The sequence below is a fragment of the Nonomuraea sp. NPDC050404 genome (genome assembly GCF_040655495.1).
Lineage (GTDB): Bacteria > Actinomycetota > Actinomycetes > Streptosporangiales > Streptosporangiaceae > Nonomuraea.
Genome location: NZ_JBFAKB010000004.1, coordinates 396984 through 454654, shown reverse-complemented (window position 1 = coordinate 454654; position 57671 = coordinate 396984). Strand labels below are relative to the sequence as shown.

Genomic DNA, 57671 nt, shown 5'->3' with positions numbered 1-57671 from the left:
ACCGGCGGCGGAACACCTACATCCCCGGCCCGGGACGGAACACCGGCAACGACGCCAGACGGATCGGACCCGACCGGCGGTGGCACGTTGACGACCACCGTGACCAACCGCGGCGTCGGCGCGATCCGTGAGGTGTCGGTTTCTGCGGGGGTCCCCGACGGCTGGACGGCCACCGCGACGACCGAGCGCCGGCGCGCCCGCCTGGCCACGGACGCCACCCTGGAGACGACCTGGCGGATAGGGGTGCCCGCGGACACACCGGCCGGCCGCTACCCGATCGACGTCACCGCCGCCTACGAATGGGGACCGAGACACCGCCCGGCGACCACGTCCAGCCAGGTCGTCGCCGTGGTCGTGACCGCCCCGCAGGACGGGCGGCGGCACCTGAGCACGATCGAACCCGTCACCTCCGTCAACGCCACCGGCCCCGTGGAGGCCGACCAGAGCAACGGCGGGGCGCTGGAGAACGACGGCAACCTCATCACGATCGGCGGCAAGGTGTACCCGCGCGGCCTGGGCACCACGACCGGCAGCGAACTGCGCTACTACCTCGGCGGGCGCTGCTCCGGGCTGGTCACCGACGTGGGGATCGACGACGAGGCGGCGGGCGGTCCCGTCACCTTCACCGTGTACGCCGACGACACCGCCGCCGCGACCAGCGGACCCGTCGCCGCCGGGGAGGCGCCGAAGACCCTGACCGCGGACCTGACCGGCGCCGCGTGGCTGCGCCTCGTGGTGGAGTCGGCAACGGCCGGCGTCCACGCCGACTGGGCCGCACCCGTGCTGGCCTGCGGCGGCGTACCAGATGACAGCCCGATCCTGCCGGAGTCGCGAACGATCTTCTCCTTCGAGTCCGGCACCGAGGACTTCACCATCGCCAACCCGAACGACGGGGGCACCGTGGCACAGTCCCCGCTTTTCCACACCGAGGGCGCGAACGGCCTCAAAGTGTCCACTCCCGTCGCCGGCAACTGGTTCGGCAGGCGACTGGCCGCGCCACTCGACCTGACGGGAAAGACGATGCTGAAGTTCGACCTGAAGGCCGGCGAGGTCGGCACCGTCGGCGAAATCGCCGTCCAGGTCGGCGAATCCTCGTCCTGGTGCCAGGGCGGCCTGTGGACGTGGACCAACCCCGGTTCGAGCAAAACCATCACCGAACGCTTCGAGCAGATCAGCTGTCCGGTCGGCGTCACTCTCGACCCCAGTGACATTCGCGCGGTCTGGGTGTTCCTCAATACCGGAGGAGAAGTACTCATCGACAACATCCGGGCCGAGTAGAAGGGCTTCTCACGGAAAATACGGCAGGGCGCGACTCTCGCGCCCTGCTTTTGCATAGCCGCACGCAAACACCCCGTCAACCACCCTTGACCACTCTGTCCATTTCGCGGAAATTTGCCACCCACACCGCTCTGACCTGGGCCTTCTATTGTCCAGCCGGGCTTTGGACAATGCTCGGACAGTAATCGCTTGGCCCGAGCCGCGACGCCGGGTGAAGGTGTTGATGGAAAGCACGGCAAGTCCCACAGAAATGGAGGAAGTCAGATGAGGATTAGCACGAAGGCAACGTTCGTGGTGGCCTCCGCGGCCGCCTCGATGTTCGTTTACTCCACGGCCGCCGGCGCGGCGCCCGTGACGGCTGTTTCCACCACCGCGACCACCGCCGGCGTCACTTCCACGGCCAACGCCGCCTCCGCGCAAACGCAGCAGAGCGCGCTCGACGTCATTCGCGGAAAGACCCGCTGTTTCAGCTACTCCTACGGCGACGACGGCACTTCGAGCGTCACCGTTTACTACCACAACCGCTGCAAGCATTCGCGGGGACTCAAGATCAGGGTGGCGCAGGCCAGTGACGCCTGCATCTGGGTACGGGGCGGCGACTACGGCAACAAGAAGTTCAAGGGCCCGCACCCGACCGTCCAGTCCATCAAGGAAGTCTCCCACTGCGGCTGACGGATCCGGACGATCCACCCGGCCTTTGATCGGCTGAGCGCGTTCTCCCGTCGGCGAATCGTTGCCCGGAGTCGGCTTTGGTAACCTCCTTTGTTCTTGGTGTGGTACGGCACTGGCCGTACGGGGCGGTCGACCGAAGCAGAGGTGGGATGGCGGAGACGCCCGGAGACGAAGGGGCGGGGGCACGACGGGGGCGCAGGCCGATCCGGCCGGACCCCGGCTCCGGTCCCGTCGCGCTGCTCGCACACCGGCTCTGGGAGCTCAAGGAGCAGGCGGGCGATCCTTCCTTCGCCGACATGGCCTCGCGTCTCGGGGCCGCCGCGTCCAAGTCCTCACTGGCCGCGGCGGCCCGGGGCAGCGTGCTGCCGAGCTGGGAGACCACCTGGGAGTTCGTCCGGGTGCTGGCCGTCGATCGGCTGGGCCGGGATACGGAGTCGGTCAGGAGCGAGTGGCGGGCGTACTGGGAGGAGGCCGGCCAAGCCGCGCACGCGAAGGACGATTCCCCCATGCCCACCAACACCCCCAACCCCCACTCCCCCGAACCCCACCCGCCCAGCCCCCACTCCCCCACCCCCGAAACCGATCCGCCCGGCTCTGACACCAGCACCTCCGAGCCCCACCCGCCGGGCTCTCACACCTCCACCCCCGAGACCCACTCGCCCGGCTCTCATACCCCCACCCGCCCATCCACCCCCGCCGCACCTGCCTCGCGCTCCCCCGACCCTGAAACCCGCACGTCCGGCACGGAGGCCCGCGCGTCCGGCACCGGGGCTCACACGCCCGGAGCAGGGACCACGCCCGAGGCAGCGGCCGACACTCCTGGGGCAGCGGCCCACATGCCCGAGGCAGGGACCCGCACGCCCGAGGCAGCGGCCCACGTGCCCGAGGCAGGGACCCGCACGCCAGGGGCAGCGGCCCACAGCACGCCCAGCACCGCAGCCGACGCACCTGTCACCGAGACCCGCGCCACTGACCCCGGCACCTCCGCCGCCGACTTTGGAGCCCGCGCGGCTGACCCAGGGAACCGCACCGTCGCCACCGGCTCCACCGGCTCCACCACCCCTGGCACCAGCTCCAACGGACGGTCGCGGCCGGTCATCCTCGCGGCGGTGCTGGCGGTCGTGGGCGCGGGGGCCGTTCTCATCGGCTGGGGCCTGCCGCTCCTCTCGGAGGACGCGGAGAGCGAGCCCACCCCGGCGGCCAGCCCCACCGCCCCACCCACCGCTCCGACCGCCTCACCGCGCGACGACTCGGTCTTCGAGCGGGACGTGACCTACCCGGACGGAAGCGTCGTACAGGCGAAGTCCTCCTTCGACAAGACCTGGCGCATCCGCAACGCGGGCAACGTCCCCTGGCAGGACCGCTACTTGACCCGCATGAACGACACCCCGTGCAAGGCACCCAAGCGGGTAGGAATCGGCCCTGTCCTGCCAGGCGAGTCGGTCGACATCACGGTACGCGTACGCGCGCCCGAGTCCCCCGGCCGCTGCAAGATCTTCTGGAAGATGACCGACGAGGACGGCACCCCGCTCCTGGCCGCCAAGAAGCCCATCTTCCTCGACATCACCGTGGCCTGACCCACCAGCCACCCGCCTGCCAAACGCTCACGGCCCGCTCGCCCTTCCGAGCCTGCCCTCGCGACGACGACACGCATGGCCGCTCACCTCCCAGGCCCTGACGACGGTCGGCCCACGCCTCAGACTCCGACGACGGTCCGCGCACGCCCCGGCACGCCACGACCCGCTCATCCCTCGGACGCGCACGGCTCCCGCCCATCCCCCATCCCTCCGACGCGCACGGCCCCTGCCCATCCCCCCTGACGCGCACGCCCGGATGCGTCTCCTGACGTGACGGTGAACGGCTTCCCAACGTTGACGATCCCGCCAGCGTCTCCCTGACGACCTTTGTCAGGACTCGATCAACGGCCCCCGAAACGCTCGGCAAACCTGGCCATATATGGACCAACCGGACGCTGTCACCGTCGAGGTGCCCGCCTTCCTCGCCACTGACCGGCACTCAACGCCGGTCCGAGGATTGCGGCAGAAGGGTCACCCCTCATGCCTCGCGACCGCCGCGCGTTACCCGCCGCTCTCACCCTCGCCTGCGCCACCGCCCTGACCCTGACGATCACCGCCCAGCCCGCCACCGCCATCCCCCCGAACATCCCTTCCGCCTCCACCGCGGCCTCCCGCCTGGCCGCTCTCTCCGTGGCCGCCGAGTCCAACAGCGGCAGCTACGACAGGGACCTGTTCCCGCACTGGACCACCGTCAGCGGCTCCTGCAACACCCGCGAAGAGGTGCTCAAGCGGGACGGCACCAACGTGGTGACGAACTCCTCCTGCGCGGCCACCTCCGGCTCCTGGTACAGCCCGTACGACGGCGCCACCTGGACCGCGGCCAGTGACGTGGACATCGACCACATGGTCCCGCTGGCCGAGGCGTGGACCTCGGGCGCCTGGTCGTGGACCACCTCCCGCCGCCAGCAGTTCGCCAACGACCTCGGCGGCCCGCAACTCTGGGCCGTCACGGACAACGTCAACCAGTCGAAGTCGGACCGCGACCCGGCCGAGTGGCAGCCACCCCGCTCGGCCGAGCGCTGCCGGTACGCGCGCTCCTGGATCCAGGTCAAGTGGTACTGGGGCCTGAGCGTGGACAGCGCGGAGAAGTCGTCGCTGTCCAGCATGCTGTCCGCCTGCTGACCTCCCGCCGACATCACGAAGCGGCCGTCCACCTGCCGCCCCCTGCCCCTCGGCAGGCCAGGCAACCGCCACCGCCCTCTCGGCAGGGCCGGGCGGCCGTCCAGCCGCCACCGCTCCCTCGGCAGCACAAGGACGGCTGGTGGTACGGGGTCGTTGCGCCGGCCCCGTACCACCGGCTGCCGGGCGGAAGGACTACCGGTATGCGGTTGCCTGGAGGGTGTAGAGGTCGGCGTAGAGGCCGCCCCGGGACATCAGGGTGGCGTGGTCGCCCTGTTCGGTGATCTTGCCGTGGTCGAGGACGTAGATGCGGTCGGCGTAGCGGACGCTGGCCAGGCGGTGGGTGATGAGCAGGACGGTGCGGCCGTCGGCGTGGCCGCGGATGCGTTCGAAGAGGGCGTGTTCGGCGCGGGCGTCGAGTGCGGCGGTGGGTTCGTCGCAGATGAGCAGGTCGGCGTCGCGATGGAAGCCACGGGCGACGGCGATGCGCTGCCACTGGCCGCCGGACAACTCGCAACCGTCCTTGAAGCGTCGGTCCAGCAGGGTGCGGTAACCGTTGGGAAGTTCGGCGATGACCTCGTCGGCGCCGGCCACGGCGGCGGCGGCGTGCAGGGCTGGCTCGCCCTTGCCGGTGCCCATGGTGATGTTGTAGCGGGCGGTGAGTGGCCAGCGGGTGTGGTCCTGGGCGATGACGGCGGTACGCAGGCGCAGGGCGTCGGGGCTGACCTGGCGCAGGTCGGTGTCGTCCCAGTGGACGGTGCCTGTGTCGGGTTCGTACAGGCCGGAGAGGATCTTGGCGAGGGTGGTCTTGCCGGAGCCGTTCTCACCGACGAAGGCGATCACCTCACCGCGTTTGATCTCGACGGAGACCTCGCGCAGGGCCGGTGCGTCGCTGCCGGGATAGGTGAAGGTCAGGTTGTCGGCGGTGATGCACTCGAAGTGGTCGGGGGCGGCGGCGGGGCGCGGGCCCTGGACGCGCCGCTCGGCCTCGGCGCAGAAGTCGAGGAAGTCGGTGAAGTAGAGGCCCTCTTCGTAGAGGTGGTTGATGGCGTACATGAGGTTGCCGAGCGAGGTCTGGCCCGAGCGGATGGCCAGGACCGCGGTGCCCGCCACCGCGAGGGGGATCGCGGCGATCGCGAGCAGGGCGCCGAGGGCGACGTAGACCAGGGCGGTGCCGATGCCGCCGAGGGCCTCGCCCACCAGCCTGGTCGACATCTGCCGCCCGGCCAGGCGGAGCATGACGTCCTGCTGGGACCGCGCCACCGCGTCGTACATGCGCAGCAGGAAGCCGCGCATCGTGAACGAGCGCACCTCGGCGGCCGGATCGCGGTCCGCCAGCAGCTGGGAGATGATCCACTTGCGGCGGTTGGCGGGGACGAGGGCGTACAGGGTGGCGTAGCGCATGCGGGCGCTGCGCACGGCGGCCCAGGCGTCGGGCACCACGGTCAGCAGGAGCAGCGGGAGCAGGACGGGATGCAGCACGCCCAGCACGCCCGCGGCGGCCACGATGCCGACGGCGGCGGTGACCACGTCAACGGCGTAGGTCACCACCGAGCCGGCCACGGACACGCCGCGGCTGCTGGCACGTTCCATCGAGTCGTGGAAGTCGGGGTCGTCGTAGGCGACGAGCTCGACCTGGCTGGTCAGGCCGTACAGGCGCTCCTCCGTGAGCCGGTCGATCTGGGGCGAGAGGCGGGACTGCGCCCAGCCCGCGCCGGCCTGCGTCACCGTGCGCAGCACGGCCGCGCCGCCGACCAGGGCGAGGCTGGGCAGGGCCGCCATGACGCGGTCGGGCGTGGGGCCTTCGCTGAACAGCGCCGTCAGCACGCCGGTGGTGGCCAGCAGGCCGAAAGCGGTGAACACCCCGCCGAGCAGGCTGAGCGCGACCGTGGCCAGCGTGTCGCGCGGGCTCGCCTGCCAGGCCATGCGCAGCGCCTGGCCGACGAGCGAGGGAAGCCGTCTGGCGATCGCCAGGAAGCCGACCTCCGCCATCTTGTCGGTGTGGATGTACCAGTTGTTGAAGGAGATCTCGCCGAGTTCGAGCGGCTCGTTCTGCATGCATTGAGTGTGCACTCGGACACTGACAGTTTTCGTGGCCTCGCGACGAATCCCGGTCCCTGATGATTCCGCCGCTGGTCGGATGCCGCCGGAGCATCCATATCACCGTGATAGGGGCAATCTGGTACCTCTCCCGGGAGGAGGGCGTGCGCATACCGTCACAACACCCCCAACTCCCGGAGGAGGCTCCGTGTCAAGACCTCTCCGCATCATCCTCTCCGCCGCACTCAGCCTGGTCTTCCTGCTGGTCACCGCCCCCGCGCAGGCAACGGCCCTGGTCACCGTGCTGCGGTACGACAACCGGGCGGCCGAGTTCGTCGCCACGGTGGACCAGGCGGCCCAGATCTGGAACTCGACCGTCGTCAACGTCCGCCTCGTACGCGGCACCCCGGCCCACTTCGTCGTCGTCGCCGACAACGGCTGGCCCCGGGCCCTGCCCACCAGTCTGGGCCGGGGCACGATCTGGATGGGCCGGCAGGCCGTCAACCAGGGCTATTATCCGCTGCGGATCGCCACCCACGAGATCGGCCACATATTGGGCCTGCCCGACCGGCGCACCGGGCTCTGCAGTGACCTGATGTCGGGCTCCAGCGCCCCGGTGAGCTGCAGGAACGCCAACCCCAGCGCCGCAGAGCGGGCCAGGGTGGACAGCAACTTCGCCGGTGGCACACCACAGGTCGAGTTCGGCAAGCTGTACGAAGAACGCTGATCGACGCCAGAAGGCCCCGGCCGGGCGCACGCCAGTAGGCGCCGGCCGGGCGCACATGCCGGAAGGCCCCGGCCGGGCGCGGACCGGGGCCTTCCTCTCAAAGCGCAGACCGGAGCCTTCCGTCACGTGCACGTGTAGCCGGACGGCAGGGAAGTGTCGCCGTTCGGGCGGGTGCCCTGGAAACCGAACGTCGCGCTCGCGCCCGGCCCCAGCGAGCCGTTGTGCCCCACATTGGTGGCGGTGGCGTTCTGGCCGGACAAACTAAACGTGGCGTTCCAGCCACCGGCGACCGTGTGGCCGGCAGGCACGGTGAAGCGGACCGTCCAGCCGGACCTGGCCGTCGTACCCGTGTTGGTGACGGTGACCTGGATGACGTACCCGTTGCCCCACTGGCTCTGAGTAGACGGGGTGGCCGTGCAACCACCACCCGTGCCGCCCCCGGTCGTCGTCAACGTCACCGTGCCCGAGCGGGGCGAACGGTTGCCGGCCGCGTCGCGCGCGTACACGGCGAAGGTGTAGGACGTGTTCGGCGTCAGACCGGTCAGGGAGGCCGAGGCGGTGGCGGCGGTGGTCGCCACCGACTCGGCCGAGCCCTGTAAGCGGACCACGTCGTAGCCGGTCACGCCCACGTTGTCCGTCGAGGCGGTCCAGGTCAGGGTGGCCGAGGAGGAGGTGACGGCAGAGGCGGCGGGCGTGCCGGGCGCGGTGGGCGGGCTGGTGTCGTCCTGGCCCCCGGGCCCGTACGTCAGCCCGAACCCCTGCGCGAACAGCGGCGTCTTGCCGTCACCCGCGTTGATCGGCTGCTGGGAGGCGCTGCTCATCCAGGTCATGGGCAACTTCCCGGTCGGCTGCGCGGCGCCGAACAACACGTCGGCCACGCCCTGCCCCTCGGTGCCGGGCAACCAGGCGGCGACCGCCGCGTTCCAGCCGGGCAGCTGGGAGGCGATGTCCATCGGGCGGCCGGAGACGAGGACCACGACGACCGGCACGCCGGAGGCGCGCAGGGTGGCGAGGGTGTTCAGGTCGGTGGTGTCCAGGCCGAGGCCGCCTGGACGGTCGCCCTGGGTCTCGGCGTACGGCGTCTCGCCGACCACGGCGACGGCCACCCGGTAGGAGTTGTCGATGCCGCTGCCGTCACGGCCGTAGGTGACGGTGGCGCCGGAGCCGACGGTGTTCCTGATGCCCTGCAGAATGGTGGTGCCCTGGGTGATGTTGCCCGACGAGCCCTGCCAGGAGATCGTCCAGCCGCCGCTCTGGTTGCCGATGTCGTCCGCGCTCTTGCCGGCCACGAAGATCTTGCCGCCGGTCCTGGCGAGGGGCAGCAGGTTCCCGGCGTTCTTCAGCACGACCTGCGACTTGGCCACCGCCTCCCGGGCCAGCGCCCGGTGCGCCGCGCTGCCCACGCCGGAGGTGTACGACCGGTCCGTGAGCGGCTTCTCGAACAGCCCGAGCTCGAACTTCTTGGTCAGCACCCGGCGTACGGCGTCGTCCACCCGCGCCGTGGTGACCCGCCCGGCCTGCACCTCGGCCCGCAGCAGGTCGATGAACCGCCGCCACTCGGTGGGCGCCATGACCATGTCGATGCCGGCGTTCACGGCGGTGCGCACGTCGAGCGCGGAGGTGCCCTGAGCGCCGTCGATCTGGTCCACGCCGTTCCAGTCGGAGACCACGAACCCGTCGAAGCCCAGCTCGCCCTTGAGCACCGTGGTGATCAGGTGCTGGTGCCCGTGCAGCTTGGTGCCGTTCCAGCTGCTGAACGAGATCATCACCGAGCCGACCCCGCGCTCCACGGCGGCCTCGAACGGCGGCAGGTGGATCGCGCGCAGCTCGGATTCGGACAGCTGCGTGTTGCCCTGGTCGGTGCCGCCCGTGGTGCCGCCGTCGCCGAGGTAGTGCTTGGCGGTGGCCAGCACGGAGCCGGGCCCGTTGAGCGCCGAGCCCTGCAGGCCGGTCACGATCGAGGCCATCGAGGCGGGCAGATCGGGCGTCTCGCCGAACGACTCGTACGTGCGCCCCCACCGGTCGTTGCGCGCCACGCAGAGGCAGGGGGCGAAGTTCCAGTCGATCCCGGTGCCGGACACCTCCTCGGCCACGGCCCGCCCGATCCGCTCGACGAGGGCCGGGTCCCGGGTGGCGCCGAGGCCGATGTTGTGCGGGAAGATCGTGGCGCCGGCGACGTTGTTGTGCCCGTGCACGGCGTCCACGCCGTAGATCATGGGGATGCCGAGGGGCGTGGCCAGGGCGGCGTTCTGGTACCTGTCGTACATGTCCGCCCAGCTCGTCGCCGTGTTCGGCGACGGCGCGGAGCCACCGCCCGACAACACCGAGCCGAGCCGGTACGTGGTGACGTCGGCCTCGCTGACCGAGGCGCGCTCACCCTGGGTCATCTGGCCGAGCTTCTCATCCAGCGACATCCGGGACATCAGGTCGGCGACCCGCGTGGGGACGGGCAGGGTGGGGTCCTGATAGGGAAAGGCAGCCGCGGCGGCCGGGGGCGCCGCGGTCAGGCTCGCGGCGACGAGCATGAGCGCGGCGGCCCTGCTCGTCCACGTCCATCTTCTGCTCGGGTTGCTCATGGCACGCTGCTCCGCGCTCGGCTCGGAAGGGAAACGTTTGGGAGCGCTCCCAAACGCACTCTAGGTCACAAGTGCCGAGTTTCCCGGGCTCGCGGGCAACGCCGCGCCCGCATCCGTCGGACACCTGGGAAAACGGGCCGCGATCCGGTGAAAGTTTCATCGCGGCTTTACCGGCGGTGAGGAGGTGCCGATAATACGCTGAGGAAAGCGCTTTCCGACCGACATTTTCCCGGAGATGCGGAGAGCTCCATGCCCATGACCTCGTTACGCCCGTTGACGGTGGCCCTCGCCACCGCCGCCGCCCTGATCCTGCAACCATCCGGTCCGGCCGACACGGTGGCGGCCGACGCGCCGACCGGGTTCGCCGCCGTCAACGCGCTCGGCCAGAACGGCACCACCGGCGGCGCGGGCGGCAGGACCGTGACCGCGACCAACGCCGAGCAGTTCCTGGAGTACATCGACAGCCTCGAACCGCTCATCATCCAGGTCTCGGGCAGGATCGAGATCACCAGCAAGCAGGGGGTACGGCCGAACAAGACCATCGTGGGCGTCGGCACCACGGGCCACATCACCGGCGGCGGCCTGGACTTCTACCGGTCCTACAACGTGATCGTGCGCAACCTCCGCTTCACCGACGCCGAGGACGACGCGGTCAACATCGGCCAGAACTCCCACCACATCTGGATCGACCACAACACCTTCTCCGGCGCGGTGGACGGGTCGGTGGACGTCGTACGGGGCGCCGACTACGTCACGGTCTCGTGGAACCACTTCGACCATTCCGACAAGTCCATGCTGATCAGCCACTCCGACGGCGCGGGCGGCACCGACATCGGCCACCTCAAGGTGACGATCCACCACAACTTCTTCGACAACAGCAGGCAGCGGCACCCGCGCATCCGCTTCGGCGAGCCGGTGCACATCTACAACAACTACTTCCTAGGCAACGAGTTGTACGGGGTGGCCTCGACGGAGAACGCCGGAGCCGTGGTCGAGGGCAACTACTTCGAGAACGTGCCGCATCCGCTCTTCTCGGCCGGCGGGTACGCCGACAGCGGGCCGGGGCGGGCCGTGCAGCGCAACAACATCTTCGTGAACTCCGGCACCCCCGAGGTGGCGGGGACGGTCGTCGAGCCGCGCACCTACTACGGGTACACGGTGGACGCCCCGCAGACCGTCCCGGCGACGGTACGGGCGGGCGCGGGCGTCGGCAAGATCATCCCCACGGCGACCACGGCGACCACGGCCACGGGGGCGCGGCTCGTGGTCGCCCCCGGCGGTGACGACGCCGCCCCGGGCACGATCGACCGCCCCCTGGCCACGATCCAGCGCGCCATCGACCTGGCCCAGCCCGGCACGGTGATCCTCATCCGCCGGGGCACCTACGCCCTGACCACGAACCTGCAGATACTCAAGAGCGGCACGGCCGCCGCCCCGATCACGCTCAGCGCGTACCCGGGCGAGAAGGTGCTCATCGACGGCGAGCCGCTCCCCCACACCCCGGCCCCGGTCGGCGGCAGCATCCCCAACTCCGAGCGCGGGGCCATCCACATGGAGGCGGCCCACTGGCGGATCTCGGGGCTGGAGATCGCCAACGGCCCGTACGGGATCTTCTGCCGGGCCTGCGACGACAACGTCTTCGACCGCCTGGTCACCCGCGACAACTACGAGAGCGGCCTGCACATCCAGGGCGCCTCGGCCGGCAACCTTGTGCTCAACCTGGACAGTTACGGCAACCGCGACCCGCGCAAGAACGGCGAGAGCGCCGACGGGCTGGCGATCAAGGAGGGCAGCGGCGCGGGCAACGTCGTGCGCGGGGCCCGGTTGTGGAACAACTCCGACGACGGGTTCGACGCGTGGGAGTTCCTGTCGCCGATCACGATCGAGGGCAGCGTCGCGTACGGCAACGGCTTCAACCGCTGGGACCTGCCCGACTACACCGGCGACGGCAACGGCTTCAAGCTGGGCGGCGGCGATGAGGACCTGCCGGCCGCGCACGTCGTACGGGGCAGCATGGCCTTCCGCAACCAGGTGGGCGGGTTCATCGACAACGCCAACCCCGGCGCGCTGGCCCTGGGCCGCAACACGGCCTGGCGCAACGGCGGGACCGGTTTCGACCTCGCCGACGCCACCGCCACGCTCAGCCGCAACCTGTCGGCGAGCAACGGCACGGCGGTCGCGCTCGGCTCGTCGTCCACCGGCTCGGGCAACTCCTGGGACCTGGGCGGCACCTGGAACGACGCCTCCCTGGTCAGCACGGACCCCTCGATCCTGACGGGCCCGCGCCGCCCGGACGGCGGCCTGCGCTCCTCTTCCTTCCTGCGTCCCAGGAACGGCGCGGACCTCGGGGCGCGCCTATGACCGCGTGAACCTGTGAAGAAGGGCATGAATCAGTCAATGCCGTGATGTCGGCCCCGCTGCCCGCATGAAGGCTCTATATCGTCCCCAATGTCCGCACCAGCACGACCTCGGGGGTCTTCATGTCGGGTGGATGCACGCGGCGCGCCCTTTTGCGCGCCGCCGGCGGGACCGCCCTGGTCACCGGGCTGCCACAGGGCCGGGCAGCGGCGGCGGCCGGTCCGAGGTACGCGGACTTGCGGGACCGATGGCGGTCGCTGCTGCTCGGCGGCGGGTTCGACCGCGACGCGGAGCCGTACCGGAGCCGCCTGGCGGCGCTGGGGCGGGTGGCGGCCGGGCACCGCGGGTCGATGGCGCCCGGGCGGGGCTCGCTCTGGCCCGGTCTCGGGTACGCCGGCTCCGACGAGCGGGCCGCCACGTTGTCGGCCAACCTGCACGAGAGCCTGACCAGGCTGCGGGCGATGGCGGAGGCGTACGCGCAGCCCGGCTCCGGCGTGAGCGGCGACGACGGGCTGGGCCGCGCGGTGCTGGCGGGTCTGGACCACCTGATGGCCGACGTCTACCACCCGGGCACCACTCCGTACGGCAACTGGTGGCACTGGCGGATCGGCGGCCCGCAGGCGCTGCTGGACGCGGCGCTGCTGATGTCGGACCGGCTGACCGAGCGCAGGGCGGCGGCCTGCTGCGCGGCGGTGGACGCGTTCGTGCCCGAGACGGTGGTGGCGCGGTACGAGGGCGTCAGCACCGGCGCGAACCGGGTCGATCTGTGCCGGGTGCTGGCGGTGCGCGGGGTGCTCGGCGGCGAGGGGCCACGCATCGAGCTGGCCAGGAACGCGCTGGCCCCGGTGCTCGCCCCGGTCACGGCCGGGGACGGGTTCCACGCCGACGGGTCGTTCATCCAGCACTCCCGTGTGCCCTACCTCGGGAGTTACGGCGCGGTGTTGTTCGACGGGCTCACGCTGCTGGGGGCCCTGCTCCGCGGATCGTCCTGGGATCTGGACGGCCCCGCCCTGCGTGCCTTCCTGGGCACGACGGAGGGCAAGGGCGCGGCGGCAGGCGTCGTGGAGGGGGTGGTGGAGCGCACGATCGCGCCGTTCGTGTTCAACGGGCTGGTCATGGACAACGTGTCAGGACGCAGCATCAGCCGCGCGGCCCAGGACGACCACCTGCGCGCACACCACCTGCTCGCCTCGATCGCGCTGCTGGCCGAGACGGTGGGCGGGGAACACGCGGCCCGCTGGCAAGCCATGGTCAAGGGCTGGCTGGAGCGCGGCCGGCCGATCCGGGAGAGCCGGTCCCTGGGCGTCGCCAGGACGGCCCGGCTCCAGCGGGTGGCCGAGTCGCGGGCTCGGCCGGCGGCCGAGCCCGCGGGACACCGGCTGTTCGCCGCCATGGACCGGGCCACCCATCGGCGTCCCGGCTGGGCGGCCTCGCTCAGCATGGCGTCGCGGCGGGTGGCGCACTACGAGTACGGCAACGGGGAGAACGCGCGCGGCTGGCACACGGGGGCCGGCTGGTTGTCGTGGTGGGGTGACGGATTCGGCGAATACCAGTACACGGACGCGTTCTGGCCGACCGCCGACCCGTACCGGCTGCCGGGGATCACGGCCTCGAAAAAGAGGCTGGCGGACGGCGAGGGCGGCGCGTGGGCGCTGCCGCGGCCGGACGCGGCATGGGTGGGCGGCGCGACGGACGGCGAGTTCGCGGCGGCGGGCCAGGACCTGCGCGGGCTGGGCGGCACGCTGGCGGCCAGGAAGGCGTGGTTCTTCCTGGACGACTGCGTGGTGTGCCTGGGGGCGGGCATCACGTGCGCGGACGGCGCGCCGGTGGAGACGGTGGTGGACAACCGGAACCTGGGCGCGCGCGGCGAGGCGGCCGTGCGCGTGGACGGCGAGGCCGCGGACACCCCGCTGGGCCGGCGGGCGCGGCGGCGGGGCGCCAGGTGGGCCCACGTCGAAGGGCACGCGGGGTACGTCTTCCCGTCCCCCGCCGATCTCGACGTCCTGTACGAGGAGCGCACCGGCTCCTGGCGCGACGTCAACGCCGGCGGCTCCGGCGACCCGATCACCCGCCGGTACCTGACCCTGTGGCTCGACCACGGCCCCGACCCGGCCGCCGCGTCGTACGCGTACCTGCTCATGCCGGGCGCGAGCGCGGAGGCCACCCGCGCCAGGGCGGCGGCGCGCGGCCGGGTGGAGATCCTGACCAACACGGCGCGGGTACAGGCCGTCAGGGTCGCCGAACTGGGGCTGACGGCGGCCGATTTCTGGAGCCCAGGCCGCATCGGAGCGGGCGACGACGTCGCGGTGAGCGCGCCCGCGTGCGTGCTCATCCGCGAGCGCTCCGACGGCACCGCGCTGCTCTGCGTCTCGGACCCGGCGCGCCAGGCCGCCGGGCTCGTGCTCACCTGGTACCGCCCCGTGCGCGAGGTGCTCTCCGCGTCCCCGGCCGTCGCCGCCGTCGCCACGGGCCCGGCCCTGCGCCTGACCTTCGCCGACCTCCGTGGCGCGGCCGGAGCCACACAGCAGATCACCGTTGCCCTCGCATAGCAAGAAAATGAATGAAATGCCCGTTTTCCGGTGATATCGAGCCCTTGCACGCGCCTTTAAGGGACGAAGGGATTACCAGCACCCCCCTCCGGCGAAATCCACTGCATCTCTCTGATCTCTGGACATGGAGGGCCATATGGCATACGGATCCCTGGCCGGCGCGGGCGGTGGCGTCGCCGTGGCCGCGCTGGCGGGCGGGCACTTCTGGCTGGTCGGGCTCTGCGTCTCAGCCGTGCTGGCCTGCGCCTTCCTGGTACGGTCCAGATTCCGGCGCGGCCGGGGCCCGCTGTGCCGCTGATCACCGCCCGGTACGCCGGAAACACCAAGCTCCTCGTCCTCGGCGCGCTCCCGATCGCCGGATTCGCCGCCTGGGGCATCGCCCATCTGGCCGCCCTCTCCGGCGCCGTCGGAGGAATCCCGCACGACATGTCGATCGCCTGGCTCGCCTCCTTCCTGCTGCTGTGGTGGGTGCCGCTGGCCTGGTTCGAGCGGCCGGTCCGGATCCCGCCGGGGCGTGGCGCGCAGGTCGGCGCGTTGCGGGTGACGGTCCAGGTGCCCGTCTACAACGAGGACCCGCAGGTGCTGCGCGCGTGCCTGCGCTCGGTGCTGACGCAGAGCCGGCGGGTCAACCGGGTGCGGGTGGTGGACGACGGGTCCGCCGACAGGGTGAGCGGGGAGCCGATCACGTACGACGACGTGCGCCGCGAGTTCGAGGCGCAGGCCATGGTGCGGGGCATCGAGACGACCTGGGACCGTACCGAGAACAGGGGCAAGCGCTTCGCCCAGATGCACGTGCTGGCCGACGACGACGCCGACATCTTCATGACCCTGGACAGCGACTCCGTGCTCGACCGGCACGCGGTCAGGGAGGGGCTGGCCCCGTTCGCCGACCCGCGGGTGCAGTCGGTGGCCGGGCACGTGCTGGTGCTGAACCGCGCCGCCAACCTGCTCACCCGGATGACCTGCGTGTTGTACCTGCCCTTCACCCGCGGCCTGCGCAGCGCCCAGTCGGTGTTGCGGCGGGTCACGATCAACTCCGGCACGCTGGCCTTCTACCGGGCGAACGTGGTGCGCCGGTGCGCGGGAGCGTACGAGAACGAGCACTTCCGCGGGCGTCCGATGCAGATGAACGACGACTCGATGCTCACCTTCTACGCGCTGCTGGCCGGGCACACCGTGCACCAGCCGTCGTCCCTGGTGTTCACGCTGGTGCCCGAGCGCCTGGGCCACTACGCCGGCCAGCAGCTGCGCTGGATGCGCGGCACCACGGTCCGGCACCTGTGGTGGCTTCGGTACATGCCGCTGACCGGCGTGGTCTTCTGGACGACGGTGGCGGAGTACCTGCACCTGCTGCTCGCCCTGGCCATCCCGATCGTGCTGGTCGCCGATCCGGCCTGCCGGGCGCACCTGGGCGAGGTCTCGGTGGCGGCGGCGCAGATCGGGCTGGCCATGAACTACCTGATGGCGCTGCGGCTGTTCACCGTGCGGCGCAGCGACGAGGGCGCGGGGGCCCGGCTGCTGGCCTTCGCGCTCGCGCCGCTGGCCTCGCTCTGGCGGCTCCTGGTGTTGCGCCCGATGTACCTGTACGCGGTGCTGACCTGCTGGCGGGTCAACCACTGGGGCACCCGCGGCGGGATCGAGGTCTCACTCACCGGCAGAACCCCGGCGGGTGGTCCGGCCGGGGTTCCGTCGTGAGGCGGGAGGTCAGGAGCTGAAGCCGACCGCCGTCCAGTCGTAGTACTTGTAACCGCGAGAACCCCAGTTCACGACGTTCTTCTTCACGGCCCAGATGTCGGGGAGCTGGTACAGCGGGATGGTGTGCACCATGTCCCAGATCAGTTTGTCGGCCGCGTTGGCCAGCTCGACCGCCTTGGCCGGGTCGGTCTCGTCCACCGCGGCGTCGATGGCGGCGTCCACGGCCGGGTCGCTGGCCTTGGGGAAGTTGCTCTCGGAGCCGGTCTTGTAGATCTGGGGCATGCTGCCCAGCGGCAGCGGCGTGCCGACCCAGGAGAACGGCGCCAGGTCGAAGTCGCCCTTGATGATGTAGTCGTTGAAGAGCTTGTCGACGGGCACGGGACGGATCGTGACCTTGATCCCGGCCTCCTTGAGCATGGCCTGGATCAGCTCGCTCTCGGTCTTGGCGGTCGCGGAGGTCGACGGGATGACGAGGCCGAGCCCGACTTCCTTGCCGTCCTTCTTGCGGTACTCGCCCTCAAGCTTCGCCCCGGCGCCGTCCAGGAGCTGCTTGGCCTTCTCCAGGTTGTACTTGCCGAGGTCGCCGGAGTTGTCCACGTAGCTCTTGTGGTTGTTCATGAAGACGTGGTTGCCGAGCGTCTGCAGCGGCCACTCCATGTCCTTCAGGTCGGACTGGGTGATCACGTCGCGGTTGATCGCGTACGCGACCGCCTGGCGGATCGACTTGTCCTTGAGGAACTCGCTGGAGTTGTTGACCGTGATGTGCCGCCAGTTCGGGCTCAGCGCCTTGCGGATCTCGGTGTCCGGCACTTCCTTGGCCCGCCGCAGGTTCGCCGGGTTGCCCGCGTCGATCTGGGCGGCGTCCAGCTCACCGTTGGCGAAGGCGTTCACCTCGCCGGCGGACTCGGGGATGGCCCGGATGATGATCTTGTCGAGCTTGGCCTTCTTGCCCCACCATTTCTCGTCGCGCGCGAGCGTGAGCGTCTTGGTGCCCTCGTCGATCTTCTCGATCTTGAAGGGTCCCGCGGTGGCGGGGATCTTCTGCTTGTAGTCGTTGTCGTACGCGTCCGGCGTGCTGACGTGCTCGGCGGGGATCAGATGGGCGGTGCCCCGGTTGTACAGCCCCTGCCACTCCGAGTACGGCTTGGTGAAGGTGATGATCGCGACCTTGTCCGAGTCGCCCTGCTTCACCGACTCGATCTTGTCCCAGCCGTCGGTGGAGGCCGCCTTGAACTTCTTGTCCGTACCGCTGTTGGCCTTCCAGGTCGCTTCAAGGTCCTTGTACGTCATCGGCCTGCCGTCGGACCAGGTGGCCTTCTCGTTGAGCGTGTAGGTGACGACCTGCTTGCCGTCCACCATCTCGTTCTTCACGTCGGAGACATAGTCCGCGTTCGGCGTGAACGTCGCGTTCTCATCCGACATCATGAGCTGCGGCAGGAGCGGGTCCAGCATGGTCGCGGTGTCGGCCTGGTTGCCGTCCACGTGGTTGGGGTTCCACTGGGTCGGCCACTGGCCGATCGCGAAGGTGAACGTACCGCCGTCCTTGACCTGCTCGTACGGCACGGGGTTGATGGCGAAGGACGGAACCTCGGCCATCTGCTGTTGCGCCTGCTTGGACTGCTCGGCGTTCGGCTGCTTGTTCTCCGAACCGCCCCCGCCGCACGCGGTCACGGCCATCGCGAGGACCGCCAACCCGGCGGCCGCACGGTTACGAACCTTCAAACTTCCTCCTGAATATCCGAACCAGATCTTCTAGGGGTAAAGCGAGTCGGTTGGAACGGCCGGGCGACCGCGGGCTCCCCACCGTTCCGCCTTCTCGCAGAAGACGGAACGGTGGCGGGAACGGGAGGTCAGCCGGTGAAGCCGACCGACGTGTAGTCGTAGTACTTGTAGCCGCGCGCGCCCCAGTTGGCGAGGGTCTTCTTCACGCCCCAGATGTCGGGACGCTGGTACAGCGGGATGGTGTGCACCATGTCCCAGATGAGCTTGTCGGCCGCGTTGGCCAGCTCGACCGCCTTGGCCGGGTCGGTCTCGTCCACCGCCGCCTCGATGGCGGCGTCCACGGCCGGGTCACTGGCCTTGGGGAAGTTGCTCTCCGAGCCGGTCTTGTAGATCTGGGGCATGCTGCCCAGCGGCAGCGGCGTGCCGATCCAGGAGAACGGCACCAGGTCGAAGTCGCCCTTGATGATGAAGTCGTTGAAGAACTTGTCATCGGGGACCGGGCGGATCGTGATCTTGATCCCGGCCTCCTTGAGCATCGCCTGGGTCAGCTCGCCCTCGGTCTTGGCGGTGGCGACGCTGGCCGGGATGACGAAGTCGAGCGCGAACTCCTTGCCGTCCTTCTTGCGGTACTCGCCCTCCTGCTTCCAACCGGCCGCGTCGAGCAGCTGCTTGGACTTCTCCAGGTTGTACTTGCCGAGGTCACCGGAGTTGTCGACGTAGCCCTTGTGGTTGTTCATGAAGACGTGGTTGCCGAGCGTCTGCAGCGGCCACTCCATGTCCTTCAGGTCGGACTGGGTGATCACGTCACGGTTGATCGCGTACTGCACGGCCTGACGGACCGACTTGTCCTTCAGGAACTCGCTGGAGTTGTTGACCGTGATGTGCCGCCAGTTCGGGCTCAGCGCCTTGCGGATCTCGGTGTCCGGCACCTGCTTGGCCCGCTGGAGGTTCGCCGGGTTGCCCGCCTCGATGTAGGCGGCGTCCAGCTCACCGTTGGCGAAGGCGTTGACCTCACCGGCGGAGTCGGCGATCGTCCGAATGATGATCTTGTCGAGCTTGGCCTTCTTGCCCCACCACTTCTCGTCACGCACCAGCGTGAGCGTCTTGGTGCCCTCGTCGATCTTCTCGACCTTGAAGGGCCCGGCGGTGGCGGGGATCTTCTGGTTGTAGTCCTTGTCGTACGCGTCCGGCGTGGCCAGGTGCTCGGCCGGAATGAGGTGCGCGGTGCCGCGGTTGAACAGGCCCTGCCACTCCGGGTACGGCTTGGAGAAGGTGATGATCGCGACCTTCTCCGAGTCGCCCTGCTTCACCGACTCGATCTTGTCCCAGCCGTCCGTGGAGGCCGCCTTGAACTTCTTGTTCTGGCCGCTCTGCGCCTTCCAGGAGGCTTCGAGGTCCTTCCAGGTCATCGGCTTGCCGTCCGACCAGGTGGCCTTCTCGTTGAGCGTGTAGGTGACGACCTGCTTGCCGTCCACCATCTCGTTCTTGACGTCGGAGACGTAGTCGGCGTTCGGCGTGAACGTCGCGTTCTCGTCGGCCATCATGAGCTGCGGCAGGATCGGGTCGAGCATGGTCGCGGTGTCGGCCTGGTTGCCGTCCACGTGGTAAGGGTTCCACTGGGTCGGCCACTGGCCGATCGCGAAGGTGAACGTACCACCGTCCTTGACCTGCTCATACGGCACGGCGTTGATGGCGATCGAGGGCGTCTCGGCCATCTGCTGCTGCGCCTGCTTGGACTGCTCGGCGTTCGGCTGCTTGCTCTCCGAACCGCCGCCCCCGCCACAGGCCGCCGCGGCCATGGCCAGAACCGCCAGCCCAGCGGCCGCACGGTGATTGAGCTTCACTCTTCCTCCTGATTGTCCGAGGCCGTGATGACCTCGATCTCCTCCGCGTAATGGCAGGCGGCGCCGTGATCGACGACGTTCGCCAGCCTGGCCACCGAGGGCTCTTCGTCCACACACCGCCGCTGCTCGGCCTCACTGAGCCGGGCGAACTTGGGGCAGCGGGTGCGGAACCTGCATCCAGACGGCGGGTTCGCCGGGCTGGGCAGGTCTCCTTCGAGCAGGATCCGCTTGCGGGTGCGTTCCATCTCGGGGTCGGGCAACGGGATCGCCGACAGCAGCGCCTGCGTGTACGGGTGCGCCGGACTGTCGTAGACGTCCTTGACCGTCCCGATCTCGGCGATCCTGCCCAGGTACATGACGGCCACCCGGTCGGCCAGGTGGCGGACCACGGCCAGGTCGTGGGCCACGAACAGGTAGGCCAGGCCCAGCCTGTTCTTCAGCTCCTCCAACAGGTTGATCACGCCTGCCTGGATGGAGACGTCGAGCGCGGACACCGGCTCGTCCAGCACCAGCACCTTGGGCTCCAGCGCCAGCGCGCGGGCGATGCCGATGCGCTGCCGCTGGCCGCCGGAGAACTGCTGCGGGTAGCGCTCGGCGTGCTCCGGCGCCAGCCCGACGAGCTGGAGCAGCTCCGCGACCTTGGCGGCGACGTCCTTCTTGCCGTGCGCGCGCAGCGGCTCGGCGATGATGTCGCCGACCGGCATGCGCGGGTCGAGCGCGGCCATCGGGTCCTGGAAGACGATCTGCAGGTCCTGGCGCAGTCCCTTGCGCGCGCTCTTGTCCAGCTTGGCGCTGTCCTTGCCGAGCACGACCACGCGCCCGCCCTGCGGCGGCTCCAGCCGCATGATCTGCTGCAGCGTGGTGGTCTTGCCGCAGCCGGACTCGCCCACCAGGGCCAGCGTCTCGCCCTCGGCGATGTCGAGTGAGATGCCGTCAACCGCATACACGGTGCCGACCCGGCGCTTGAAGACCGCGCCCTTCATCAGCGGGTAGTGCCGCTTCATGTCGTCGAGCTCCAGCACGGTGGCGCGCTCGGCGCGCGGCACGCGTACGACGTCGCTCGGCGGGATGACCGGCACGGGGAACACGTCGGCGCCCGTCAGGCCCTTGTGCTCGATCTCGTGCGCCCGGATGCAGGCCACGTGGCGCCCGCCGCCGAAGGGGGTCAGCGACGGCTCCTCGTCGTCGCACATGTCCACCTTCATCGGGCAGCGCGGCGCGAACGGGCAGCCCGGCGGCAGCGCCGCCGGCGAGGGCGGATTGCCCTCGATGGGCACGAGCGCCCCCTCCTCGCCGTCGATCCTGGGGATCGAGGCGAGCAGCCCCATCGTGTACGGCATCCGCGGCCGGTAGTAGATGTCGTCCACCGGCCCCTGCTCGACGGGCTTGCCCGCGTACATGACGAGCACCCGGTCGGCCATTCCCGCGATGACGCCCAGGTCGTGGGTGATCATCACGATGCCGGCGCCCGTCTCCTGCTGCGCGGTCTTGAGCACCTCCAGGACCTGCGCCTGGATGGTCACGTCGAGCGCGGTGGTCGGCTCGTCGCAGATCAGCAGGTCGGGGTCGTTGGCGATGGCCATGGCGATCATCGCGCGCTGCCGCATGCCGCCGGAGAACTCGTGCGGGAACGCCTTGGCCCGCAGGTCCGGGTTCGGGATGCCGACGAGGTCGAGCAGTTCGACGGCGCGCCTGGCCGCCTTGTCCTTGCCCAGCTTCTGGTGCACGCGGACGGCCTCGGCGATCTGGTCGCCGATGGTGTAGACGGGAGTGAAGGCCGACAGCGGATCCTGGAAGATCATGCTGATGGCCTTGCCGCGCACCTTGATCAGGTCTTCCTCGCGCATGCCGAGCAGTTCCTGGCCGTGCAGCCTGGCCGAGCCGCTGACCGTGGCGTTCTTCGGCAGCAGGCCCATGACGGCCAGCGAGGTCACGGACTTGCCCGAGCCGGACTCGCCCACGATGCCGAGCACCTCGCCGCGCTCGACCTCGTAGCTGACGCCGCGCACGGCCTCGATGCCGCCGGGGAAGGTGACGGTGAGGTCCCTGACCTCCAAGATGCTCACGAGTTGCTCCCCGGGTCGAGTGCGTCACGCAGGCCGTCGCCGATCAGGTTCACGCTGAGCACCAGGGCGACCAGCAGGCCCGCGGGGAAGGCGAACAGCCAGGGATAACCGGTGGCGTTGCGGGATCCCTCGGCGATCAGCGTGCCGAGCGAGACGTCCGGCGGCTGGATGCCGAAGCCGAAGAAGGACAGCGCCGCCTCGCCGATGATCGCGCCACTGACGTTGAGCGTCGCGTCGATGATCAGCAAGGAGGACAGGTTGGGCACGATGTGCCGGAAGATGATCTTCCAGCGCGGGATGCCCATGTAGACGGCGGCCAGGACGTACTCACGCTCGCGGAGCGAGAGCGTCATGCTGCGCACGACCCTGGAGGTGATCATCCAGGAGAACGCGGCCAGCAGCGCCACGAACCACAACCACGAACCGCCCTCCCTGAGCCTCGGCGAGACGATCGCGATGATCAGGAAGCTCGGCAGGACGAGCAGCAGGTCCACGCCCCACATGAGGAGCCGGTCCACCCAGCCGCCGAAGTAGCCGGCGAACGCGCCGACGATCGCGGCCAGGCCGGTGGAGATCAGCGCCACCAGCAGGCCGATGACGATCGACTTCTGCATGCCGCGCAGGGTCACCGCGTACATGTCCTGGCCGATCGCGGTCGTGCCCCACCAGTGGTCGCCGTCCGGCGCCGACAGGAAGGCCAGGAAGTCCTTGTCCGTCCAGTCGTAGTTGCCGAAGAAGGGGCCCGCGTAGGCCAGCGCCACCAGCACGATCAGCGCGACGAATCCGTAACGGGCCTGCTTGTTGCGCAGCAGGCGCCTGAGGACGACTTTCGATCTCATCTCAGCTCACCCGCACCCGGGGATCGAGGGCCGCCACCAGCAGGTCCGACAGGAAGGACGCGAACAGGATGCAGACGGCGGCGAAGAAGGTCACGGCGGCCACGGAGTTCACGTCGTTCTGGTTGATCGAGTCGACCAGCCAGGCGCCCATGCCGTGCCAGGAGAAGATCTTCTCGGTGAACGTGGCTCCGGTGAACATCGTGCCGAACGCGAAGGCGAAGTACGTCGCCGACGGGATCAGCGCGGTCCGCAGCGCGTGCTTGATGAGCGCCGTCCTGCGCCGCAGGCCCTTGGCCATCGCGGTGCGGACGAAGTCCTGGTTCAGCACGTCGAGCATCATGTTGCGCTGGATTCGGCTGTAGAAGGCGATCGAGCCCAGGCTGAGCGAGATCGTCGGCAGGATGAGGTGGTTCAGCCGGTTGAGGAACTGATCCCACCCGGCCAGCCGGGGGTTGTACTCGCCGGTGTACTCGATCAGCGTGAACCCCAGCCCCCTGTTGAGGTTGTACGTGCCGATCGCCAGCAGCGTGGCCAGCACGAACACCGGGATCGCCATGATCACGAAGGAGCTGACGCCGATGAACCGGTCGCTGAGTTTGTACTGCTTGACCGCGGAGAACGCGCCCAGCGCCACGCCCAGGGCGAAGCCCACCAGCGTGCCGATGAGCAGAAGTCTCAGGCTGACCATGATCCGACGACCCATCTCGTCGTTGACCGAGCCGCCGTTCCAGGTTTTGCCGAAGTCTCCGGTGATGACGCCCGAGGCCCAGGTCGCGTAGCGCTGGAGCACGGGGGTTTTGTCATTCAGGTTGTACTGATCAAGTGTGGCGTCGATGACTTCCTCGGCCACCGGAGGCTGGCGGCCCTCATAGGCGGCCCGCGGGTTCATGGTGGTGGCCGCGAGCATGTACGCCAGACTCGCCGCTATGGCGACCAAGATCACGTTTATTGCCAACCTGCGGAGCAGGTACTTGCCCATCACTCTCCGTTCGCGCTGACCGAGGGCGCGAACTTCCGGATGGAGGTGCGGGCCCCGCAACGTAAACCCATCTCGCATCGTGAAAAATCAGGGAAGTTGAGATGGCGATCGCAGCGAAGAATATAAGCAAAAATATAACAACCTGAAACGGTGGCATATAACGGTCAGGTCACCCGCAATAGATCGTCAAGGCCCCTGCAGCCCCGGGAAACACCGGCTTCGAGCTGGGGGAACGCCACCTTACCGAAGGGGTGTGACAGCGCTCTCACAGGTGCTTGTGTCACAGAATCCGGACACTATTTGCCCGTTCCACAACGTGATCCGCATCATAATCACCGACCGGTGACTGTGAGCACCGGATGACCCAAGCGGGCGTCAGCCGGCCTCGGCGAGCGCGGCGGCCACGGCGTCGTAGGACTTCCCGACCTCCTCGGCGTTGCCCATGCGGTGCCACTCGAGCCGGTCGGCCCCGAGATGGCGGATCTCGTAGATCTTCGCCCGCCACCGCGCCTCGGGGCTGCCCTCCGGCTCCCCGTACGCCTCCCAGAACGCCGTCCGCTCGTCCTGCTTGCGCAGGGCCATGCGGATCGTCCAGTCGGCCGCGGGGTCGCCCCACCACGTGCGGTCGAAGTCGAGCACTCCGGTGATCGTGGGCTCGGGCGCCTCGGCGGCGAGCAGGATGTTGACCGTCCACAGGTCGCCGGTGAGCAGGCGCGGCTCGGTGATCTCGTCCAGCACGGCCTGCCGGTCGGCGGCCACGGCGGCGGCCTTGCGCACGTCGGAGGCGTCGAGCCCGGCCAGTTCCAGATCGGCCGCGATCTGCGTCAGCGAACCCGTCACGGCCTGGCCCCAGGTGTCGTGGGCGGGCGCGCCGACGGGGCCGAAGCGGGGGCCGCGCACGTCGTGCACGGCCCGTGCGATCTCGCCCAACTGCCGGTAGTAGCCGCGCCACAGCGGGCGCGGGTAGTGGGACAGCAGTTCCGGGGCCGGCACGCCGTCCAGCAGCGTCTGGACCATGTAGTCGCGGCCGATCAGCTCGTGCGTCCAGTCGGCCGCGATGACGCGGGGCATCAGCGGGGCGATCACGGAGAGGTACGGGAGGCTGGCGTACTCGTTGCGCATGAACTCCCCCTCGGAGGAGAACTGGCGGGCCGGCTCCGGGGCGAACCGCATGATCACCGGGCGGTCCTGACCGGCGACGGTGACCTTGTAGGTGTTGTTGTACATGCCCAAGCCCAGCTCGACCGCCGACAGGGCGTCCCGGCCGAAGACGCGTCTGCTGATCCGCTGGAGGTGGTCGGCGGTCACGGGCTGCTGGAACGCCTGCTCGGGGCGCTCGATCGGCTGAAAGTCCACCGCGCCATCATGCCGGGCCGTCGGCCCGGCCGGGGCCGTCGGCCCGGCCAGGGGGCGGCGGCTCGGTCAGGTGGCGGCGGCTCGGTCAGGTGGCGTTCGTGGTTGAGCGGGCGCCGGTTCCGGCGGCGGCGCGCAGGAAGTAGTCCTCGCCGCCCACCTGGCCGCCCTTGAGCGCCACCTCCAGGCCGTCGCACGCGGGGTCGTCCGAGGCCAGCACGCACACGGGGCCGCCGACCGCCAGCGTCCCGACCACGTCCAGGGCGCGGGCCCCGAGCGCGGCCACGACCTCGCCCGAGGTGTCGCCGCCCGCCACCACCAGCCGCCGCACCAGCCCTTTTGTCACGGCCATGACCGCCACCCCGCCAAGCGCCTCGCCGACGCCCGCCGGGTCGCGGGCCGGTCCGCGCGTCGTCTGCACGATGGTGTGCCGGCCCGCCCGCAGGCTCGCCTCTGCCTCGGCGATCGTGGCGGGCCCGCCGGCGACGTCGAGCACCGTCCAACCGGCCCGCTCGGCGGCGTCGATCTGGCGCGCGGTGACCGGAGACCGGCTCCCGGACACGACCAGCACCGGCGAGGCGGCCCCGAGCACCACCCCGCCCGCCCCTCGCGCCGACGTGGCCGGGTGGTGTCGCGCCGCCAGCGCCGAGGCGAGGGCGTGGCTCAGGCCGCCGGAGCCGACGCAGTACAGCGGTCCGTCGCCATCAGAGGCGGAGGTGAGGAGGAGGTGGCCGAGGGTCAGGAGGTGGTCCTCGGTCATGGCGTCCGCGACGAAGGCCGCGTCCCCCGCTCTGGCCCGGTACGCCTCCTCCGACGCCCCGGCCGGCAACCAGCCGACCCGCCCCGCGCCCTGTTCGGTCAGCCGTACCCGCAGGTCGGCCTCCCTCGCCGGGGTGACCGGGTGGTCGCGGGCGGGCGGGTGGCGGTCGAGGCGGACCACCTCATCGCCCGCCCGTACGAAGTGGTTGGCGAACCACGTGTAGCGCCCGAACTCGGGCTGGGCGGCCAGCACCGGCACCGCGCGCCGGGCCGGCCCCTCACGGTGCAGGGCCGCGATGACCGCGCCGATGCTGCCATGCTCGGGAGAGGAGTCGAAGGTCGAGCAGATCTTGTACTGGACGGCCAGCGGCCCGAGCGCCGCCATCGCCCGCAGCGCCGGCAACACCGTCGCCACCGGGTCGGCCGCCGCCCTGGCGGTGGTGGCCAGGCCGATGACGTCGTCCCGATCGTGCAGGTGGGCGACGTCCGTGACCAGGGATCCGCTCAGCCCGAACCGCCTGAACTGCCACAGTGCGTCCGTCGCACCCGTGAAGTCGTCGGCCACGAAGGCGAACAGGGTCATGCCCGCGCCGCCCGTCCACGCGGGGAGGCGCCGTACCGGAAGGTGGGTCTCATCGGGCCACCAGGCCGCCGAAGTGCCGCAGCGCCGCGACCAGCTCCGGCTCGTCCACCTCCGACAGCGGCACGCCCGCCGCGACCGCCGCCCACGCCTGCCGGATGCTCGTGATCCCGGCCGCCGGTCCGCCCGGATGGCCGAGCACTCCCCCGCCGGCCAGCACCAGCAGGTCATCAGTCCCCGTACGCTCCATGGTGACCGGCGCGGTCCCCGCCCACTGCGCCGACGACAACACGGGCAGGCAGGGGAAGCCGCCCAGCAGCGGCGACCGCACGGCCTCGACCATCGCGGCCACCTCGTCGTCGGTGACGTAGAACTTGCTGTGGAAGCCACCGGAGTGCAGGTGGTCGATCCCGGTCAGGCGGGCCAGCTTCTGGTAGGCGACGTGCCCGATGCCCAGCCCCGCGTGCCTGGCCAGCGCGCCGATGCCGGTGACGTGCGCGTGGATGGGCACCCTGGCGTGCCGCCGGAGCATGGCGACCGCGGGGAAGCCGACGACGTTGAGGTTGACCATCACGCAGGTCCCGCCGGCGGCCACCACCATGTCGTGGTTGCGCAACATGCGGTCGGGCTCGTCGCTGATGTTGAAGGCGTACATGGGCCGCCGCCCCGTACGCCGCTCCACCTCGTCGAGCGCGCCGGTCACGGCCCTGATGCGCTGGGCCAGCGGCGCGGGCGGGCAGTCGGCGTTCACCTCGTCGTCCTTGATGAAGTCGGCCCCCGCCAGCCCCAGCTCCAGCACCAGGTCCACGTAGTCGGACGGGCGCAGGCCGACGTTGGGCTTGACGATGGTGCCGATCAGCACCCCCGAGGGGCGCCCGACGAGCCGCCGCGTGCCCTCCACCGCGAATCCCGCCGGCAGGTACGCCTCCCCGAACGCGGTGGGCAGCTCCAGGTCCATCAGCTTGAGCCCGGCCAGCTCGCGCAGCTCGTACAGGTTGCCGGCGACCACGGGGAAGAGGTTGGTCAGCGAGGGCCCGGTGTTGTCCAGCGGGAACCCGATGCGGACGAGGGCGGCGTGCAACGGCCCGTCCCCGCGCGCCCCGGGCAGGGCCTCGGTGACGGGCGCGGGGATCTCCGTCATGTCCAGCACCACCGCGCTGTGCCGGGCGCGCAGCTCGTCGGTCTCCCCGGCGACGCTGACGAACGTGCCGGTGCTCTGCTCGCCCGCGATCGCGCTGACCGCCTGCTCCAGCGGCAGCTTGGTGACGACGCGGTACGTCGCCACGGTCATCTCGCGCCCACCGGTGTCAGACATGGAGCTCCCCGGCCAGGTGCTCCATCGCGACCGGCGGGCTGGCCAGGATCGGCACGGGTGAGGAGATCGTGCCGGCCACCCGCGCCATCGACGCCTGGGCCAGCACGATCACGTCCACCTGCCCGCCCAGCTCCGCCAGTGCCTCGGACACGCGGGCGTCGTGGGTGGCGGCGTCGCCGCTCATGAGGGCCTCGAACGCGCCCTCGCACAGCCGGGCCGTCAGCGTGATCTCGGCCCCGGCCGCATCGGCGCGGCGGCGTACGAGGTCGGCGGTGGGGTCGAGGGTGGTGGACAGGGTGGCGATGACGCCGATCCTGCGGCCGGTGGCCACGGCCTTGTCCGCCATCGGCCGGTCCACGCGGGTGACGGGCACGCCGGTCAGCGGCTCGGAGGCTTCGACGGCCGGGCCGATCGAGGAGCAGGTGACCAGGATGTGGTCGGCTCCGGCGGCCTCGGCCGAGGCGACGTGCCCCGCGACCCGGCGCGCGGTGTCGGGGGTGAGGCGGCCGGCCGCGATGGTGTTCTTGATCAGGCTGTCGTCGACGATGTTGAACGTCTCGACGCCCGGCAGGTGCTTGGCGCACAACTCGGCGAACACCGGCACCAGCGTGGCCGAGGTGTGGATCAGTCCCAGTGTCTTGGTCAAGGTCTCTCCATCCGGGGGTGCGTGAACAGGTCGTGCCAGGCGCGGAAGTGGTCGTCGCTGGCCTGGCCCGCGGCGTCCTCGTCGCCGGCCAGCAGCGCTTCGTACAGGGGCCGGTGGGCGGCCACCGAGACCTCCTTGTCGTGCGGGTGGGTCTTGAGCCGGTCGCGGCGCTGACGTACGGCGCGGAAGAGCACGCCGGTCATCGCGTCGGCGAAGAACGTGAGCGCGGCGTTGCCGGTGGCGTGCAGCAGCGCCTGGTGGAAGGCGAAGTCGGCGCGGTCGATGTCCTCGGCGGTGGCGGCGGCCTCCATGTCGGCCAGGGCCTTGCCGACGTGCGCGATGGCGACCGGGTCGCCCTTGCGCGCGGCCTCCCTGGCCGCCTGGCGTTCGAGCGCGACGCGTACCGAGTGCAGGGATTCGATGCTGAGGTGGCTGGCGGACAGGGCCAGGTCGAGGGCGAACTCCAGGCCCTGCGGGTCCAGCCGCCGCACGTAGGTGCCCGAGCCCTGGCGCCTGCTCAGCACGCCGAACGCCTCCAGCAGCCGCAGCCGGTCGCGCAGCGCGGTGCGGCTGACGCCGAGCCGTTCCGCCAGCTCCCGCTCGGGCGGCAGCCGGGCGTCCTCGCCGAGGTCGCGGATCAGGCCGGTGAGGGCGTCGGATACGGGGTCGGCAGCCATACGGTCACCTCGGCGGAATTGGTCGTACCACTTGACCGAAAGGTACTACCAAACCAGCCGAAAGTCACTTCATCAGATGAAAATCTAACTTCATCCGATGAAAGGCTATGAAATCGGGCGAACGCGGGATAGCGTGCGGAGCCGTGGCAACTGATCCCCAGAGGGACTCGGCCCGGAACGTCCAGGTCGTTCAGGCCCTCGGCGCCCGTATCGTCGGCGGTTCGCTGGCTCCCGGCACCTCCATCCCCATCGAGGAGGACCTGGTCGGCGAGCTCGGCGTGGGCCGCTCCGCGGTGCGGGAGGGCGTGAAGGTGCTGGCGGGCAAGGGCCTGCTGGAGACCAGGAGGAGCGCGGGCACGATCGTGCGCCCCCGCGAGTCCTGGAACCTGCTCGACGCCGACGTGCTGAGCTGGCGCTTCGAGCCGGAGGCCCGTCCTGGGGACATCCGGGTGCTGGCCGACCTGCGGGTCGCGCTGGAGCCCGGAGCGGCCAGAGTGGCGGCCGAACGGGCCGACGCGGCGGCCGTGCGGCGCATCGACGAGGCCCTGGCCGCGCTGTACGCCACGGCCGACGACCCCGAGCCGTTCATCGAGGCCGACCTGGCCTTCCACAAGGCGGTGTTCGCCGCCGCCGACAACGACCTGCTCCTCTACATCTACGACATGATCAGCATCGCCCTGCGGTCCGTGCGCCAGGTGCACACCCGCTCGGTGGCGCACAACAAGGAAACGCTGCCCGGTCACGAGCGCGTGGCCCAGGCGATCAGGCGCAGGCACCACCGCAAGGCCGAGGAGGCCATGCGCACGGTGGTCGAGGTCGCCCGCGCCGACGCCGAGCAGCACGTACGTCTCTGCTGCTAGAAACGCCAGGCTGCTAGAAAACGCCAGAAAGGGCTCCCTCCTTGGACGTCCTCCTCGATGTCGACGGCCCCGTCGCCGTCGTCACCCTCAACCGACCAGCCAAGCTGAACGCGATCACCCCCGACATGGCCGCCGCGCTGCGCGCCTGCCTGACCAGGGTGGACGCCGACCATGACATCCGGGTGGCGGTGCTCACGGGCTCCGGCGAGCGCTCGTTCTGCGTCGGCAGCGACATCCGCGAACTCGACGAGTACGCCACGCCGTGGGAGTTCCGCAACCGCGGCGACTACGGCGACGCCGTACGCGCCCTGCGCAAGCCGATCATCGCGGCCGTCAACGGCTACGCCTACGGCGGCGGCCTGGAACTGGCCATGGCCTGCGACGTCAGGCTGGCCGCGGAGAACGCCACGTTCGCCGCGCCGGAGATCAAGCTGGGCTGGATCGGCGGCAGCGGCCAGTCGGCGTTGCTCGCACACGCCGTCGGCCCGAGCAACGCGGCCACGATGTTGCTCACCGGCGACCCCATCGACGCCACCCGCGCCCAGGCATGGGGGCTGGTCACGGACGTGCACCCGCAGGAGGACCTGCTGAAGGCGGCGACCACGCTGGCCGGCACCATCGCCAAGCGCCCGCCGATCGCCGCCCAGACCGCCAAGGCCAACCTCAGGGCCGCCTACTCGATGCCGCTCGACCAGGCCATCCAGTACGAGCGCGACCTGCAGACCGTCTGCTTCGCCACGGCCGACGCGGCCGAGGGCAGGGCCGCCTTCGCCGCCCGCCGCGAACCCGTCTTCGAGGGGCGCTGACATGGGTGTGCTCGACGGCATCCGGGTGATCGACCTGTCCATCGCGATGGCCGGCCCGCTGGCCGCCATGCGGCTGGGCGACCTGGGCGCGGACGTGGTCAAGGTGGAGCCGGTGACCGGCGAGTGGCAGCGGCACGCCCCCGCCGGCGGCGCCAACGGCAACCGGGTCAACGCCTCGTTCCTGTCGCTCAACCGCAACAAGCGCAGCCTCGCGGTGAACCTCAAGTCCGACGAGGGCCGCGAGATCGTGCACAAGCTGGCCGCGACGGCGGACGTGTTCCTGCAGAACTACCGGCCCGGCGTGGCCGAGCGGCTGGGCATGGACTACGACACGATCCGCGGGCTCAACCCGTCCATCGTGTACGTGTCGATGTCCGGCTACGGCGAGACCGGCCCGTACATCTCCCGTCCCGGTCAGGACCTGCTGCTGCAGGCCATGAGCGGCGCCATGCTGAGCACCGGCCGCGAGGGCGACCCGCCCGTGCCCGCCGGCTCGTACGCGATCGACGCCATCACCGCCTACAGCGCCTTCGAGGGCGCGCTGGCCGCGCTCCTGCACCGCGAGCGCACCGGCGAGGGACAGCGGGTGAGCGTCAACATGCTGGACGCGGCCGTGGCCGTGCAGATGCAGGAGTTGTCGATCTACACGGTCGGCAAGGTGCCGCAACGACGCGGGCGAGAGCCGCACGGCCACACCTACATCCGCGCCCCGTACGGCGTCTTCGCCACCAAGGACGGCTTCATCGCGCTCGGCATGCCCAGGCTGGACGGGCTGGCCGTGGCGCTGGACCTGCCGGAGCTGGCCGAGATGGACGGCGACGCCGACGGCCACACCAGGCGCGACGAGATCACCGCGCTGGTGGCGGGCCGCCTGCCCGAGCGCACGACGGCCGAGTGGCTGGAGATCTGCGCCCGCCACGACCTGTGGGCCGGCCCGGTGTACGGCTACGCCGACCTGGTCAACGACCCGCAGGTGGCGCACAACGGCTCGTTCGTCACCTACGAGCACCCCACCGAGGGCACGGTCACCACGCCCGGCTTTCCCTACCGTTTCAGCGCCACCCCGCCCGGGGTGCGCAGGGGCGCGCCGCTGGTCGGCGAGCACACCGGCGAGCTGCTCGAAGAGCTCGGCTACCCGGCCGAGCGCACCGCCGAGCTGGCTGCGGAGGGCGTGCTGGCATGCGAGGGCTGACCTGGGACCATCCGCGCGGGTACGCGCCGCTGGAGGAGCTGACCCGGCTCGACCTGGCGGGGACGAACCCGTACGGGGCCGTCCCTGAGCCGATCGCGTGGGACCGGCAGCCCCTGGAAGGGTTCGAGTCCGAGCCGATCGCCCGGCTCGCCGAGACCTACGACGTGATGGTGATCGACCATCCGGGGCTGGGCGCGGCGACGGACGCGCTGGTGCCGATGGAGGAGTTGTTCTCGCCCGGGGAGCTGGCCGGGCTGCGCTTCGCGGGCCGCTCCTACGAGAGCTACCACCTGGACGGCAGGCAGTGGGCGCTGCCCCTCGACGCCGCCACGCAGGTCGCCGCCGCCCGGCCCGGCGTGCGGGTGCCGGCGTCGTGGCCCGAGGTGGTGGAGGCCGCGAAGAGCACGCGGATGGCGCTGTGCCTGGGCGGGCCGCACGCGTTCCTCATGTTCTGCGCGGTGACGTGCGGGGACTTCCTCGATGAACAGGCCGGTGAGCGGGCGCTGGAGCTGATGGCCGAGCTGCTCGCGCTGTCCTCTGATCGCGAGGTGCGCAACCCGATCGGCGTGCTGGACGCGATGGCGGCCGGGGACGTGGACTGCTGCCCCCTGCTGTACGGCTACGTCACCTACCCCCTGACCTTCTCCGACGCCCCCGCCTGGCCCGGACGGGCGCCGGGCAGCGTGCTCGGCGGCACCGGGCTGGTCGTCTCGCGGCGGCGCATCGGCGAGATCCGCGAGTCGGTGCGGGCGCACCTGCTGCGGCTGACGTCCGAGCCGGTGCAGGCCGAGCTGTTCCCGGCCACCGGCGGCCAACCGGCCGCCCGGTCCGTCTGGGACCACCCGGGCTTCTACCGCGACACGCTCGCCACCATGGAGGCCGCCTGGATCAGGCCGCGCTTCCCCGGCTATATCGCCCTGCAGACGCGGTCGTCGGCGCTGATCCGCGACGGGCTGTTCGCCGGGACGCCGGCCCGCGACCTGCTCAAGCACCTGCACGAGGAATGGAGGACCCCATGACCACGGCGCTCGTCACAGGCGCCGCCGGAGCGCTCGGCCGCGCGATCGTGCGCCGCCTGGCCGCCGACGGCCACCAGGTGGCGGCACTCGACGTCGACACGGCCGGCCTGGACGGCACGCTCAACCTGAAGACGGACCTGCGCGACCCGGAAGCGATCGAGGCCGCGTTCACCGAGACGGCCGAGCGGCTCGGCCCGGTCGGCATCCTCGTCAACAACGCCGCCGTCTACCCGGCCCGCCCGTTCCTGGAGGTGCCGCTCGACGAGTACGACAACGTGATCGCGGTCAACCAGCGCGCCTACTGGTTGTGCGCCCAGCACGCGGCCAGGCAGATGATCGGCCCGGGTGGCGGCGCGATCGTCAACGTCGCCTCGATCACCATGCACGGCGGCTGGTCCGACCTGGCCGCGTACGTGTCCACCAAGGGCGCGGCGGCCTCGCTCACCCGGGCGCTGGCCCGGGAGCTGGGCCCGCGGGAGATCAGGGTCAACTGCGTCTCCCCCGGCGCGTTCCCGACGGCGGCCGAGGAGATCCACGAGGACCTGGAGTCCTACAACCGGATGGTGCTGGAACGCCAGGCGTTGCAGCGGCGCGGCACACCCGAGGAGCTGGCCGCCGTGGTGTCGTTCCTGACGGGCCCCGACGCCTCGTTCGTCACGGGCCAGACCATCGAAGTCAACGGAGGGTGGGTGATGGCATGACGCCGGACCGCAGGCGGCTGGCCGAGCTGACGGGCGACCTGAGCGCGGCCGGCGGGGTCCGCCTCGTCACGCTGGGCGACGGCGTGGAGCGCGGGGTCAGGGCGCTGGAGTTCCGTACCGGCTCGGGGCTGGCGTTCGACGTGCTGGTGGACCGGTGCATGGACATCGGGCACGCCGAGCACGCGGGACGGGCGTTCGGCTGGCGCTCCCCCACCGGTTTCCGTCATCCGGGGCTGCACGAGAACAACGACGAGGACGGGCTGTCGTGGTTGCGCTCGTTCTCGGGGCTGATCGTGACGGCCGGGCTCGACCACACGCTGTTCGGCGGCGACGTGCCGGCCGAGGGTTACCGGTATCCGCCGCGCGAGTCCGTACGGCACGGGCTGCACGGCCGCGCCGGCAACCTGCCCGCCCGGCTGAGCGGCTACGGCGAGCGGTGGGACGGCGAGCGCTGCGTGCTCTGGGCCGAGGGCGAGATGCGGCAGGCCGCGGTGTTCGCGGAGAACCTGCGGCTGGTGCGCCGGATCGAGGCGGATCTCGGCGGCGACGAGATCCGGCTGATCGACACGGTGACCAACGCCGGGTTCGAGGCCACGCCGCACATGTACCTGTACCACATCAACCTGGGCTGGCCGCTGCTCGACGAGGGCGCCAGGCTGGAGGCCGACATCCGCGAGACGCTGTGGCAGAGCGACAGCGTGGCCGAGCAGAAGGCCGACCACCTCACCTTCCCCGGTCCCGTGCCGGGCTTCGTGGAGCAGGTGTACGAGCACGCGCTCGTCCCCCGCCCCGACGGGCTGCACCGGGTGGCCGTGGTCAACGACCGCCTGGGCATGCGGGTGGCCGTGGAGTGGCGGGCGGCGGAGTTCCCGCACTTCTTCGAGTGGATGAACCTGCGGGCCGGCAACTACGCGGTCGGCCTGGAGCCGTCCACGCACCACGTGTCGGGTGACGCCGCCGCCCGGCAGGACGGGAGCATGATCTGGCTCGAACCGCAGGAGTCGCGCACGTACCACACGACCTTCCGTGTGGAGGCCGCATGATCCCTACAGGCGGTAGGCGCGGCGCGCGGTCCCGGCGAAGACCTCGGACCGCTCACCGTCCGACAGCCCGGCGCACAGCTCGTCCGCGGCCGTGACGACCTGGTCGTACTCGGCCGCGAGCAGGCACACCGGCCAGTCGGAGCCGAACATGACCCGCTCGGGGCCGAACGCCTCCAGCACCGTCTCGGCGTAGGGCCGCAGATCGGCCGTACGCCACGAACCCCAGTCGGCCTCGGTGACCAGGCCCGACAGCTTGCAGTAGACGTTGGGCCCGGCGGCCAGCTCCAGGATCCGGCTCCGCCACGGCTCCAGCTCTCCCGCGGCGATCGGCGGCTTGGACAGGTGGTCGAGCACGAACGTCAGCTCGGGCAGCGCCCTCACCGTCTCGACGGCGGCGGGCAGTTGGTGCGGCAGCGTCAGCAGGTCGTAGGAGAGTCCGGCGGCGGCCACGGCGGCCAGCCCGCGGCGCACGTCGGGCCGGCTCAGCCAGCCGGGGTCGGGCTCGGACTGCACGCCGTGGCGCACGCCGACCAGGCCCGAAGGCAGGGCGGCGAGCGTGTCGGCGACGTCGGGCGCGGTCAGGTCCACCCATCCGACCACCCCGGCGACCAGCTCGGACCGGGCGGCCAGGTTCAGGAACTCGCGGGTCTCCGCCAGATCGGCCAGGACCTGGACCAGCACCGTGCGGGTGACGCCCGCCGCGGCGGCGGGTCCTGCGAGGTCGTCGAGCGTGTACGTGCGGCGCACTGGCGCCATCTTGGCGGAGTCCAGCCAGCCGTGCGGGCGGGCGGACAGGTCCCAGACGTGGTGGTGGGCATCGATGCGACTCACAGCACCGCAAGCTAGCAGACATCCCATGTTTTCCCCCAGAAACAAGGAGAAATCGGTGACCAACGACGGCTACACACGTCGAGGCGTGCTCGCGACCGGGTTAGGCGCGGCGGCCGGATCCCTGCTCGTGAGCGGCGCGACCGCCGGCCCCGCGTGGGCGCAGGACGACAAGCAGGGCAACCCGCTGACCCTCTGGTACAACCGCCCCGCCGAGGTCTGGCTGGAGGCGCTGCCGGTCGGCTGCGGGCGGCTGGGCGCGATGGTGTTCGGCGGCGTGGCCACCGAACGGCTGCAGCTCAACGAGGACAGCATCTGGGCCGGCGGCCCGCACAACTACGACAACCCCGAGGCCCTGGCCGCGCTGCCGGAGATCAGGCGGCTGGTCTGGGAGGACAAGTGGCAGGCCGCCCAGAACATGGCGGACGAGAAGCTGCTCGGCACGCCCAGCGAGCAGGCGTGGTACCAGGTGCTCGGCGACCTCACGCTGACCTATCCGGGGGCGGCCGAGTTCACGGACTACCGGCGCGAGCTCGACCTGACCGACGCGACCACCCGCGTGCGGTTCACCCGTGACGGCGTGCGGCACGGGCGCGAGGTCTTCGCCAGCAACCCCGACCAGGTCATCGTGGTGCGGCACACCGCCGACAAACCCGGCTCGATCTCGTTCACGGCGGCCTTCTCCAGCCCGCAGCAGTCGAGCTCGGCCGGCGCCGGGCGGAACACGATCGCGTTGAACGGCGTCAGCGGCCAGACCGAGGGCATGCGGGGCGAGGTCCGGTTCCAGGCGCTGGCCAGGGCCGAGGCCAGAGGCGGCAGCGTGCGCGTGGACGGCGGCACGCTGGTCGTCGAGGGCGCGGACGAGGTCACCCTGCTGATCTCCATGGGCAGCAGTTACCGCAGCTACAAGGATGTCGGGGGCGATCCGGCGCAGGTCGCGGGCCGTCATCTGGCGAAGGTGGGCGGGCGGCCGTACGAGGTGCTGCGGCGCAGGCACGTACAGGACTACCAGCGGCTGTTCGGCCGGGTCGGGATCGACCTGGGCACCTCGGAGGCGGTCGCGCTGCCCACCGACGAGCGCATCAAGCGCCAGCAGCTCGCCACCGACCCCCAGCTCGCCGCCCTGTACTTCCAGTACGGCCGCTACCTGCTCATCTCCTGCTCCCGCGCGCCCGGCTACGCCGCCAACCTGCAGGGCATCTGGAACGACTCGCTCGAACCGGCGTGGCAGTCGAAGTACACGATCAACATCAACTGCCAGATGAACTACTGGCCCGCCGCGCCCGGCAACCTCATCGAGTGCATGGACCCGCTCTTCGACCTGATCAAGGACCTGTCGGAGACCGGCGCCCGCACGGCGAAGGACAGCTACGGGGCGCCCGGCTGGGTCGCCCACCACAACACCGACGGCTGGCGCGGCACCGCCCCCGTGGACTTCGCCTTCTACGGCGTGTGGCCGACCGGCGGGGCGTGGCTCTGCCTGACGCTCTGGGAGCACTACCTCTACACCGGGGACGAGCGGCGGCTGCGCGAGCACTTCCCGCTGATCAAGGGCTCGGTGGAGTACTTCCTCGCCACCCTGCAGACCGACCCGAGAACCGGCTACCTGGTGACCAACCCGTCGCACTCCCCCGAGGTCGGGCACCACGAGGACAACGGCGAGAACGTCAGCATCTGCGCCGGGCCCACCATGGACATGCAGATCCTGCGGGACCTGTTCGCCGCCTTCGAGGAGGCTTCGCAGGTGCTCGGCGTGGAGGAGGGCATGCGGGCCGAGGCCGCGCAGGCCCGCGCCAAGCTGGTGCCCAACCAGGTCGGTCACCTCGGGCAGATCCAGGAGTGGCAGGAGGACTATCGGGGTGACGCGGCGCTGTCACGCAGCCGGCACATCTCGCACCTGTGGGGCCTGTTCCCCAGCGAGCAGATCGACCCCCGGCTGACGCCGGAGCTGGCCACGGCGGCGCGGCGGACGCTGGAGCTGCGCGGGGAGGCGGGGGCCGGGTGGTCGCTGGCCTGGAAGATCAACTTCTGGGCGCGGCTGCTGGACGCCGCCGAGGCCTACAAGCGGCTGAGCAACCTGCTGGTGCCCGCGCGTACCGCGCCGAACATGTTCGACCTGCACCCGCCGTTCCAGATCGACGGCAACTTCGGCGGCACCTCGGGGATCACCGAGATGTTGTTGCAGAGCCACGGCGGTCAGGTGCACCTGCTGCCCGTCCTGCCCTCCGCGTGGCCCGCCGGGTCCTATCGCGGGCTGCGGGCCAAGGGCGGCTTCGAGGTGGACGTGGAGTGGGCGGGCGGCGCGTTGCGGCGCGGGCGGGTGCGCTCCGACCTGGGGCGTAAGCTCACCCTGCGCACCACCCAGCCGGTGACGGTCACCGAGCGCGGCCGGCCGGTGAAGGTGGAGCGGCCCGAGCCGGGCGTGGTCGTCCTCGACACCCGCCGTGGCGCGACCTACGAGATCACACCGTCCGCCTGACCGGCGCAGGCGCGGGGCGGGGTGCGGGAGGCCTCGCCCCGGGCGTGCGCGGCGAACAGCCGCGCCGCCTCCTCCGGATCTCCCGAGGCCAGGGCCGCCACGAGGTCGTCGTGGTGGCCCGCCATGGCCGACCAGTCCCCGTCGTAGAGCGGGTTGCCCACCACATGCAGGCTCCACAGGTTCGACTCGATGGTCCGCCACAACCGCAACAGGAAGGAGTTGCCGCACGCGGCGCACACCCGGCGATGAAAGGTCAGATCCGCGTCCCTGAAGGCCCCGATGTCCCCGTCGCGGGCCGCCTTCCGCATGGCCAGGACGTCGGCGGAGAGCTGCCGCAACGTGTCGGCCCGGATGCGGGCGGCGGCGCCGCGTGCGGCATACTCCTCCAGCAACACCCTGATGTCGCGGACCTCCCTGGCCTGCTCGTCGGAGATCTCCGCGACATAGCTGCCCCGGTTGGGATAGGAGATGACCAGTCCCTCGTGCGCCAACCGCTTGATCGCCTCCCTGGCCGGGGCCTGGCTGGTGCCGACCCGCCGGGCGATCTCCGCCTCGACCAGCCGCTGCCCCGCGACCAGCTCGCCGGAGACGATCCAGCCGCGCAGCAGCGCGTAGACCCGGTCCGACAACAACTCCCTGGGCAGCACGCGGGCCGCGTGCGGCGCGACCTGCTGCTCCTGCCAGATGCGCGCGACCGTGGACTGCGACAGCCCGAGCTGGGCGGCCATCAGCCGGGTGGACGGCACGGCCGAGCCGTCCACCGCGGCGGCGATCACCCGCTCGGCCTCCTCCCGCTCCGCGCTGCGCGGGCGGCCGGGCCGGGGCGCGTCGGCCAGGCCGTCCAGGCCGCGCTCCACGAAGCGGGCGCGCCACTTGGCCACGGTCGCCGGGCTGACCGCCAGCCGGGTGGCGATCTCCTTGCGGGCCAGGCCGTCGGCGCACGCCAGCACGATACGGCTGCGCAGCGCCAGCCCACCGCCCCGCTCCCGCGCGGCCCACTCCCGCAGTGTGGTCAGCTCCTCCGCGCCCAATACCAGCCGCTTGTCGTCCTCGCGTCCTGTCACCTACCAACTTTAACGCACTTATGACTCAGCAACTCGCTGGACACGTATTTGTAGCGTCACGTTTCCCCTTGACGGGGCTATGTGACCAACGTATTAAATAATCGCTAATCGAGTACGACCCATTAAAAGGCGTCGCAGATCTCGCCCCCTTGGAGGTGCGATGCGTTCCCCCCGTTCATCCCTCGCCCTGCCCGCAATCGGCTGCCTGCTCCTGCTCACCGGCTGCGGCGGGGGCGGCTTCGCCGGTGACTCCCAGGCACAGTCGAGCGAGGGCGGCCCGGTCACCGTCCGGATGCTGGTCAACATCAGCCCGAACCTCACCCAGGCGTACTGGGACGGCCTGGTCAAGCCGTTCGAGCAGGCCAACCCCGGCATCGACGTCAAGATCGAGGCGCCGACGGGCAAGGGTGTGGCCGACACGCTGCCGCAGCAGCTCGCCGCCGGCAACGCGCCGGACGTGGTCGAGACGCTGATGGCGGACGAGACGCTGGCCAAGCAGATGCTCGACCTGAGCGACCAGGCGTGGACCAAGGACACCCCGCTGGTCGAGGAGGCCAAGCTGGGCGGCAAGATCTACTCGGTCGGCGTCGGCGTGCAGGCCCAGTCGCTGGTCTTCTACAACAAGGCCGCCTTCGACAAGGCCGGCATCAAGGAGATGCCGCAGACGTTCGACGACTTCGAGACCGCCATGGCCGACCTGAAGAAGGCCGGCTACCTGCCGCTGCAGACCGGCGGCGACTTCCTGACCGGGCTGCAGCTCCTGCAGTTGTCCAACCCGAGCCGCGCCCAGACGCATCCCACCTGGCAGCAGGACGTCAAGGCGGGCAAGCTCAAGGCCGGCGACTCGCTGCTGCCCTACCTGGAGCGCTACCGTGGCTGGATCGACAAGGGCTGGATCGACAAGAACGCCCTCGGCATGAAGTACGCCGACGCCGAGACCCAGTTCCTGACCGGCAAGTCCGGCATGTACGTCATGGGTAGCTGGTTCACCGCCACCGAGGCCAAGACCAAGAAGGACTTCGAGGTCGGCGTCTTCCCGGCCCCGGTCGACAAGGGCCAGACCTACCCGGGCCCGCAGGGCGCCACGCTCGCGGCTCCGTACATGATCCTCAAGTCCACCCCCAGCAAGGACGCGGCGCTCAAGCTCGTCCAGTGGCTGGTCACCGACCCGGCGGCGGTCAAGAGCCAGCTCGCCCAGGACGGCAACTTCCGCACCGGCGTCGAGCGCGAGTTCACCCCGCTGGAGAAGCAGGTCCAGGAGATCCTCGACAAGGCCCCCTCCGGGGTCCCGCAAGGTGAGGGGTACGGCGACGCCACCCTGCCCAAGGGCTTCAACTCCGCCTGGAACACCGAGGTCCAGGGCCTGTACGTGGGCAAGTCGCCCAAGGACGTGGCCGAGGGCGTGAACCGCTGGCTGGCCGGACGCTCATGACACTCACCCGAGAAGCACCTCCCGTGGTGAAACCCCCCGCCCGGCCGGTCAGGCGGCGGCGGGGGGACGGGCTCGCCAACGCCCTCATGGTGGCCCCGGCCACCATCCTCTACACCGTCATGCTGATCGTCCCGGTCATCCTGGCCTTCTACCTGAGCCTGACCGACTGGGACGGCTTCAGCGCCAACCCCGCCTTCGTCGGCGCCGCCAACTACGTCAACCTGCTGGACGACCCCGAACTGCGCCGCGCCTCGCTGGTGACCCTGCTCGTCGCGGCGGCCGGCACCATCGGGCTCAACCTGCTCGGCCTCGGCTTCGCGCTGCTGGTCAACGGCGCCTCCAGGGCCAACACGTTCTTCCGCATCGTGCTGTTCTACCCGCACGTGCTCAGCGCCCTGGTGGTCGGCTTCCTCTGGTCGGCCATCCTCGGCACCACCGGCGCGGTCAACAACCTGGTCACCACGTGGGGCGGGCAGGTCATCCCGTTCCTGTCCGACCCGACCTGGGCCACGGTCACGATGATCGCGGTGCTGGTGTGGGCCGGGTTCGGCGTCAACGTGGTGCTCTACCTGGCGGGGCTGCAGGCGGTGCCGCACTCGCTGATCGAGGCGGCCCGGATCGACGGGGCCACCCGCTGGCAGGTGTTCAGGAACGTGACGCTGCCCGCGCTGGGCCCGTCGGTGACGATCAACATCGTGTTGTCGCTGGTGACGCTGATCAAGACGTACGACCTGGTGGTCTCGCTGACGGCGGGCGGCCCGGCCGGGCAGACGCAGACCGTCGCCTACCTCATCCTGTGGAACTCCTTCCACGACGCCCGCCTCGGCTTCGGCTCCGCGCAGTCGGTGCTCCTCATGCTGGTGACGGCGGCGCTGGCGTTCGTGGTGACCAAGCTGCGCAGGCGCGGCGAACTGGCGGTGCACCAATGACGACAGCGCGCAAGACCTTCCTGTGGGCGACCGTCGCCTTCATGCTCATCCCCCTGTACGTGCTGACCGTCAACGCGTTCAAGGGCCAGCAGGACATCCTGAGCAACCCGTTCGGCCTGAGCGGGCTGACCCTGGAACCGCTCGGCAGGGCGCTGACCAACCCGAACTTCAACGTGTTCAAGGGCTACGCGATCACCCTGCTGTTCGTGGTGGCGGTCAACGTGCTGTCGGTGGGGCTGGCCGCCCCGGCCGCGTACGTGATCGCGCGCAGCCCCAAGCGCCGCTTCCGCTTCCTGATGTTGTTCTTCCTGGCCGGCACGTTCATCCCGGGCCAGGTGCTGGTCATCCCCGTCGTGTACGTGCTCAAGACCTTCGGCCTGATGGGCACCATCCAGGGGTTCGTCCTGTTCGAGACCACGCTCACGCTGCCCTTCTCGATCTTCCTGTACGCCGGCTACATCGCCACCATCCCCGCCGTGCTCGACCAGGCGGCGGCCGTGGACGGGGCGAGCAGGCTGCGCACGTTCTGGCAGATCGTCTTCCCGCTGATGAAGCCCGCGGTCGCCACGATGGTCATCCTCAACACCTTCTCGGTGTGGAACGACTTCGTGAACCCGCAGATCATCCTGGGCCCCGGCAGCGGCCTGTACACCGTCACCACCGGCGTCTACGCGGCGGTCAGCCAGTACTCCACCGACTACACGGTGGTCTTCCCGACGCTGCTGCTGGCCATCGCCCCTCTGTTGATCTTCTTCGTCTTCATGCAACGGCACATCATCAGCGGCCTGACGGCCGGGGCTACGAAAGGGTGATCATGCGCGAGATCAAGGCGACCGTGCCGCTCGGCGTGCCGCCGGCCTGGGCGGTGCTGGAACGCAGGCTGTTCGACGCGCTCGACGAGGCGTGGCGGGGCTTCGCGGCCCGTTACTGCGGGCCCGACGGACGGCTGATCTACCACGGCCCGGCGGCGGACCGCGACGGGGCCGACGACTTCTACGAGGCGTTCTTCAACTGGCCGACGCTCTACCAGCTCGGCGGCGCCGACGACCTCCTCGACGCCGCCAAGCACCACTGGGAGGGCATCACCGTCCAGCTCACCGAGCTGGGCTACCTGGTGGAGGAGTACGAGCGCGGCTACGACTGGTTCCACCAGGGCGAGTCGATGTTGCTCTTCTACGGCATCTGCGCCGCCGACCCGCGCGACGAACGCTTCCGCGAGCGGGCCCGCCGCTTCGCCGACCTGTACCTGCCGGGCTCGGCCAACTACGACGACGGGCACGACATCATCCGCGCCCCGCACAACGGCGCCGTCGGCCCCCGCTACGGCCTGCAGTGGGAGTGGGCCTCCTACCACACCGACCTGACCAGCATGCGGCCGTTCGGCCTGCCGCTGCGTGACCTGCCGGGCATCTCGACCTGGGAGGACCTGGGCGACCCGAGCAACGCCGCCCGCATGGGCGCGGCGATGAGCGAGCGCATCGGCCGCGGCGACGTGGCCGTCAACCTGGCCGCGACCAGCCTGGCCGTCAACGCCTGGCTGTACGACGGCGACGACCGCTACCGCGACTGGGCGCTGCGCTACATCGGCGCCTGGCAGCGCAGGGCCGAGGCGAACGACGGGATCATCCCCGACAACGTGGGCCCGTCGGGCGTGACCGGCGAACTGCACGGCGGCCGCTGGTACGGCGGCAACTACGGCTGGCAGTGGCCGCACGGCCTCTACAGCGTGGGCGCCGCCGCCGCGATCGCCGCGGTCAACGCCCACCTGCTGACCGGCGACGACGCCGCGCTCGCGATCGGCCGCGGCCCCCTGGAGATCGTGTACGACCGCGCCACCCAGGCCGCCGTCACCGAGACCGACATGAGCATCAGCGACCGCTGGCTGGCGGAGCTGGGCGACGAGGCCGGCAAGCCGACCATGCTGGTGCCCAACCGGCACGACGACAACGGCTGGTTCGACTTCCAGCCGCCGCAGCTCGGCCTGCCGGTCTGGCTCTGGCACATGTCGCTCGGCCGGGGTGACACCGACCGGCTCGACCGGCTGCGCAAGGCGTCCGGCTACGACTGGTCCACGGTGCGGCCGTTCCGCAACAAGGAAGAGGCCGGGCACGAGGCCCCGTGGCTGGAGTACCTGCGCGGCGCCAACCCCGCCTTCCCCGAGCAGATGCTCACCACCGCGCTCGGCCAGGTGCAGCGCCGCATGGCGCTCATCAACGAGGACGAGGCCGACCTGGCCACCATCCACGTGCACCACTGGCAGCGGCTCAACCCGGTGCTCACCGAGGCGCTGCTGCAACTGGTCACCGGCACTCCGCAGGTCCTCTACAACGGCGGCCTGCTGCCCACGCGGCTGGCCTACTTCGACGCCGACCGGCACCGTCCCGGGCTGCCGCGCGACGTGGCCGCGCTGGTCGACTCGGTACGCCCCGACGGCACCGCCGTGGAGCTGGTCAACCTCAGCCTCACCCACACCCGCAGGGTGGTCGTGCAGGCGGGCCAGTTCGGCGAGCACCACTTCGACAGCGCCACGGTCACCGGGGTCTCCGGCGACGACTACCCCGGCGACCCCCGCGGCTACACCTCTCCCCCGATCGGCCAGAGCGAGCAGGAGGTGACGGTGGACGGCCCGCGCCTGCTCGTGGAGCTGCCGCCCGGCCGCCGCATCCGGCTCGACCTGCACACGACCGCACGCGCCCGCACCCCGTCCCACCAGCACTACTGAGCCCTGCCTGAACCAACGCACCCGTAAAACCGCGCGGGTGCGAGCACCGCTGTGCCCGCAATCGCACCGGCACCACCGAATCGCACCAGCACTACTGAGGAGTTCCATGGACGACGCCATCTGGGATCTGCCCGTTCGCGGGAAGCTGCCCGCGGAACCCGATCCCACCCTTGTGGAGGGGCTCTCCCGGATCAGCTCGGCCACCGCCTGCGCCAAGCTGCACGCGCAGGGCATCCGGCGGACCTTCGTCGAAGGGCCGCGTCCCATCGCGCCCGGGCAGAAGGCCGCCGGCCGGGTCCGCACGCTGCAGTTCATGCCGCAGCGCGAGGACATCGCCTCCGGGCTCGGCCAGGAGTACGTCGAGCGGCACACGGCCCTGTGGCACGTGCTGGAGGACATCGAGCCCGGGGACGTGCTCGTCGTGCAGGCCTACGGCAGCGCCTACACCGGCTGCTTCGGCGACATGCTGGTGCGCTACTTCAAGCGCAAGGGCGGCGCCGCCATCGTGGTGGACGGCCGGATCAGGGACCTGCCCCGGGTGAGCGGCCTGGGCGTGCCGATCTGGTGCACCGGCGCGACCCCGCACTACGCCTCGCAGGCGGAGCTGTTCCCCTGGGCGTACGACGTGCCGGTGGCCGTGGGCGGCGCGCTGGCGCTGCCCGGCGACCTGTGCGTGGCCGACGACGACGGCGCCGTGGTGGTGCCGCTGCGCCGGGCCGGCCAGGTGCTCGACGCCGCCGCCGACCACGAGCAGTGGGAGCGCTACAGCCGCGCCCGCATCGAGGAGGGCGGCGCGCTTTCCGACTACTACCCACTCACCCCCGATACCCGCGCCGACTACGAGCGGTGGCGGGAAACAAAGGAGAGCCAGTGATCCTCAGGTCCGTGGGCGCGATCGTCTTACTCTTGGGCGGTCTGACCACCCCGGCGCCGGCGGCGGCCGGACCATCTTGCGACTACTACGTCTCCACCCAGGGCAGCGACCGCGCGGACGGCAGCGCCAAGCGCCCGTGGAAGACCATCGAGCAGGCCCGTGACGCGCTTCGCGGTAAAAAGGGCAAGCAGAAGTGCGACATCGTCGTCAACGTCAAGGCCGGCGACTACGTCGTGGACAAGACCATCGAGTTCACCGAGGCCGACTCCGGCAGGGACGGCCACAAGATCACCTATCGCAGCGCGGACGGCCCGGGCAAGGCCCGCCTGCTGGGTGCCAAGCCGGTGACGGGATGGCAGAAGTACAAGGACAACATCTACAAGACCAAGATTGATCGTACCTTCTACACGCTGTTCGAGGACGGCAAACGCGCCACCACGGCCCGCCACCCCAACAGGACCAGCGAGGACCTGTGGTCGCCCTACCTGTTCTCGATCCTCGGGGAGCCGGAGAAGGAGGCGGTGCGCCAGTGGCTGTACTTCAAGCCTGAGGACGTGCCCGCCGAGTGGGACGCCGACTTCGACAGGAACTCCCAGATCATGGTCTGGTCGGGCGGCTCGTGGAGCTGGTTCACCGACACGGTGCCGCTGGGCGGGGCCGACTTCCGCAAGGGCTTCTTCACGCTCAACCACTGGGCCCGCTACTCGTTCGTGAACAGCCGCAGCGGCTCGCGCTACTTCCTGCAGAACACGCTGCGCTTCCTGGACCAGCCCGGCGAGTACTACTTCGACTTTGCCAACAGCGAGGTCTACTACTGGCCCAAGGGCTCGATCGACAAGGTCATGGCCCCGACGGTCAAGACGATCCTCTCGCTCAAGGGCAGCACGCCCGAGCAGCGCGTGCAGAACCTGGCCTTCGACGGCCTGGCCCTGCAGTACAGCGACTTCGTGGACTGGTACCGCTCCGGCTGGATCAGTGAGGGCGACTCGGGTTACGAGCACAAGTACCCCGTCTACGACCGGCAGATCGAGATGCCGCGCAACCGGTTCGGCATGATCACCCTGGAGAACACCCGCGACATCGACCTGACCAGGCTGAACATCTCCGACAGCGGCTTCATGGGCGTCTACATGCTCTTCGCCAACGAGCGGGTCAAGGTGTCGGACAGCCTGCTGCAGAACCTCGGCGCCGACGGCATCAAGGTCGAGGGCGGCTACCCGGGCGAGGGCGACATCTCCGGGCACCACACGATCACCAACAACTACATCTACCACGTCGGCGAGCTGGTGCCGGGCGACGCCTCCGGCATCGAGCTGATGAGCACGGGCAACAACACCGTCAGCAACATCAACGTCAAGCACAGCGCGCGGTACGGCATCAGCCTGGAGGTCCGCCCGGAGATCAAGCCGGAGGACAACTACGCCCGCAACAACACCTTCTCCTACATCAAGCTGGAGGAGACCGGCCTGGACAGCGGTGACATGGGCGCCTTCTACACCTACGGCGTCAGCAACGTCGAGCCGCACCCCATGGACAACCACGTCAAGCAGATGGTGATCACGGACGTCATCAACGACCCGGCCGGCGCGATGCCGGACAGCGGCACCCGTGGCGTGCACATGGACGCCGGCGGCTGCGGCTTCACCTTCGACAACATCGAGGTGGGCAAGGTCAGCGACGACAAGTACCAGAGTTACCAGTGCAACCAGGTGACCAACGCCAACTGGGCCGACGGGTTCGACGCCTCGAAGATGGAGTACGACAAGATCGGCGTGACGAGCTCCTTCCCGTACCCGATCCCCGGAGCCACCCAGTGAGGGCCGTGATCGCGGCGGCCGTGACGCTCGGCGCGCTGCTCGTCGCCCCCACCGCCTCCGCCCAGGCGCCGTGCAAGCCGACCAACCTCTACGTCGCCACCAACGGCGCCGACCGGGGGCCTGGCGACGCCAGGCGTCCGTGGAAGACCATCGAGTACGCCCGCGACCAGGTCAGGAAGCAGCGCAAGCAGACCTGCGACATCGTCGTCAACGTCAAGGCCGGCGACTACGTGGTCGAGAAGACCATCGAGTTCACCGAGGCCGACTCCGGCAGGGACGGCCACCGGGTGATCTATCGCAGCGTGGATGGGCCGGGCAAGGCCCGCCTGCTGGGCGCCAAGCCGGTGACCGGGTGGGAGAAGTACAAGGACAACATCTACAAGGCGAAGGTGGACCGCGCCTTCTACACGCTGTTCGAGGACGGCAAGCGTGCCACCACCGCCCGCTATCCCAACCGCCGCTCGGACGACGTGTGGGCGCCGTACATGACCTCGATCCTGAAGGAGCCGGAGAAGGAGGCGGTCTACCAGTGGCTGTACTCCAACCCCGGCGACTGGGACAAGAGCTGGAACCTCGACAACGCGCAGGTCATGGTCTGGTCGGGCGGCTCGTGGAGCTGGTTCACCGACACCGTGCCGATCCAGAACCCCTCCTGGGACGACAACCAGCTCACCCTTGAGCACTGGACGCGCTACGCCATGGTCAACAGCCGCGGCGGCTCGCGCTACTTCCTGCAGAACTCGCTGGACTTCCTCGACCAGCCCGGCGAGTACTTCTTCGACTTCGACAAGAACGAGGTCTACTACTGGCCCAAGGGCTCGATCGACAAGGTCATGGCCCCGACGGTCAAGACGATCCTCTCGCTCAAGGGCAGCACGCCGGACAAGCGGGTGCGCAACCTCTCCTTCGACGGCCTGGCCCTGCAGTACAGCGACTTCGTGAGCTGGTACCGCAACGGCTGGATCAGCGCGGGCGACGCCGGGGTGCCGCACAAGTACCCCGAGTACGACCGGCAGATCGAGATGCCGCGCAACCGGTTCGGCGCGGTGACGCTGACCAACACCAGCGACATCGACCTGACCCGCCTGCACGTGTCCGACACCGGCTTCACCGCGTTCTACCTGCTGTTCGCCAACGAGAAGGTACGGATCTCCGACAGCCTGCTGCAGAACATCGGCGCGGACGGCATCAAGGTCGAGGGCGGCTATCCCGGCGAGGGCGACATCACCGGCAAGCACGTCTTCACCAACAACTACATCGACCACATCGGCGAGCTGGTGCCGGGCGACGCCTCCGGGGTCGAGCTCATGAACACCGGCAACAACGAGGTCAGCCACACCGTCGTCAAGCACAGCGCCCGCTACGGGATCAGCCTGGAGGTCCGCCCCGAGGTCAAGGACGGGGACGGGTACGCGCACGGGAACGTGTTCAAGTACCTCAGGCTGGAGGAGACCGGCCTGGACAGCGGTGACATGGGCGCCTTCTACACCTACGGCGTCAGCAACGTGGACCCGCACGAGATCACCAACCACGTGTCCCAGGTCGTGATCGGGGACGTCATCCCCGACGCGTCCATGCCCGACAGCGGCACCCGCGGCGTGCACATGGACGCCGGCGGTTGCGGCTTCGCCTTCGACAACATCGAGGTGGGCAAGACGACCGACCAGTCCTACCAGAGTTACCAGTGCAACGAGGTGACCAACGGCAACTGGGTTGACGGCTTCGACGCCTCGAAGATGGAGTACGACAAGATCGGCGTGACGAGCACGTTCCCGTACCCGATCCCGAGCTGACCTCGCGCCAGCCCAAGAACCGGGGCGCCGGGCCAGCGGGCCCGGCGCCCCATCCAACGTCCGCGACCCCCCGCAGGACCGGCTCCTGGAGCGCCCGTGAACGATCTGACCCGCCGCGGCTTCCTCGCCTTGAGCGCAGCCGCCACCGCAACGCTCGCCTTCACCGACTCCCCCGCCCTCGCCGCCTCCGCTCCGTCCGCGGCGTGGTTCGCCCGGCCCCGGCGCGAGGTGCGGCCGATGGTGCGCTGGTGGTGGCCGGACGCCCATGTCGATCCCGCCGAGATCAGGCGGGAGGTGGACCAGCTCGCCGAGGCCGGGTTCGGCGGCGCGGAGATCGCGGCGGTGCACCACAGCATCCGCGACAAGTCCGTGCTCGACCCCGCCGGCCACGGCTGGGGCACCCCCGCGTGGAACACCGCCGTCGAGGCCGCGCTCGACCAGGCGGCCAGGCGCGGCCTGAGCATCGACCTGACGATCGGCCCCTCCTGGCCCGCCGCGGTGCCCTCGATCACGCCGGAGAGCGAGGCCGCGTGCAAGGAGCTGGCCCACGGTTCCGTGGCGGTGGCGGCGGGCGCGACGTACACGGGCCCGGTGCCGCCGCCCGCCGTGGAGGGGCGGGCCGAGCGCACGCTGCTGCTCGTCCAGGCCGCCAGGATCGAGCCCGCGAACTCCACCCGCGACGAGACCGGCCTCGACCCCGCCTCCGTGCGGGAGGTCGCGGTGTCCGGCGATGGGACGATCACGTGGACCGCGCCCGGCGAGGGCGAATGGCTGCTCATCTCCTACTGGCAGCGCGGCTCCGGCCAGCGGCCCGAGTCCGGCCCGCACACCGCGCCCGAGTCCTACGTCGTGGACCACTTCAGCCGGGCCGGCACCCGGGCGGTGATCGACCACTGGGAGTCGGAGCTGCTCACCCCCGCCATCAGGAGGTTGCTGAGGAAGGCGGGCGGGGCGTTGTTCGAGGACTCGATCGAGATCGAGACCGACGCGCTGGCCTGGACGCCCGCGCTGCCGGAGGAGTTCGAGCGGCGGCGGGGGTACGCGCTGGCGCCGTTCCTGCCGGTCGTCGTGCTCGCCGATGAGGATCCGGTCTTCGCCTACGACGCGGTGCTGACCCGGCATGCCCGCAAGGACTACTGGGACACCGTCTCCGAGCTGTTCAACGAGCACCACTTCACCGCGTTGCGCGACTGGGCGCACTCGCTCGGGCTGGGGTTGCGGGCGCAGCCGTACGGGCTGCAGACCGACGCCATCGAGGCCGCGGCCATCCTGGACGTGCCCGAGGGTGAGTCGCTGGGCTTCAAGAACCTCGACGACTACCGCTGCCTGGCCGGGGGCCGGGACATGGCGGGGCGGGAGGTGTTGTCCTGCGAGGCGGGGGCGTACCAGGGCGGGGCCTACACCACGACGTGGGAGAAGTTGTTGCGCACGATGGGCGGGGCGTACGCGGCCGGGCTCAACCAGACGGTGCTGCACGGCTTCTCCTACGCCGCCGCGCCCGGTGCGGGGTGGCCGGGGTTCGCGGCGTTCACGCCGTACGGCGGTACGGCGGGTTATTCGGAGTCGTGGGGCCCGCGCCAGCCCACCTGGCGCCACGTTCCCGATATTTCCGCATATTTCGCGAGAATCCACCTGATCATGCGACAGGGCGCTCCGCGTGCCGATGTGGCGGTCCTGCGGCAGACCGGATACACCAAGACCGGCATCGGCGCGTCCTGGTTCACCGCGAGCGGCATCCCGACCGGCTGGACCCACCAGTTCATCAGCGGTCCCCTGCTCGACCTGCCCGGCGCGCGCGTCAGGGGCGGGCGGCTGGCGCTCCCGGCCTACAAGGCGCTGTTCGTGGAGGGCGACCGCTTCTACGCCGCCGAGTGCACGATGACGCTCGCCACGGCCGGGAAACTGCTGGAGTACGCGCGGGCGGGCCTGCCCATCGTGCTGCTCGGCGCCTGGGAGTCGGCCTCCGTGCCCGGCGTCGGGGACAACGGACGGCTCCGCGCCCTCATGAGCGAACTGCTGGCCGAGCCGACGGTGCGGATGGTCGCGGCGGCGGCGGACGTGCCCGGCGCGCTCACCGCGCTCGGGGTCCGCCCCGACATCCGGTACGAGAGCGCCTCCACGCTGCTCACCATGCGCCGGGTGGCCGGGAAGATCGACTACTACTACCTGTGCAACGGCAAGCACCAGGAGAACGCCAAGCCGCCGGTGACGCCCATCGACCACGAGGTCACCCTGACCCGCGCCGACCGCGACGGCGTCCCGTACCTGCTGGATCCGTGGACCGGCCGGGTGTCCCGGATCGCCCTCTATTCCGAGGACGGCGACGGGGGCATCCGCCTGCGGGTCACGCTTCGGCCCGGCGAGGCCATGATCGTGGCGATCGGCAGGCCGGGCCTGTTCGGCGACCGATCCGGCAAACGTCCGCATGCCACCCGTACCGACGCCGACCTGGTCACGTTCGGCCGGGACGGCCTGGTGATCAGATCCGCCGAGGCCGGGCCCCACACGACCACCCTGTCCACCGGCCGCACCGTCACGACCACGATCGGCCCGGTCCCCTCCCCGCTGACACCGGCGTCCTGGCGGCTCAGCGTGGAGGACTGGCAACCGGGCGCGTCCCCCACCGAGACCTCGAAGAGCGTTCACCAGGTCATCCTGGACCAGCTCGCACCCTGGTCCCAGATCGCCGGGCTGGCCGACGTGTCGGGCATCGGCACCTATTCCACCACGGTGAACCTGGACGGCCCGGCGTACCTGGAGCTGGGCGAGGTGACCGACACCTGCCGGGTGACCGTCAACGGCCACCGCCTGGATCCCGTGGACCCGCTGCACCCGGTCGTGGACCTGGGCCCGCACGTCAGGCGCGGCGAAAACACCATTGAGGTGGAGGTGGCGACCCCGCTCGGCACCCGGCTCCGGGTGGCGGACCCGGCGGTCTACGGCGGCCTGACCCGCCAGCCCTACGGCCTGCTGGGGCCGGTCAGGGTGGTGCCGTACGGGGAGGCCCGGGTCGGCGAGTAGGGCCTGTGCCCTCATATCGCTCGGGAACGTGCTTTCTGCCTGGATAGGGAGATTTCAGGTCGTCCGCGTGGAATGGCCCCTAAAGGCGCAATGACTGTCCGAAATAGGCGGGATGGTCATGCTGATACGGGTTGCGAGCGATCTGATCACCCCCTAGGGTTTCTGACACATGTTCACGTGCTCGGAAAACCTGATGGTTATGAGCCGATACAGGTATACGGCCTGCACAGGATCCGCTTTATGGGGGCATGAATGGCACTCGGACCACGCGCGGCCTGGCTGCGATGGCGGCGGCGAAGGCAGGGGGCGGCGCCCTCTCCCCGCCGCCATTCGAGCAGCCCCAGGGGTATGTCCGGCCAGGTGAACGAGGCGTTCGGGACCGTGGGCCCGCACGCCTGAAGGGTGCGGCCTCCGTCGAGGAGGGCACGCAGGCGACCGACCGAGGAGTCGTCCGGTCGGAAAGACGCAGAACCGGCACGTTAACCGCCCGTAAACGTATACGGAAAAGATCGCGTTTTTGGAGGCTTGTAGTTTTATGACTTCTTATTATGAGAAAGTCGGCGCTTCGACCATTCGCGATGTGGTCGACCGCTTCTACGTGGTCGTACTGGACGACGTCGAGCTCAAGCCGTATTTCGGCGACGTCGACATGGCGCGGCTCAAGCGGCACATGGTCATGCTGCTGTGTTCCGTGCTCGGTGGCCCTGAGGTGTACGAGGGCCACGACCTGGGCGACGCCCACCGGGGCATGGGCATCACCGGCGAGCACTACGAGAAGGTCGGCGCCATCCTGATCACGGTGCTCCGGGAGGACTTCGGCGCCGGCGACGACCTCGTGGAGCACGTCGCCACGGTTCTGGGTCAGGTTCGGGGGGCCATCGTGGAGAGGCCCGTAGGGGCAGCCGGATAAGTGGACACGCAAGCGTTAAAGGGCAGCTGGCAGCTGGTGGCCCAGTCGGGTGACCAGGTGCCGCTGTTCTTCTACTCCGCCTTATTCCTCATGTACCCGGAGACCCGCGGCCTGTTCCCGGTTTCCATGGCCACCCAGCGCGACCGGCTCGTCAACGCGCTCGGGCACGTCGTCAGCAACGTCGACCGGGTCAACGAGCTCGTACCATTCCTCCAGCAACTCGGCCGCGACCACCGCAAGTTCTCCGTGGTCGCCCAGCACTACCCCGCCGTCGGGCAAGCGCTGCTCGCCACCCTGGAGCACTTCCTCGGCGATCGCTGGACACCGGCCCTGGCTCGCGACTGGACGGCCGCGTACGGACTGGTCGCCAAGGTGATGACCGAGGCGGCCGAGGAGTCCTCGGCCACGTCGCCGCCCTGGTGGGAGGGCGAGATCATCCTGCACGAGGTACGCGCCCCCGGCATCGCGGTCATCCGGGCCCGCCTGAACTACCAGTACCCCTTCCGCGCCGGGCAGTCCGCCTCGATCTCGGTCGCGTTGCGGCCCAAACTCTGGCGCTTCTACTCCTTCGCCAACACGCCACGCCGCGACAACACCATTGACCTGCACGTACGCGTGGTCGACGGCGGCACGGTCAGCACGGCCCTGGTGCACGGCGCGCAGCGCGGCGACATCCTGAAGGTCGGCGCCCCGGTCGGCGACCGGCTCACGCTCGCCGCCGGCCCGCCCAGGGAGCTTCTCCTCGTCGCGGGCGGCACCGGCCTGGCGCCCCTCAAGGCGCTCGTGGAACAGATCGCCTACGAGGGCCCGCCCCGCAACGTCCGCCTGTTCGCCGGTGCCCGTACCTCCCGCGAGTTGTACGACCTTGAGGCGCTGTCCAAGCTGGAGGCCGAGAACCCCTGGCTGCGCGTGGTGCCCGTGGTGTCCCGCGACGCCTTCTACAGCGGTGAGCACGGCTTCGCGGTCGACGCCGCGCTCCGGGCCTGGCGCGGCGACCAGGACGTCTACGTCTGCGGCTCGGAGGAGATGGTCCAGAGCTCCGTCTCCCGACTCCTGGACGCCGGCGTGCCCGCCGGCCACATCCGCTTCGACGAGTTCACCACTGCTGGAGGTAGTCAGCCGTGACGGGAGAGACGTCGTGGGCAGAGCGCCCATCGAACGACCGCCAGCGACTCACACCGGACCGGGTACGGAACAAGGACTTCTCCCGTACCGCACTCGGGCGCCGCGGATACAGCGAGGACGAGGTGCGGACCTTCCTGTTCCGCATGGCCGACGACATGGCGGCCGGCGACATGGAGAAGGCCGACCTGCGCGCCGAGGTGGAACGGCTGAAGAACTGGTACAAGGATCGCGGCACCGACGTCGACGCCCCCGGCGGGAACCAGGCCAGGCTCAACGTCGCGGCGGTCAACCTGCTGTCCAGGGCCCAGCAGACGGCGGACGCCCAGATCGCCGAGGCGGAGGGCTACGCCCGCCGGCTGGTGAACGACGCGCGCCAGCAGTACGAGCAGATCCTGCAGGAGGCCCAGCAGCAGGCGGAGGAGGCCGGCAACCGGGCGGTCAACGTCTACCGCTCCAGCGGCGGGGCGCAGTCGGCCGAGGCCGAGGAGCTGGAACGGCGCATCGCCTACCTGCGCACCTTCGCGGAGGTCACGCAGGTGCAGTTACGCGCGGTGCTCGAAGGTCTGACCAACGAGGTGAACAAGCTCGGCCACCTGCCGGAGACGACCCGCAACGCCGTCTATTCCTCGCTGGAGCGCGACTGAAGGCGGAAGTCCGTCCACGGCCGGGCTCTCCGAGGTGGACGGACCTCCCCTGTTTCCCTAGTAGGTCTTGACTCTGTAGGTGTGGGCCTTTTCCCGGGGGTGGGTGCGCGGGCAGAAAGCGAACGTCCACTGTCCGACCGGCACCCACTCGCTCGTGTCCGTGGTGGTCTTGCCCGCCGCGTTGGCACACGTCGCGACGGCCGCCACATATCCCGAACCCTTCTTGCACTTGGCCCAGGTGGACCCCATCCCATCGACGACGAATCCGCTGTCGCAGTCGGTCGGCGGCGGGTCCGCGTACGCCACACCGGGGACGGTCGCGACGAACGCCGCCGCGACGAGGGCTGCTGCACCGATCGTTTTCGCGCGGTTCACGATGGAAATCCCTTCCGCTGGATCGTGGTACCTCCAGGTGTAGTCGCGCCGCCGTTTCCCGGCCGTTTCCACGCGGACCGCCGGAGAACCGATTCCCGCGACCGATCGTCACACCCACCATGAGATCATTCGGGACGGCGAGCACGTGGCTGGCGGCCTACGTCATGGGCATCCCCACCGCGCTCCTGTTCGTGCTCGCGGCGATCCTGGCCGTCCAGGGGACGCCATTCCTGATGTTCACGCTCCCCTACCTGGTGCTCTTCACCCTGGCCTACCTCGTGGGCCTGGTCCTGCTCGCCCTGCTGCCCTTCCGGCCGGCCTGGCTGCGCGCGCTGGTGACGGCCGTGGCCGTGTACGCGCTCGCGTCGGTCGCGCCGTTCGTCGGCGTGATGGTCCGGTATCCGGTGCAGGTCGTCAAATGCGGCGGTCTCCCCATCGTCGCCACCGGCTTCGCCGCCGCCATGAGTTATCACGCGCCCGGCGACGAGAATTACTCGGTGTCACCACTCGACACCACCTTCTTCTGCACCGCGAAAGAGGCCGAAGCCGCCGATTTCCACAACTACGACAACTGAAGCCGCTGGCAGGAACCCGCATCGGCACAGAAAGTGACGAGAGATCACCACATTTTGACCCCTTCCAGTTGCGAGATCCGTCAAAAGGTGTTGATCCATCACCCGTCCCCGGTCGAATACGTGGTTGTGCGTGATGCGGCCAGGAGTGGAGACGCCGCCGGGACACGGGGAGTAACAACATGGGGGACCTTTTCGGCACGTTAAAACGTCGCGTCGACAACAACGCCCAGCGCGTTGTCGAAGCGTCCATCAGCGAGGTCGCCGACTTCCGGGCCATCGAGCCCAGAGCGCGGGCGTCCATGATGGAATTCGCGGTCGTCATACGGCGCCGCACCGCTGAGCTCGTCGCGTCCGGCGAGCCTCTGCTGGAGACAGACCTCGCCTACATCGAGACGGTCGGCGAGGAACGCGGATCGCAGGGCGTCTCGCCGGTCGGCCAGCGTGACGTGCTGGCGCTGCACGCCAGCCTCACGCTCCGGGAGATCTCCGAGGCGGCCGGGCCCGGCGACCTCAACGACACGATGCGCATGCTCGACTGGCTCGCCCAGAACGGCGTCAAAGCTCAGGGAGCCTACACGCGCGGCTATTTCAGGGGGCACGAGCAGTTCCTGTCCTACGCCGCCCGCGTGCACCTGCTGGCCACCATGCTGCTGCACGACGACGCGATGGCGACCGAGCTGGGACGCAGCCTGTCCATGCCGGTGGCGGAGAACTACCTGGTGACGGTGATCCGCATCGGCACGGAACGACGTCTTTCCACGGAGTCCAAGACCTACCGCGACCAGGTCGTCCAAGCCCTGCTGGAGCGGCACCGCGTACCACTGACCTACCACGACCCGGCCGAACTCGTGGCGCTGATCCCGTACCGCGACCTGGGACCGGACATGGCGGCGGCCGGCCGCTGCGCGCTCGCCCTCGCCCAGACCTTCGCCGAGGTCGTCGGCGAACCCTGCACGGCCGGCGCCGCCCACGGCCGCCGGCACGCCCTGGCGACGGCCGCCGGACTCGCCCGCCAGGTCAGCCGCGTGGCGCCGATCGAACGGGTGCCGCGCCGCCTCTACGACGTGGCCGACGTCTTCGCCGAACTCGGCGCCGTCCAGACGCCTCATGTGGACCAGTGGCTGAAGGAGGTGGCCCGGCGCCTGGGCAACGGCCCCGACCTCGTGCTCACCCTCGACGCCTACTACCGCAACGACATGAACCGCCTGCGCACGGCCAAATCCCTGCACATCCACCCCCGCACCCTCGACTACCGCCTACGCCGGGTACGCGACCTGATCGAGATCGAACCGGGCTCCACCCACGGCGTACGGGTACTCAGCACCACCGTCACCCGCATGCTGGCAGGCGCCTGGCACGAACCCGGCCTGGCCTGACCGGCCCGCCCTTCGATGCCAGGCCACCGACCGGCGTTGGCCGGGTGAGGACAACAAGACCGGGGAGGCAGCGGGCAGCACCCGAGCGCGCCGCGCGGTCCGAGCGCTGGATGCGGACCGCGCGGTCACAGGGGTGAGACCGGGCTGGCTCGCGGGACGAAGACCAGGGCGTCGTAGGCGTCGGCGGGTACTGTCGGCACTGTGTAGGCGCGGCTGATGGAGCTGTACAGGGAGCGGAAGCCGTCGCCGATGCTGCCCATGGGGAGTTTTGAGGTGAGCAGGTCGCGGTTGGCTGGGTTGGTGGCGGCCTGGGTGAGGTTGACGTAGCCCAGGGGCTCGTTGCCGAACAGCTTGGCCAGGGGGGAGTCGTTGGTGACGGTGAAGCGGGTGCGTTTGCCGGTGCCGTCGTCCTTGCTGATGAAGGTGTTCGTGCCGAACTCGGTGGCGATCACGAAATAGTCGTCGCCGTATGTTCTGGTCAGGTGGACGCCCATCGACTCGAAGGAGAAGGCGGCGCCGGTCTTGTCGAGGTGGCTGTTGTGGGCGGCCACCACGATGTTCTTTCTGCCCTGGGCTTCGGTGATCCACTTGATGTTCTCGGCCATCCAAGTGTCCCGTTTGCGGGCGTAGTCGTTGGCTGAGGTTTGCAGTTGCGCGCCGTGTTGGATCGTCTCGGCGTGGTGCAGGGCGAGTGTGTACTCCTCTGGGGAGCCGG

45 protein-coding genes (2 of these 45 cut by a window edge) are annotated in these 57671 nt (G+C 70.1%); 29 read left to right on the top strand and 16 right to left on the bottom strand.

All coding sequences use genetic code 11. From position 1 onward, the window contains the following. From AB0I81_RS13540 to AB0I81_RS13525, 4 genes are all read left to right on the top strand, one after another. Positions 1–1278: the 3' portion of an NPCBM/NEW2 domain-containing protein gene (locus AB0I81_RS13540; RefSeq protein WP_360655067.1), read on the top strand. It extends 1221 nt beyond the left edge of the window; only the last 1278 of its 2499 coding nucleotides appear in the window; the start codon falls outside the window, past its left edge; it ends in the stop codon at positions 1276–1278. 264 nt (positions 1279–1542) lie between these two features. Then, complete coding sequence (locus AB0I81_RS13535) at positions 1543–1950, top strand: hypothetical protein (protein WP_360655064.1); 408 nt, start codon at positions 1543–1545, stop codon at positions 1948–1950. Between the two features lie 149 nt (positions 1951–2099). Further along, positions 2100–3527 carry an NBR1-Ig-like domain-containing protein gene (locus AB0I81_RS13530; RefSeq protein ID WP_360655061.1) on the top strand — a complete coding sequence of 476 codons (1428 nt, stop codon included), beginning with the start codon at positions 2100–2102 and terminating at the stop codon, positions 3525–3527. A 480-nt stretch (positions 3528–4007) separates the two neighbouring features. Then, entirely contained in the window at positions 4008–4649 is a 642-nt protein-coding gene (locus tag AB0I81_RS13525) for an HNH endonuclease family protein (protein ID WP_360655058.1), read from the top strand. 192 nt (positions 4650–4841) lie between these two features. Here AB0I81_RS13525 and AB0I81_RS13520 read toward each other — a convergent pair whose 3' ends face one another. After that, positions 4842–6704 (bottom strand): ABC transporter ATP-binding protein, encoded by a 1863-nt coding sequence (locus AB0I81_RS13520; protein ID WP_360655055.1) that lies wholly within the window; start codon positions 6702–6704, stop codon positions 4842–4844. Between the two features lie 190 nt (positions 6705–6894). On the opposite strand from AB0I81_RS13520, the gene AB0I81_RS13515 reads away from it, so the two are divergent. Continuing rightward, entirely contained in the window at positions 6895–7413 is a 519-nt protein-coding gene (locus AB0I81_RS13515) for a snapalysin family zinc-dependent metalloprotease (RefSeq protein ID WP_360655052.1), read from the top strand. Positions 7414–7535: 122 nt separating this feature from the next. On the opposite strand, the gene AB0I81_RS13510 is transcribed toward AB0I81_RS13515, so the two are convergent. Beyond that, positions 7536–9989, bottom strand: coding sequence for a glycoside hydrolase family 3 N-terminal domain-containing protein (locus tag AB0I81_RS13510; RefSeq protein ID WP_360655049.1), 2454 nt, complete (start codon positions 9987–9989; stop codon positions 7536–7538). Between the two features lie 255 nt (positions 9990–10244). Here AB0I81_RS13510 and AB0I81_RS13505 point away from each other — a divergent pair, with 255 nt between their 5' ends. The 4 genes from AB0I81_RS13505 to AB0I81_RS13490 all read left to right on the top strand — a co-directional run bounded on the left by AB0I81_RS13505 (position 10245) and on the right by AB0I81_RS13490 (position 16591). Beyond that, entirely contained in the window at positions 10245–12350 is a 2106-nt protein-coding gene (locus AB0I81_RS13505; protein ID WP_360655046.1) for a right-handed parallel beta-helix repeat-containing protein, read from the top strand. Between the two features lie 233 nt (positions 12351–12583). After that, complete coding sequence (locus tag AB0I81_RS13500; RefSeq protein WP_360655043.1) at positions 12584–14896, top strand: polysaccharide lyase 8 family protein; 2313 nt, start codon at positions 12584–12586, stop codon at positions 14894–14896. Positions 14897–15032: 136 nt separating this feature from the next. Continuing rightward, positions 15033–15194, top strand: a complete 162-nt coding sequence (locus tag AB0I81_RS13495) for a hypothetical protein (protein WP_360655040.1) — start codon at positions 15033–15035, stop codon at positions 15192–15194. Next, positions 15185–16591 (top strand): glycosyltransferase family 2 protein, encoded by a 1407-nt coding sequence (locus AB0I81_RS13490; protein WP_360655037.1) that lies wholly within the window; start codon positions 15185–15187, stop codon positions 16589–16591. Before AB0I81_RS13495 ends, AB0I81_RS13490 begins: the two co-directional genes overlap by 10 nt. Before the next feature lie 9 nt (positions 16592–16600). Here the strand turns inward: AB0I81_RS13490 and AB0I81_RS13485 are convergent, their stop codons facing one another. From AB0I81_RS13485 to AB0I81_RS13440, 10 genes are all read right to left on the bottom strand, one after another. After that, the gene (locus AB0I81_RS13485; RefSeq protein ID WP_360655034.1) at positions 16601–18313 is read right to left on the bottom strand and encodes an ABC transporter family substrate-binding protein; all 1713 of its coding nucleotides are present in this window, start codon (positions 18311–18313) and stop codon (positions 16601–16603) included. A 128-nt stretch (positions 18314–18441) separates the two neighbouring features. After that, a complete protein-coding gene (locus AB0I81_RS13480; protein WP_360655031.1) occupies positions 18442–20157 on the bottom strand; it encodes an ABC transporter family substrate-binding protein in 1716 nt (571 codons plus the stop codon). Continuing rightward, positions 20154–22223, bottom strand: coding sequence for an ABC transporter ATP-binding protein (locus AB0I81_RS13475; protein WP_360655028.1), 2070 nt, complete (start codon positions 22221–22223; stop codon positions 20154–20156). The genes AB0I81_RS13480 and AB0I81_RS13475 overlap by 4 nt, the downstream gene beginning before the upstream one ends. After that, entirely contained in the window at positions 22220–23062 is an 843-nt protein-coding gene (locus AB0I81_RS13470; RefSeq protein WP_360655025.1) for an ABC transporter permease, read from the bottom strand. Before AB0I81_RS13470 ends, AB0I81_RS13475 begins: the two co-directional genes overlap by 4 nt. A 1-nt stretch (position 23063) precedes the next feature. Continuing rightward, positions 23064–24041, bottom strand: coding sequence for an ABC transporter permease (locus tag AB0I81_RS13465; RefSeq protein ID WP_360655022.1), 978 nt, complete (start codon positions 24039–24041; stop codon positions 23064–23066). A gap of 375 nt (positions 24042–24416) precedes the next feature. After that, positions 24417–25397, bottom strand: a complete 981-nt coding sequence (locus AB0I81_RS13460) for an aminoglycoside phosphotransferase family protein (protein WP_360655019.1) — start codon at positions 25395–25397, stop codon at positions 24417–24419. Positions 25398–25482: 85 nt separating this feature from the next. Then, positions 25483–26736 carry a four-carbon acid sugar kinase family protein gene (locus tag AB0I81_RS13455; RefSeq protein WP_360655016.1) on the bottom strand — a complete coding sequence of 418 codons (1254 nt, stop codon included), beginning with the start codon at positions 26734–26736 and terminating at the stop codon, positions 25483–25485. 49 nt (positions 26737–26785) lie between these two features. After that, a complete protein-coding gene (locus AB0I81_RS13450; protein WP_360655013.1) occupies positions 26786–28048 on the bottom strand; it encodes a RuBisCO large subunit C-terminal-like domain-containing protein in 1263 nt (420 codons plus the stop codon). After that, on the bottom strand, positions 28041–28694 hold the full coding sequence (locus AB0I81_RS13445; RefSeq protein WP_360655010.1) for an aspartate/glutamate racemase family protein: 654 nt from the start codon (positions 28692–28694) through the stop codon (positions 28041–28043). The genes AB0I81_RS13450 and AB0I81_RS13445 overlap by 8 nt, the downstream gene beginning before the upstream one ends. Continuing rightward, positions 28691–29371 carry an FCD domain-containing protein gene (locus AB0I81_RS13440; RefSeq protein WP_360655007.1) on the bottom strand — a complete coding sequence of 227 codons (681 nt, stop codon included), beginning with the start codon at positions 29369–29371 and terminating at the stop codon, positions 28691–28693. The genes AB0I81_RS13445 and AB0I81_RS13440 overlap by 4 nt, the downstream gene beginning before the upstream one ends. A gap of 143 nt (positions 29372–29514) precedes the next feature. Between AB0I81_RS13440 and AB0I81_RS13435 the strand changes: the two genes are divergently transcribed. Genes AB0I81_RS13435 through AB0I81_RS13410 form a run of 6 tightly spaced genes read left to right on the top strand, consistent with a single transcriptional unit; the run spans position 29515 to position 34992 of the window. Next, positions 29515–30231: a FadR/GntR family transcriptional regulator gene (locus tag AB0I81_RS13435; RefSeq protein WP_360655004.1), complete on the top strand. Its 717-nt coding sequence runs from the start codon at positions 29515–29517 to the stop codon at positions 30229–30231. 41 nt (positions 30232–30272) lie between these two features. Beyond that, entirely contained in the window at positions 30273–31037 is a 765-nt protein-coding gene (locus AB0I81_RS13430; protein ID WP_360655001.1) for an enoyl-CoA hydratase/isomerase family protein, read from the top strand. Position 31038: 1 nt separating this feature from the next. Beyond that, positions 31039–32229 (top strand): CoA transferase, encoded by a 1191-nt coding sequence (locus AB0I81_RS13425; RefSeq protein ID WP_360654998.1) that lies wholly within the window; start codon positions 31039–31041, stop codon positions 32227–32229. Continuing rightward, complete coding sequence (locus tag AB0I81_RS13420) at positions 32217–33248, top strand: hypothetical protein (protein WP_360654995.1); 1032 nt, start codon at positions 32217–32219, stop codon at positions 33246–33248. The genes AB0I81_RS13425 and AB0I81_RS13420 overlap by 13 nt, the downstream gene beginning before the upstream one ends. Then, positions 33245–33949, top strand: coding sequence for an SDR family oxidoreductase (locus AB0I81_RS13415; protein WP_360654992.1), 705 nt, complete (start codon positions 33245–33247; stop codon positions 33947–33949). Before AB0I81_RS13420 ends, AB0I81_RS13415 begins: the two co-directional genes overlap by 4 nt. Beyond that, a complete protein-coding gene (locus tag AB0I81_RS13410) occupies positions 33946–34992 on the top strand; it encodes an aldose 1-epimerase family protein (RefSeq protein WP_360654989.1) in 1047 nt (348 codons plus the stop codon). Before AB0I81_RS13415 ends, AB0I81_RS13410 begins: the two co-directional genes overlap by 4 nt. Positions 34993–34995: 3 nt before the next feature. On the opposite strand, the gene AB0I81_RS13405 is transcribed toward AB0I81_RS13410, so the two are convergent. Beyond that, positions 34996–35823: an amidohydrolase family protein gene (locus tag AB0I81_RS13405; protein WP_360654986.1), complete on the bottom strand. Its 828-nt coding sequence runs from the start codon at positions 35821–35823 to the stop codon at positions 34996–34998. A 55-nt stretch (positions 35824–35878) separates the two neighbouring features. On the opposite strand from AB0I81_RS13405, the gene AB0I81_RS13400 reads away from it, so the two are divergent. Continuing rightward, complete coding sequence (locus tag AB0I81_RS13400) at positions 35879–38299, top strand: glycoside hydrolase family 95 protein (protein ID WP_360654983.1); 2421 nt, start codon at positions 35879–35881, stop codon at positions 38297–38299. Here AB0I81_RS13400 and AB0I81_RS13395 read toward each other — a convergent pair. Further along, positions 38275–39363 (bottom strand): FCD domain-containing protein, encoded by a 1089-nt coding sequence (locus tag AB0I81_RS13395; protein WP_360654980.1) that lies wholly within the window; start codon positions 39361–39363, stop codon positions 38275–38277. The two genes, AB0I81_RS13400 and AB0I81_RS13395, sit on opposite strands and share 25 nt — an antisense overlap. A 160-nt stretch (positions 39364–39523) precedes the next feature. Between AB0I81_RS13395 and AB0I81_RS13390 the strand changes: the two genes are divergently transcribed. The 11 genes from AB0I81_RS13390 to AB0I81_RS13340 all read left to right on the top strand — a co-directional run bounded on the left by AB0I81_RS13390 (position 39524) and on the right by AB0I81_RS13340 (position 54630). Continuing rightward, a complete protein-coding gene (locus AB0I81_RS13390; protein ID WP_360654977.1) occupies positions 39524–40795 on the top strand; it encodes an extracellular solute-binding protein in 1272 nt (423 codons plus the stop codon). A 23-nt stretch (positions 40796–40818) separates the two neighbouring features. Beyond that, the gene (locus AB0I81_RS13385; protein ID WP_360654974.1) at positions 40819–41724 is read left to right on the top strand and encodes a sugar ABC transporter permease; all 906 of its coding nucleotides are present in this window, start codon (positions 40819–40821) and stop codon (positions 41722–41724) included. Further along, positions 41721–42536: a carbohydrate ABC transporter permease gene (locus AB0I81_RS13380; RefSeq protein WP_360654971.1), complete on the top strand. Its 816-nt coding sequence runs from the start codon at positions 41721–41723 to the stop codon at positions 42534–42536. The genes AB0I81_RS13385 and AB0I81_RS13380 overlap by 4 nt, the downstream gene beginning before the upstream one ends. Before the next feature lie 2 nt (positions 42537–42538). Continuing rightward, on the top strand, positions 42539–44446 hold the full coding sequence (locus AB0I81_RS13375) for a hypothetical protein (protein ID WP_360654968.1): 1908 nt from the start codon (positions 42539–42541) through the stop codon (positions 44444–44446). 106 nt (positions 44447–44552) lie between these two features. Beyond that, positions 44553–45320, top strand: coding sequence for a hypothetical protein (locus AB0I81_RS13370; protein WP_360654965.1), 768 nt, complete (start codon positions 44553–44555; stop codon positions 45318–45320). Next, the gene (locus AB0I81_RS13365; RefSeq protein WP_360654962.1) at positions 45317–47137 is read left to right on the top strand and encodes a right-handed parallel beta-helix repeat-containing protein; all 1821 of its coding nucleotides are present in this window, start codon (positions 45317–45319) and stop codon (positions 47135–47137) included. The genes AB0I81_RS13370 and AB0I81_RS13365 overlap by 4 nt, the downstream gene beginning before the upstream one ends. After that, positions 47134–48930: a right-handed parallel beta-helix repeat-containing protein gene (locus AB0I81_RS13360; protein WP_360654959.1), complete on the top strand. Its 1797-nt coding sequence runs from the start codon at positions 47134–47136 to the stop codon at positions 48928–48930. The genes AB0I81_RS13365 and AB0I81_RS13360 overlap by 4 nt, the downstream gene beginning before the upstream one ends. A 96-nt stretch (positions 48931–49026) precedes the next feature. After that, positions 49027–51951, top strand: coding sequence for a glycosyl hydrolase (locus AB0I81_RS13355; protein WP_360654956.1), 2925 nt, complete (start codon positions 49027–49029; stop codon positions 51949–51951). Positions 51952–52486: 535 nt separating this feature from the next. Next, complete coding sequence (locus AB0I81_RS13350) at positions 52487–52861, top strand: group 1 truncated hemoglobin (RefSeq protein WP_360654953.1); 375 nt, start codon at positions 52487–52489, stop codon at positions 52859–52861. Next, entirely contained in the window at positions 52862–53986 is a 1125-nt protein-coding gene (locus AB0I81_RS13345; RefSeq protein WP_360654950.1) for a globin domain-containing protein, read from the top strand. Further along, positions 53983–54630 (top strand): DivIVA domain-containing protein, encoded by a 648-nt coding sequence (locus tag AB0I81_RS13340; protein WP_360654947.1) that lies wholly within the window; start codon positions 53983–53985, stop codon positions 54628–54630. The genes AB0I81_RS13345 and AB0I81_RS13340 overlap by 4 nt, the downstream gene beginning before the upstream one ends. Positions 54631–54687: 57 nt before the next feature. Here AB0I81_RS13340 and AB0I81_RS13335 read toward each other — a convergent pair whose 3' ends face one another. Further along, positions 54688–55005, bottom strand: coding sequence for a hypothetical protein (locus AB0I81_RS13335; protein ID WP_360654944.1), 318 nt, complete (start codon positions 55003–55005; stop codon positions 54688–54690). Positions 55006–55124: 119 nt separating this feature from the next. On the opposite strand from AB0I81_RS13335, the gene AB0I81_RS13330 reads away from it, so the two are divergent. Beyond that, complete coding sequence (locus AB0I81_RS13330; RefSeq protein ID WP_360654941.1) at positions 55125–55580, top strand: hypothetical protein; 456 nt, start codon at positions 55125–55127, stop codon at positions 55578–55580. A gap of 179 nt (positions 55581–55759) precedes the next feature. Next, positions 55760–56956: a helix-turn-helix domain-containing protein gene (locus AB0I81_RS13325; protein ID WP_360654938.1), complete on the top strand. Its 1197-nt coding sequence runs from the start codon at positions 55760–55762 to the stop codon at positions 56954–56956. A 125-nt stretch (positions 56957–57081) separates the two neighbouring features. On the opposite strand, the gene AB0I81_RS13320 is transcribed toward AB0I81_RS13325, so the two are convergent. Then, on the bottom strand, positions 57082–57671 hold the 3' portion of the coding sequence (locus AB0I81_RS13320; protein ID WP_360654935.1) for an erythromycin esterase family protein. Its footprint extends 664 nt past the window's final position; only the last 590 of its 1254 coding nucleotides appear in the window; its start codon lies off the right edge, out of view; the stop codon is at positions 57082–57084.

Excerpts from the sequence above, each read along its gene's own strand:
- AB0I81_RS13510 (WP_360655049.1), bottom strand. The coding sequence starts at position 9,989 with ATGAGCAACCCGAGCAGAAGATGGACGTGGACGAGCAGGGCCGCCGCG.
- AB0I81_RS13455 (WP_360655016.1), bottom strand. The coding sequence starts at position 26,736 with ATGACCCTGTTCGCCTTCGTGGCCGACGACTTCACGGGTGCGACGGAC.
- AB0I81_RS13525 (WP_360655058.1), top strand. The coding sequence starts at position 4,008 with ATGCCTCGCGACCGCCGCGCGTTACCCGCCGCTCTCACCCTCGCCTGC.
- AB0I81_RS13495 (WP_360655040.1), top strand. The coding sequence starts at position 15,033 with ATGGCATACGGATCCCTGGCCGGCGCGGGCGGTGGCGTCGCCGTGGCC.
- AB0I81_RS13325 (WP_360654938.1), top strand. The coding sequence starts at position 55,760 with ATGGGGGACCTTTTCGGCACGTTAAAACGTCGCGTCGACAACAACGCC.
- AB0I81_RS13505 (WP_360655046.1), top strand. The coding sequence starts at position 10,245 with ATGACCTCGTTACGCCCGTTGACGGTGGCCCTCGCCACCGCCGCCGCC.
- AB0I81_RS13350 (WP_360654953.1), top strand. The coding sequence starts at position 52,487 with ATGACTTCTTATTATGAGAAAGTCGGCGCTTCGACCATTCGCGATGTG.
- AB0I81_RS13470 (WP_360655025.1), bottom strand. The coding sequence starts at position 23,062 with ATGAGATCGAAAGTCGTCCTCAGGCGCCTGCTGCGCAACAAGCAGGCC.
- AB0I81_RS13465 (WP_360655022.1), bottom strand. The coding sequence starts at position 24,041 with ATGGGCAAGTACCTGCTCCGCAGGTTGGCAATAAACGTGATCTTGGTC.
- AB0I81_RS13330 (WP_360654941.1), top strand. The coding sequence starts at position 55,125 with ATGAGATCATTCGGGACGGCGAGCACGTGGCTGGCGGCCTACGTCATG.
- AB0I81_RS13520 (WP_360655055.1), bottom strand. The coding sequence starts at position 6,704 with ATGCAGAACGAGCCGCTCGAACTCGGCGAGATCTCCTTCAACAACTGG.
- AB0I81_RS13425 (WP_360654998.1), top strand. The coding sequence starts at position 31,039 with ATGGGTGTGCTCGACGGCATCCGGGTGATCGACCTGTCCATCGCGATG.
- AB0I81_RS13410 (WP_360654989.1), top strand. The coding sequence starts at position 33,946 with ATGACGCCGGACCGCAGGCGGCTGGCCGAGCTGACGGGCGACCTGAGC.
- AB0I81_RS13530 (WP_360655061.1), top strand. The coding sequence starts at position 2,100 with ATGGCGGAGACGCCCGGAGACGAAGGGGCGGGGGCACGACGGGGGCGC.
- AB0I81_RS13450 (WP_360655013.1), bottom strand. The coding sequence starts at position 28,048 with ATGTCTGACACCGGTGGGCGCGAGATGACCGTGGCGACGTACCGCGTC.
- AB0I81_RS13415 (WP_360654992.1), top strand. The coding sequence starts at position 33,245 with ATGACCACGGCGCTCGTCACAGGCGCCGCCGGAGCGCTCGGCCGCGCG.
- AB0I81_RS13440 (WP_360655007.1), bottom strand. The coding sequence starts at position 29,371 with ATGGCTGCCGACCCCGTATCCGACGCCCTCACCGGCCTGATCCGCGAC.
- AB0I81_RS13370 (WP_360654965.1), top strand. The coding sequence starts at position 44,553 with ATGGACGACGCCATCTGGGATCTGCCCGTTCGCGGGAAGCTGCCCGCG.
- AB0I81_RS13375 (WP_360654968.1), top strand. The coding sequence starts at position 42,539 with ATGCGCGAGATCAAGGCGACCGTGCCGCTCGGCGTGCCGCCGGCCTGG.
- AB0I81_RS13535 (WP_360655064.1), top strand. The coding sequence starts at position 1,543 with ATGAGGATTAGCACGAAGGCAACGTTCGTGGTGGCCTCCGCGGCCGCC.
- AB0I81_RS13380 (WP_360654971.1), top strand. The coding sequence starts at position 41,721 with ATGACGACAGCGCGCAAGACCTTCCTGTGGGCGACCGTCGCCTTCATG.
- AB0I81_RS13390 (WP_360654977.1), top strand. The coding sequence starts at position 39,524 with ATGCGTTCCCCCCGTTCATCCCTCGCCCTGCCCGCAATCGGCTGCCTG.
- AB0I81_RS13420 (WP_360654995.1), top strand. The coding sequence starts at position 32,217 with ATGCGAGGGCTGACCTGGGACCATCCGCGCGGGTACGCGCCGCTGGAG.